62 protein-coding genes, 4 tRNA genes and 1 pseudogene (2 of these 67 only partly in view) are annotated in these 53,716 nt (G+C 61.1%); 47 read left to right on the top strand and 20 right to left on the bottom strand.

Going from position 1 to position 53,716, the window contains the following annotated elements:
- Positions 1-504, bottom strand: the beginning of a protein-coding gene (locus PMI07_RS29535) for an NADP-dependent isocitrate dehydrogenase (protein ID WP_007769812.1). It extends 711 nt beyond the left edge of the window; 504 of the gene's 1,215 nt are visible here — the first part of the coding sequence; the start codon lies at positions 502-504; its stop codon lies beyond the left edge, outside the window.
- A 227-nt stretch (positions 505-731) separates the two neighbouring features.
- On the opposite strand from PMI07_RS29535, the gene PMI07_RS29530 reads away from it, so the two are divergent.
- The 11 genes from PMI07_RS29530 (at position 732) to PMI07_RS29485 (ending at position 10,023) form a co-directional block, all read left to right on the top strand.
- Complete coding sequence (locus PMI07_RS29530; protein WP_007769813.1) at positions 732-1,262, top strand: hypothetical protein; 531 nt, start codon at positions 732-734, stop codon at positions 1,260-1,262.
- Between the two features lie 133 nt (positions 1,263-1,395).
- On the top strand, positions 1,396-3,387 hold the full coding sequence (locus tag PMI07_RS29525; RefSeq protein WP_024164270.1) for an FUSC family protein: 1,992 nt from the start codon (positions 1,396-1,398) through the stop codon (positions 3,385-3,387).
- Between the two features lie 58 nt (positions 3,388-3,445).
- A complete protein-coding gene (locus PMI07_RS29520) occupies positions 3,446-4,297 on the top strand; it encodes an RNA methyltransferase (protein ID WP_007765081.1) in 852 nt (283 codons plus the stop codon).
- Complete coding sequence (gene murI, locus PMI07_RS29515) at positions 4,281-5,078, top strand: glutamate racemase (RefSeq protein WP_007765078.1); 798 nt, start codon at positions 4,281-4,283, stop codon at positions 5,076-5,078. The genes PMI07_RS29520 and murI overlap by 17 nt, the downstream gene beginning before the upstream one ends.
- Before the next feature lie 384 nt (positions 5,079-5,462).
- Positions 5,463-5,699 (top strand): DUF1127 domain-containing protein, encoded by a 237-nt coding sequence (locus PMI07_RS34590; RefSeq protein ID WP_081760998.1) that lies wholly within the window; start codon positions 5,463-5,465, stop codon positions 5,697-5,699.
- A gap of 75 nt (positions 5,700-5,774) precedes the next feature.
- Positions 5,775-6,224, top strand: a complete 450-nt coding sequence (locus PMI07_RS29510; protein ID WP_024164269.1) for a GNAT family N-acetyltransferase — start codon at positions 5,775-5,777, stop codon at positions 6,222-6,224.
- Between the two features lie 68 nt (positions 6,225-6,292).
- Complete coding sequence (locus tag PMI07_RS29505; protein WP_007751570.1) at positions 6,293-6,931, top strand: LysE family translocator; 639 nt, start codon at positions 6,293-6,295, stop codon at positions 6,929-6,931.
- 23 nt (positions 6,932-6,954) lie between these two features.
- The gene (locus tag PMI07_RS29500) at positions 6,955-7,326 is read left to right on the top strand and encodes a GFA family protein (protein WP_007751568.1); all 372 of its coding nucleotides are present in this window, start codon (positions 6,955-6,957) and stop codon (positions 7,324-7,326) included.
- A 10-nt stretch (positions 7,327-7,336) separates the two neighbouring features.
- A complete protein-coding gene (locus PMI07_RS29495; RefSeq protein ID WP_007751566.1) occupies positions 7,337-7,969 on the top strand; it encodes a LysE family translocator in 633 nt (210 codons plus the stop codon).
- A 12-nt stretch (positions 7,970-7,981) separates the two neighbouring features.
- Positions 7,982-8,389 (top strand): VOC family protein, encoded by a 408-nt coding sequence (locus tag PMI07_RS29490; protein ID WP_197032575.1) that lies wholly within the window; start codon positions 7,982-7,984, stop codon positions 8,387-8,389.
- Positions 8,390-8,508: 119 nt separating this feature from the next.
- Positions 8,509-10,023 (top strand): ATP-binding protein, encoded by a 1,515-nt coding sequence (locus tag PMI07_RS29485; protein ID WP_007751560.1) that lies wholly within the window; start codon positions 8,509-8,511, stop codon positions 10,021-10,023.
- A gap of 4 nt (positions 10,024-10,027) precedes the next feature.
- On the opposite strand, the gene PMI07_RS35475 is transcribed toward PMI07_RS29485, so the two are convergent.
- Positions 10,028-10,273 carry a DUF982 domain-containing protein gene (locus tag PMI07_RS35475; RefSeq protein WP_007751558.1) on the bottom strand — a complete coding sequence of 82 codons (246 nt, stop codon included), beginning with the start codon at positions 10,271-10,273 and terminating at the stop codon, positions 10,028-10,030.
- 298 nt (positions 10,274-10,571) lie between these two features.
- Here PMI07_RS35475 and rpsD point away from each other — a divergent pair, with 298 nt between their 5' ends.
- Positions 10,572-11,189 (top strand): 30S ribosomal protein S4, encoded by a 618-nt coding sequence (rpsD, locus tag PMI07_RS29475; RefSeq protein ID WP_007751555.1) that lies wholly within the window; start codon positions 10,572-10,574, stop codon positions 11,187-11,189.
- Between the two features lie 210 nt (positions 11,190-11,399).
- Here the strand turns inward: rpsD and sthA are convergent.
- Positions 11,400-12,788, bottom strand: a pseudogene (sthA, locus tag PMI07_RS29470) (Si-specific NAD(P)(+) transhydrogenase); the annotation flags it as partial.
- A gap of 216 nt (positions 12,789-13,004) precedes the next feature.
- Between sthA and PMI07_RS29465 the strand changes: the two are divergent.
- From PMI07_RS29465 to PMI07_RS29435, 7 genes are all read left to right on the top strand, one after another.
- Entirely contained in the window at positions 13,005-13,745 is a 741-nt protein-coding gene (locus tag PMI07_RS29465) for a FadR/GntR family transcriptional regulator (RefSeq protein WP_007751552.1), read from the top strand.
- Positions 13,746-13,837: 92 nt separating this feature from the next.
- A complete protein-coding gene (locus PMI07_RS29460) occupies positions 13,838-15,343 on the top strand; it encodes an ABC transporter substrate-binding protein (protein ID WP_037088701.1) in 1,506 nt (501 codons plus the stop codon).
- Between the two features lie 85 nt (positions 15,344-15,428).
- Entirely contained in the window at positions 15,429-16,376 is a 948-nt protein-coding gene (locus PMI07_RS29455; RefSeq protein ID WP_007751545.1) for an ABC transporter permease, read from the top strand.
- Positions 16,373-17,248, top strand: coding sequence for an ABC transporter permease (locus PMI07_RS29450; RefSeq protein WP_024164268.1), 876 nt, complete (start codon positions 16,373-16,375; stop codon positions 17,246-17,248). The genes PMI07_RS29455 and PMI07_RS29450 overlap by 4 nt, the downstream gene beginning before the upstream one ends.
- A 19-nt stretch (positions 17,249-17,267) precedes the next feature.
- A complete protein-coding gene (locus PMI07_RS29445; protein ID WP_007770959.1) occupies positions 17,268-19,052 on the top strand; it encodes a gamma-glutamyltransferase family protein in 1,785 nt (594 codons plus the stop codon).
- 3 nt (positions 19,053-19,055) lie between these two features.
- Complete coding sequence (locus tag PMI07_RS29440; protein ID WP_007770961.1) at positions 19,056-19,820, top strand: DUF1028 domain-containing protein; 765 nt, start codon at positions 19,056-19,058, stop codon at positions 19,818-19,820.
- An 11-nt stretch (positions 19,821-19,831) separates the two neighbouring features.
- Positions 19,832-21,643 (top strand): ABC transporter ATP-binding protein, encoded by a 1,812-nt coding sequence (locus PMI07_RS29435; RefSeq protein WP_037088700.1) that lies wholly within the window; start codon positions 19,832-19,834, stop codon positions 21,641-21,643.
- Positions 21,644-21,664: 21 nt separating this feature from the next.
- On the opposite strand, the gene PMI07_RS29430 is transcribed toward PMI07_RS29435, so the two are convergent.
- Entirely contained in the window at positions 21,665-22,504 is an 840-nt protein-coding gene (locus PMI07_RS29430; protein ID WP_007758184.1) for a helix-turn-helix transcriptional regulator, read from the bottom strand.
- A 98-nt stretch (positions 22,505-22,602) separates the two neighbouring features.
- On the opposite strand from PMI07_RS29430, the gene PMI07_RS29425 reads away from it, so the two are divergent.
- Entirely contained in the window at positions 22,603-23,490 is an 888-nt protein-coding gene (locus PMI07_RS29425; protein ID WP_024164267.1) for an SDR family oxidoreductase, read from the top strand.
- Positions 23,491-23,501: 11 nt separating this feature from the next.
- Here PMI07_RS29425 and radC read toward each other — a convergent pair whose 3' ends face one another.
- On the bottom strand, positions 23,502-24,305 hold the full coding sequence (gene radC, locus PMI07_RS29420; RefSeq protein ID WP_007760028.1) for a DNA repair protein RadC: 804 nt from the start codon (positions 24,303-24,305) through the stop codon (positions 23,502-23,504).
- Between the two features lie 3 nt (positions 24,306-24,308).
- Positions 24,309-25,145, bottom strand: a complete 837-nt coding sequence (map, locus tag PMI07_RS29415; protein WP_007760031.1) for a type I methionyl aminopeptidase — start codon at positions 25,143-25,145, stop codon at positions 24,309-24,311.
- A gap of 175 nt (positions 25,146-25,320) precedes the next feature.
- Between map and PMI07_RS29410 the strand changes: the two genes are divergently transcribed.
- Positions 25,321-25,569, top strand: coding sequence for a type II toxin-antitoxin system Phd/YefM family antitoxin (locus tag PMI07_RS29410; protein WP_007760034.1), 249 nt, complete (start codon positions 25,321-25,323; stop codon positions 25,567-25,569).
- Positions 25,559-25,840, top strand: a complete 282-nt coding sequence (locus PMI07_RS29405; protein ID WP_007760040.1) for a type II toxin-antitoxin system RelE/ParE family toxin — start codon at positions 25,559-25,561, stop codon at positions 25,838-25,840. Before PMI07_RS29410 ends, PMI07_RS29405 begins: the two co-directional genes overlap by 11 nt.
- Here the strand turns inward: PMI07_RS29405 and sfsA are convergent.
- Both sfsA and phaC read right to left on the bottom strand, forming a co-directional pair.
- Positions 25,816-26,544 carry a DNA/RNA nuclease SfsA gene (gene sfsA / locus PMI07_RS29400; protein WP_024164266.1) on the bottom strand — a complete coding sequence of 243 codons (729 nt, stop codon included), beginning with the start codon at positions 26,542-26,544 and terminating at the stop codon, positions 25,816-25,818. The genes PMI07_RS29405 and sfsA overlap by 25 nt on opposite strands.
- Positions 26,545-26,556: 12 nt before the next feature.
- On the bottom strand, positions 26,557-28,404 hold the full coding sequence (gene phaC / locus PMI07_RS29395) for a class I poly(R)-hydroxyalkanoic acid synthase (protein WP_007758293.1): 1,848 nt from the start codon (positions 28,402-28,404) through the stop codon (positions 26,557-26,559).
- 123 nt (positions 28,405-28,527) lie between these two features.
- Here phaC and PMI07_RS29390 point away from each other — a divergent pair, with 123 nt between their 5' ends.
- The 5 genes from PMI07_RS29390 to recJ all read left to right on the top strand — a co-directional run bounded on the left by PMI07_RS29390 (position 28,528) and on the right by recJ (position 33,980).
- On the top strand, positions 28,528-28,929 hold the full coding sequence (locus PMI07_RS29390; RefSeq protein ID WP_007758295.1) for a hypothetical protein: 402 nt from the start codon (positions 28,528-28,530) through the stop codon (positions 28,927-28,929).
- Between the two features lie 128 nt (positions 28,930-29,057).
- Positions 29,058-30,275, top strand: a complete 1,218-nt coding sequence (locus PMI07_RS29385) for an LL-diaminopimelate aminotransferase (RefSeq protein WP_007758297.1) — start codon at positions 29,058-29,060, stop codon at positions 30,273-30,275.
- 63 nt (positions 30,276-30,338) lie between these two features.
- On the top strand, positions 30,339-31,661 hold the full coding sequence (locus tag PMI07_RS29380; RefSeq protein WP_007758298.1) for a homoserine dehydrogenase: 1,323 nt from the start codon (positions 30,339-30,341) through the stop codon (positions 31,659-31,661).
- Positions 31,662-31,846: 185 nt separating this feature from the next.
- On the top strand, positions 31,847-32,059 hold the full coding sequence (locus PMI07_RS29375; protein ID WP_037088606.1) for a hypothetical protein: 213 nt from the start codon (positions 31,847-31,849) through the stop codon (positions 32,057-32,059).
- An 88-nt stretch (positions 32,060-32,147) separates the two neighbouring features.
- A complete protein-coding gene (recJ, locus tag PMI07_RS29370) occupies positions 32,148-33,980 on the top strand; it encodes a single-stranded-DNA-specific exonuclease RecJ (RefSeq protein WP_024164265.1) in 1,833 nt (610 codons plus the stop codon).
- A gap of 50 nt (positions 33,981-34,030) precedes the next feature.
- On the opposite strand, the gene PMI07_RS29365 is transcribed toward recJ, so the two are convergent.
- From PMI07_RS29365 to gloA, 4 genes are all read right to left on the bottom strand, one after another.
- Positions 34,031-34,105, bottom strand: a tRNA-Glu gene (locus PMI07_RS29365).
- A gap of 160 nt (positions 34,106-34,265) precedes the next feature.
- Positions 34,266-34,340, bottom strand: a tRNA-Glu gene (locus tag PMI07_RS29360).
- Positions 34,341-34,461: 121 nt separating this feature from the next.
- Positions 34,462-35,010: a hypothetical protein gene (locus PMI07_RS29355; RefSeq protein ID WP_037088605.1), complete on the bottom strand. Its 549-nt coding sequence runs from the start codon at positions 35,008-35,010 to the stop codon at positions 34,462-34,464.
- A 183-nt stretch (positions 35,011-35,193) separates the two neighbouring features.
- Positions 35,194-35,634 carry a lactoylglutathione lyase gene (gene gloA / locus PMI07_RS29350; protein ID WP_007770271.1) on the bottom strand — a complete coding sequence of 147 codons (441 nt, stop codon included), beginning with the start codon at positions 35,632-35,634 and terminating at the stop codon, positions 35,194-35,196.
- Between the two features lie 222 nt (positions 35,635-35,856).
- Between gloA and PMI07_RS29345 the strand changes: the two genes are divergently transcribed.
- From PMI07_RS29345 to PMI07_RS29325, 5 genes are all read left to right on the top strand, one after another.
- Positions 35,857-36,435: a cold-shock protein gene (locus PMI07_RS29345; RefSeq protein WP_007770272.1), complete on the top strand. Its 579-nt coding sequence runs from the start codon at positions 35,857-35,859 to the stop codon at positions 36,433-36,435.
- Entirely contained in the window at positions 36,435-36,914 is a 480-nt protein-coding gene (locus PMI07_RS29340; RefSeq protein WP_007770273.1) for a DUF192 domain-containing protein, read from the top strand. Before PMI07_RS29345 ends, PMI07_RS29340 begins: the two co-directional genes overlap by 1 nt.
- A gap of 103 nt (positions 36,915-37,017) precedes the next feature.
- A tRNA-Pro gene (locus PMI07_RS29335) sits at positions 37,018-37,094 on the top strand.
- A 52-nt stretch (positions 37,095-37,146) separates the two neighbouring features.
- Positions 37,147-37,452 (top strand): ETC complex I subunit, encoded by a 306-nt coding sequence (locus PMI07_RS29330; protein ID WP_007770274.1) that lies wholly within the window; start codon positions 37,147-37,149, stop codon positions 37,450-37,452.
- A 44-nt stretch (positions 37,453-37,496) separates the two neighbouring features.
- Positions 37,497-37,573: transfer RNA gene (locus PMI07_RS29325), tRNA-Arg, on the top strand.
- A gap of 742 nt (positions 37,574-38,315) precedes the next feature.
- On the opposite strand, the gene PMI07_RS29315 is transcribed toward PMI07_RS29325, so the two are convergent.
- Genes PMI07_RS29315 through PMI07_RS29300 form a run of 4 tightly spaced genes read right to left on the bottom strand, consistent with a single transcriptional unit; the run spans position 38,316 to position 40,160 of the window.
- Positions 38,316-38,789 carry a hypothetical protein gene (locus PMI07_RS29315; protein WP_007770278.1) on the bottom strand — a complete coding sequence of 158 codons (474 nt, stop codon included), beginning with the start codon at positions 38,787-38,789 and terminating at the stop codon, positions 38,316-38,318.
- Entirely contained in the window at positions 38,786-39,028 is a 243-nt protein-coding gene (locus PMI07_RS29310) for a hypothetical protein (protein ID WP_007770281.1), read from the bottom strand. The genes PMI07_RS29315 and PMI07_RS29310 overlap by 4 nt, the downstream gene beginning before the upstream one ends.
- A gap of 2 nt (positions 39,029-39,030) precedes the next feature.
- The gene (locus PMI07_RS29305) at positions 39,031-39,879 is read right to left on the bottom strand and encodes a hypothetical protein (protein WP_007770282.1); all 849 of its coding nucleotides are present in this window, start codon (positions 39,877-39,879) and stop codon (positions 39,031-39,033) included.
- A 29-nt stretch (positions 39,880-39,908) separates the two neighbouring features.
- A complete protein-coding gene (locus tag PMI07_RS29300) occupies positions 39,909-40,160 on the bottom strand; it encodes a hypothetical protein (RefSeq protein WP_007770285.1) in 252 nt (83 codons plus the stop codon).
- Between the two features lie 126 nt (positions 40,161-40,286).
- On the opposite strand from PMI07_RS29300, the gene PMI07_RS29295 reads away from it, so the two are divergent.
- Positions 40,287-40,520 (top strand): hypothetical protein, encoded by a 234-nt coding sequence (locus tag PMI07_RS29295; protein ID WP_007770287.1) that lies wholly within the window; start codon positions 40,287-40,289, stop codon positions 40,518-40,520.
- Positions 40,521-40,530: 10 nt separating this feature from the next.
- Here PMI07_RS29295 and PMI07_RS29290 read toward each other — a convergent pair whose 3' ends face one another.
- Entirely contained in the window at positions 40,531-41,121 is a 591-nt protein-coding gene (locus PMI07_RS29290) for a hypothetical protein (RefSeq protein ID WP_155956679.1), read from the bottom strand.
- A gap of 119 nt (positions 41,122-41,240) precedes the next feature.
- On the opposite strand from PMI07_RS29290, the gene PMI07_RS36075 reads away from it, so the two are divergent.
- The 6 genes from PMI07_RS36075 (at position 41,241) to PMI07_RS29255 (ending at position 45,199) form a co-directional block, all read left to right on the top strand.
- On the top strand, positions 41,241-41,423 hold the full coding sequence (locus PMI07_RS36075) for a helix-turn-helix domain-containing protein (RefSeq protein WP_007770291.1): 183 nt from the start codon (positions 41,241-41,243) through the stop codon (positions 41,421-41,423).
- 625 nt (positions 41,424-42,048) lie between these two features.
- Positions 42,049-42,642 (top strand): hypothetical protein, encoded by a 594-nt coding sequence (locus PMI07_RS29275; protein ID WP_007770293.1) that lies wholly within the window; start codon positions 42,049-42,051, stop codon positions 42,640-42,642.
- Positions 42,643-42,737: 95 nt separating this feature from the next.
- A complete protein-coding gene (locus PMI07_RS29270; protein ID WP_024164264.1) occupies positions 42,738-43,052 on the top strand; it encodes a DUF6074 family protein in 315 nt (104 codons plus the stop codon).
- Positions 43,049-44,119, top strand: a complete 1,071-nt coding sequence (locus PMI07_RS29265; protein WP_007758955.1) for a hypothetical protein — start codon at positions 43,049-43,051, stop codon at positions 44,117-44,119. The genes PMI07_RS29270 and PMI07_RS29265 overlap by 4 nt, the downstream gene beginning before the upstream one ends.
- Positions 44,116-44,622 carry a ribonuclease H gene (locus PMI07_RS29260; RefSeq protein WP_007758953.1) on the top strand — a complete coding sequence of 169 codons (507 nt, stop codon included), beginning with the start codon at positions 44,116-44,118 and terminating at the stop codon, positions 44,620-44,622. The genes PMI07_RS29265 and PMI07_RS29260 overlap by 4 nt, the downstream gene beginning before the upstream one ends.
- A 64-nt stretch (positions 44,623-44,686) precedes the next feature.
- Positions 44,687-45,199: a transcription termination/antitermination NusG family protein gene (locus PMI07_RS29255; protein WP_007758952.1), complete on the top strand. Its 513-nt coding sequence runs from the start codon at positions 44,687-44,689 to the stop codon at positions 45,197-45,199.
- 160 nt (positions 45,200-45,359) lie between these two features.
- On the opposite strand, the gene PMI07_RS29250 is transcribed toward PMI07_RS29255, so the two are convergent.
- Positions 45,360-45,626 (bottom strand): hypothetical protein, encoded by a 267-nt coding sequence (locus PMI07_RS29250; protein WP_037088602.1) that lies wholly within the window; start codon positions 45,624-45,626, stop codon positions 45,360-45,362.
- A gap of 165 nt (positions 45,627-45,791) precedes the next feature.
- Complete coding sequence (locus PMI07_RS29245) at positions 45,792-46,250, bottom strand: hypothetical protein (protein ID WP_155956678.1); 459 nt, start codon at positions 46,248-46,250, stop codon at positions 45,792-45,794.
- 86 nt (positions 46,251-46,336) lie between these two features.
- Between PMI07_RS29245 and PMI07_RS29240 the strand changes: the two genes are divergently transcribed.
- The 8 genes from PMI07_RS29240 to PMI07_RS35870 are packed head-to-tail and all read left to right on the top strand — an operon-like array spanning position 46,337 to position 53,211.
- Positions 46,337-46,726 (top strand): hypothetical protein, encoded by a 390-nt coding sequence (locus tag PMI07_RS29240; RefSeq protein ID WP_007758950.1) that lies wholly within the window; start codon positions 46,337-46,339, stop codon positions 46,724-46,726.
- Positions 46,614-48,050: a terminase family protein gene (locus tag PMI07_RS29235; RefSeq protein WP_155956677.1), complete on the top strand. Its 1,437-nt coding sequence runs from the start codon at positions 46,614-46,616 to the stop codon at positions 48,048-48,050. Before PMI07_RS29240 ends, PMI07_RS29235 begins: the two co-directional genes overlap by 113 nt.
- Positions 48,050-50,104 carry a hypothetical protein gene (locus PMI07_RS29230; protein WP_024164263.1) on the top strand — a complete coding sequence of 685 codons (2,055 nt, stop codon included), beginning with the start codon at positions 48,050-48,052 and terminating at the stop codon, positions 50,102-50,104. The genes PMI07_RS29235 and PMI07_RS29230 overlap by 1 nt, the downstream gene beginning before the upstream one ends.
- Positions 50,101-50,337: a hypothetical protein gene (locus tag PMI07_RS29225; protein WP_007763017.1), complete on the top strand. Its 237-nt coding sequence runs from the start codon at positions 50,101-50,103 to the stop codon at positions 50,335-50,337. Before PMI07_RS29230 ends, PMI07_RS29225 begins: the two co-directional genes overlap by 4 nt.
- A gap of 29 nt (positions 50,338-50,366) precedes the next feature.
- Positions 50,367-51,350: a hypothetical protein gene (locus tag PMI07_RS29220; protein WP_007763025.1), complete on the top strand. Its 984-nt coding sequence runs from the start codon at positions 50,367-50,369 to the stop codon at positions 51,348-51,350.
- 53 nt (positions 51,351-51,403) lie between these two features.
- Positions 51,404-52,390 carry a DUF5309 domain-containing protein gene (locus tag PMI07_RS29215; protein ID WP_007763027.1) on the top strand — a complete coding sequence of 329 codons (987 nt, stop codon included), beginning with the start codon at positions 51,404-51,406 and terminating at the stop codon, positions 52,388-52,390.
- 12 nt (positions 52,391-52,402) lie between these two features.
- On the top strand, positions 52,403-52,840 hold the full coding sequence (locus tag PMI07_RS29210; protein WP_007763029.1) for a hypothetical protein: 438 nt from the start codon (positions 52,403-52,405) through the stop codon (positions 52,838-52,840).
- 47 nt (positions 52,841-52,887) lie between these two features.
- Entirely contained in the window at positions 52,888-53,211 is a 324-nt protein-coding gene (locus tag PMI07_RS35870) for a hypothetical protein (RefSeq protein ID WP_007763031.1), read from the top strand.
- 7 nt (positions 53,212-53,218) lie between these two features.
- Here the strand turns inward: PMI07_RS35870 and PMI07_RS34580 are convergent, their stop codons facing one another.
- On the bottom strand, positions 53,219-53,716 hold the end of the coding sequence (locus PMI07_RS34580; RefSeq protein ID WP_007763033.1) for a DUF4157 domain-containing protein. 537 nt of this gene lie beyond the right edge of the window; only the last 498 of its 1,035 coding nucleotides appear in the window; its start codon lies beyond the right edge, outside the window — the gene reads right to left on this strand; the stop codon is at positions 53,219-53,221.

Raw genomic sequence — 53,716 nt, 5'->3', positions numbered from 1 at the left:
CACTTCCTTCTCGATCACCTGGCCGTCCTCGCCGACGAACTTGATCGACAGGGTGCCCTTGCCCGGGAACTTGAAGTCGGTTGCCTTGTACTGGTCGCCGAAGGCGTGGCGGCCGACGACGATCGGCTTGGTCCAGCCCGGAACCAGGCGCGGCACGTTCTTGCAGATGATCGGCTCGCGGAAGATGACGCCGCCAAGAATGTTGCGGATCGTGCCGTTCGGGCTCTTCCACATTTCCTTGAGGTTGAATTCCTTGACGCGGGCTTCGTCCGGCGTAATCGTCGCGCACTTGATGCCGACGCCGTGCTTGTTGATGGCGTTGGCCGCATCGATCGTCACCTGGTCGTTGGTGGCGTCGCGGTTCTCGACCGAGAGGTCGTAATATTCGATGTCGAGATCGAGATAGGGGAGGATCAGCTTGTCCTTGATGAGCTGCCAGATGATGCGGGTCATCTCGTCGCCGTCGAGATCGACGACCGGGTTTGCTACCTTGATCTTTTGCATGGAATTCCTCTTGGACGTGGAAGGGACCGACGGTCCCAACGGGGTGGACACCAGTGGGTGCGCTATAGCATCGCCGGGCCGGAACGCAAAGGCATTGAAGCCATCATATGCGGCTTTTCGCGCGAGAAATCGCGGGGCCTTCGGACCGGCGGACGATTGCCCTTGCCAAACCATAATGCCGGATTAATGTCCGCCCAAATTGCTCTCCAACAGCCGGATTTGATCTCATGCGGACCTTGCCGCTTGCCCTTGCCTTTTCCCTGATCTCCACTTTTGCCGCCGCGGCTGATGTCACCGATCCTGTCAAAGAGGTGATGAAGATCACCGAAGACAACTGGAATACTTCAGACAGCGAATGGAAATACATTTTCGATGCGGATCCGCTGTCGCGCCTGTTCAGCAAGAAGTTTCGGGGCGCCTATGCGGAGGCCGCCAAGCATCCCGCCTATGACACCGAAAACAACCAGCCGGGCGATCCCTTCGGCTACGACGTGATCACCTCGTCTCAGGACGGCTGCCCGTTGAAGGACATCAAGACGACGTCGGCACCCGGCGCCAATGGCATGACCGACATCACCGTAACCTTCAAGATGTGGACCTGCGTCGAGGAGGCGGAGGTGAAGGACAGCATCAACGAACTGCATTTCGACATCATCCAGGAAGGTGGAAAGCCGGTCATCGATGACATCCACCGTGTCGCCGACGGCGAGCGGGATTCGGTGATCGAAGAGATGCAGTCGATCGCCAAGGGCGAATGACTCCGCCGGTGACCGGGCGGCTGCCGATCCATCGACCGTGGCCACCTGGACCTACGCACGGTATCGCCAAACTTTGTCCAGGCGATATATTCGCCGGCCAGAAGCGGGTGCCGGCACCCGCCTGGGGTGGTTGATGACGTTTGCCGCGAAGATCCGAGACTGGCTGCTTGCCAATGACCCGGCGCTGTCGCGCCTGCGCATGGCTGCACGCGTGACGCTGACCGTCATCGCCTCGGTGGCCTGCCTTGCACTCATCCACATCGCCGGGCTGGCGCTGCCGACGATCGCCTATGGGCTTGCCATCATTCTCTCGATCGAGGGCGGTGTCGCGGTCCGCGACCGGCTGCCGTCCGACCAGCTGAAAACGCGGCTGATCGGCGGCGTCGTCAGCCTCGTCTGCGTCGGGCTCGCCGCAGCACTGGAAGACCATCGTTATATCTCTGACCCGATGTTCCTGGTCGTCATCGCTGGCGCTGCCGTCGGGCGCGTCTACGGGCCGCGCGGCTTTGCGGTCGGCATGTTTGCCTTCACCTCCTATTTCATGGGCGCCTATCTGAAACCGAGCCTTGCCGATCTTCCGCTCGCTGTCATCGGCCCGGCGATCGCGGTCGTCACCGGCCATCTGGTGCGGACCTATCTCCTGCCGGACGACTGGCGGCGCGATCTTTTGCAGTCCCTGGTGGCGATCCAGGGCAGGGTGAGCGATATCCTGATGAAGCTTGCTGTTCTGTCGAGCGGTGCCGCCATCTCGGACGGCGACCGGCGCGAACTGCGCCAGCTCGAGGAGCGGCTGAAGGACGTGGTGTTGATGGCGGAAGGTTTTCTGCCGCGCACCGCGGACGGCACGATCGATCCGGAAGACGAGCCGCTTACATCCCTCACCATGAAGATCTTCGACGTGCACCTTGCCGCCGAAAGCACCATGGTCCTGTCCTTCGAAGCGCTGCCCCCCTTTCTGCTGGTCCACGCGCTGATCGAGGACGACCAGGACATGGCGGAGAAGATTGCCGCAAGCCCCGCGGTGACCGGCGACGACCGGGTGGCGGAAAGCGCCCGGGCCCTGATTTGGCTGCAGAGGGCGAGGGCGGCGCTGGCGGAATCCATCGAGGAAGGGCCGCGCGACCGCTTCCGCTCGATCGAGGATGCCGCGGCCGCGCCAGCTCCGGCCAAGATCGATTTCTCGCTCAAGAACCCGGTGATGCGCGCCGCGGTGCAGATTACTGTCGCATCGAGCCTTGCGATGGTCTTCGGCCTGATGCTGTCGCGCGACCGCTGGTTCTGGGCCGTCATGACCGCCTTCCTGATCTTCACCAACACCAAGTCGCGCGGTGATACGGCGATCAAGGCCCTGCAGCGCTCGGTCGGCACGCTGCTCGGCATCGCGACTGGGCTCGTGCTGGCGACGCTGATCGGCGGTTATCCGCTTCTCGCCGCGCCGATCGCGACGCTCTCCATCTTCCTCGGTTTCTACTGCCTGCAGATTTCCTATGCGGCGATGACCTTCTTCATCTCGATCGTGCTCTGTTTGGTCTATGGCATGACCGGCGTGCTGACCCTCGACCTCCTGCAGCTCCGGATCGAGGAGACGCTGATTGGCGCGCTTGCGGGCACCGTCGTCGCCTTCCTCGTCTTCCCGGCGCCGACCCGCTCGACCCTAGACCTGGCGCTCGGGCGCTGGTTCGACGGGCTGCGCGAGCTTCTTTCCGCGGTCAGAGAGGGGGAGAGCGGTTTCGAGATCATCGCGCTTTCCCGCAAGCTCGATGCCGCCTATCGCGAAGTCACGCTCGCCGCGCGCCCGCTCGGTACCTCTTGGTCGGTGGTGACCCGGCCGGGCCAGGTCCGCCAGACGCTCGCCATCTTCCTCGGCGCTACCTACTGGGCGCGGATCTTCGCCCGCAATGCGGTCCAGGCAGGGCGCAAGCCGGAAGGCGATATTCTGGCGGCGTTGGAGGAGGCTCTGCGCAATATCGATGCGCTTGCGACCCGCGGTTCGGAGTGCTTCGTGGTGAAGCGCAAGTTGAACCGAGGCGCAGGCCGGCACCTGCCGATCTTCAAGCATGGCAGCCGCGTCGGCGTCGAAATGATCGGCACCATGCTGGGCAGGCTTTATCCCGCAGCGGCATAAGACTTGCCGATTGACCCCGGCACCGCTATTCCGGCCCGGATTGAATACGGAAACGGACATGTCAGGCACCAACAGCGAGCGCGAACTCATAGCCGAAGGACCGGCGGTCATCCTGGTCGAGCCGCAGCTCGGCGAGAATATCGGCATGGTGGCGCGCGCCATGGCCAATTTCGGCCTCGCCGAACTGCGCCTCGTCAACCCGCGCGACGGCTGGCCGAGCGAAAAGGCCCGCTCCGCCGCCTCCAAGGCCGATCACGTGATCGACGGCACCAAGGTGTTCGAAACGCTCGAAGAAGCGATCGCCGACCTCAACTTCGTTTATGCGACGACCGCGCGCGAGCGTTACGGCTTCAAGCCGGTGCGCTCGCCGGTGACCGCTGCCGAGACGCTCCGCACCAAGTTCAAGGCGGGCGAAAAGACCGGCATTCTCTTCGGCCGCGAACGCTGGGGTCTCACCAACGAGGAAGTGGCGCTCGCCGACGAGATCGTCACCTTTCCGGTCAACCCCGCCTTCGCCTCGCTCAACATCGCCCAGGCCGTGTTGCTGATGTCCTATGAGTGGATGAAATCCGGCATGGACGATCTTGCCGAAACGGTCTTTTTGCCGATTGAGCAGCGTCCTTCCACCAAGGAGCAGGTGATCGGCTTGTTCGAGCATCTGGAAGAGGCGTTGGACGCTCGCAATTATTTCCATCCGCCCGCGAAAAAGCCAAGAATGATCGACAACCTCCGCGCTGTCATCTCGCGGCGGGGTTTTACGGAGCAGGAGATCAGCGTGTTCCGGGGCGTCATTAACTCGCTCGACCGTTTTCCCCGCGGATGGTCGAAAAAGGACGGGCCGAAGCCTGAAAAGGCTGATCTGCCCGAAGGGGCATCTGGGGAGACTACGGGGAATGACGCAGAAGAATGAATCGAAGCCCGTGCTGATGTTCGATTCGGGCATCGGCGGGCTGACCGTGCTGCGCGAGGCGCGCGTGCTGATCCCCGAACGCGGCTTCATCTATGTTGCCGACGATGCCGGTTTTCCCTATGGCGACTGGGAGGAACCAGCCCTGCGGGAAAGGATCATCACCCTCTTTGCAAAACTGCTCGACGAATACGATCCGGAAGTCTGCGTCATCTCCTGCAACACCGCCTTCACCCTGGTCGGCGCCGACCTGCGAGAGACTTTCCCCAAGATGACGTTCGTCGGCACCGTGCCGGCGATCAAGCCGGCGGCGGAACGCACACGCTCTGGCCTCGTCTCCGTTCTCGCGACGCCGGGCACCGTCAAGCGCGCCTATACCCGCGACCTTATCCAGTCCTTCGCCACCCAATGTCACGTGCGCCTCGTTGGTTCGCAGAACCTGGCGCGCATGGCCGAAGCCTATATCCGCGGTGAAACGATTTCCGACGAAGCGGTTCTGGCCGAGATCGCCCCCTGTTTCGTCGACAAGGACGACAGGAAAACCGATATCGTCGTGCTCGCCTGCACCCATTATCCGTTCATGGCCAATGTTTTCCGCAGGCTTGCCCCCTGGCCGGTCGACTGGCTCGACCCTGCCGAGGCGATCGCACGGCAGGCGCGCCGAAAAGTGCCGTTGATCGAGGGCGCAGAGCACCCCGACAACTACGATTTCGCCGTCTTCACCTCCGGCAATCCCGATTTCGCCACTCGCCGCCTGATGCAGGGTTTTGGGCTGAGGGCCTGAGTGCTATCGAGCAATGTGGCTTATTTGCCACGCTTTCTTGGTGATGGTTACAATTCGCGATTGTGCGCTTGCTCGTCGGGCGATCTCGTGTATTATTTATCTATTCCGCAAATCGAACACAGGAGGCGTGAAATGAAGTCCATTACCATGTTTATGCGCCTTTCTGGCGGAACGGCTATTGTGGCCTCGGTGTATCGCACATCGATGCCGGCCGGCATGTGCTTCCAGGCTGTATAAGGCTGGATTTCCGCCGTTTTTGGCACTTTTCCCATTGATCTGACGTGACCGGCTGACGAAGCGATTTACCGCGTTTCCTCGTCCGCATCCGCACGTCTTTCTTCATCTCAGAGGACCTGGTCGCGACATGCGCCGGGACGGAAAATCATGCGTGAATCACAATTTAAAGTTGCTGATACCCTTTCGGCTGCGGTTCGTGAACTCTGCCGCGAACATGGCGTCTGGAAGACTGCTGGTGCACTGCTCCTGACAGCCTGGAGAGGTCGTCAAGAACGAAACCAAGTCTCTGATCTCTCCAATCGGATGCGCCGCGATATCGGGTTCCCCGAACTCGAGGACGACCGCCGAAACGTCCGGTTCAGCCCTTGGGATATCCGGCTGTGAAAGGACTAGGATGGGTCTCCGGCGGACTTGCCGCCGGGGCCTCTCATGGAGGACTCTATGGCTGGAGCTGAAAGAATGACGGCCTTCATCCGCAAACTTTGCCGTGACGATATGACGGCCGCCGCGAGCGTCCACCGTGCATCCTTCGACGAGCGGCTGCCCTGGCTGGCTCAGCTCCACACACCGGAGGAGGATCGCGCATACTGGAGAGGGCATCTCTCTGCGACTTGCGATATCTGGGGCGCCGAAAGGGACGGCACCTTGCTCGGCGTTATCGCCTTTCGCGAGGATTGGATCGACCAGCTCTATATCCTGCCGGGCGTGCAGGGGCAGGGGATCGGTTCCCGGCTGCTGGACATCGCCAAAGGGTCTCATTCGCAGCTTTTTCTCTGGACCTTCCAGCGCAATGCTGCCGCCCGCCGTTTCTATGAAGCACGCGGCTTTGTAGAGATCAGGCAGACAGATGGCGCGGCCAACGAAGAAAAGGAGCCCGACGTTCTCTATCGCTGGGTGCGTGAGGGCTGAATAAAACACCGCTTGCAAAGTGAAAAATTCGATGGCTTGCTCCCTTCATTCTGTGGAGGAACATTCGCATGTCGCTTGAACATTGGCTCGCCTTCGTCGCCGCTTCGTCGGTTCTCCTGGCCATTCCGGGGCCGACGATCCTGCTCGTCATTTCCTATGCGCTGAGCCATGGCCGCAAGGTGGCCTCCGCCACAGTCGCCGGCGTGGCGCTCGGCGATTTCACCGCGATGACCGCCTCCATGCTCGGTCTCGGCGCGCTGCTTGCGACCTCTGCTGCGCTCTTCACCGTGCTGAAATGGGTGGGCGCCGCCTACCTGATCTATCTCGGCATCAAGCTCTGGCGCGCGCCTGTTTCAGAACGGGCCGCCGAGGTGAGCGAGGCGGAGGTGGCTTCGGTAAAACCGCTCAAGATTTTCCTGCACACCTACGTAGTAACGGCGCTGAACCCGAAGAGCATCGTCTTCTTCGTGGCCTTCCTGCCGCAGTTTCTCGACCTCAGCCAGCCGCTGTTCTTCCAGATGGCCGTCTTCGAAGTGACCTTCCTGGTACTCGCAACACTGAACGCCACACTCTACGGTGTGCTTGCCTCGATGGCACGCAACACGATCCGCAAGCCGAAGGTCCAGCGGATCGTCAACCGCACGGGCGGTTCGCTGATGATCGGCGCCGGGCTGCTGTCTGTCGGCTTCAAGCGCGCGGCCACCTGAGCGTCATCGGGGAGGAAGAGTTGATGATCACCGGGCGTTGCCATTGCGGCGAGACCGTTTTCGAGATCAAGGGTGAACTGCCGCAGGCACTCACCCGTTGCACCTGCACCTTCTGCTCCAGGCGCGGCTCACTGCATGCCTATTACGAGCCGAAGCAGGTGAAGGTCACCTCCGATGCCGCGAGCGATAGGGTCTATCGCTGGAACACCAAAACGGTGGCGCATCATTTCTGCGGCACCTGCGGCTGCACCACCTATAGCGACAGCCCGGATTTCCAGCAGGACGGCACCTGGGACGGCAAGACCCGGCGTATCGCCGTGAATGCGCGGTTGTTCGACGATTTCGACGCCGAGGAATGGCCGCATACGGTCATAGACGGCCGGCACCTCTGGTAGGAGAAGAGCGATGAGTGACGTTACCCTGCTTGCCTTTGCGATCGTCGCGTTGATCGGCATCGCCACACCCGGGCCGACCGTTCTCCTGGCGCTCACCAACGGCTCGCGCTACGGCCTTCGTCGCGCGCTGCCGGGCATGGCCGGCGCGATGATCTCCGATTTCGTGCTGATCGGCGCGGTGGCGCTCGGCCTCGGCGCGCTGCTCGCGGCCTCCGAATTCTGGTTCTCGGTCGTCAAATGGCTGGGTGCCGGTTATCTCGCGTTTCTCGGGCTCATGCTTCTGCGCTCGAAAGGCTCGCTTGACGTAACGGCAGGCGATGCCGCGGCCGGTTCGGGTTCCGCAACGTCAATCTTCCTGAAAAGCTTCCTCGTCGCTGTGACTAATCCCAAGGGATACCTGTTCTTCTCGGCCTTTCTGCCGCAATTTATCGCACCGGATGCGCCGCAATTCCCGCAATATGCGATCCTGGCGCTCGTCTTCGCGCTGATCGATTTCGCCGTCATGTTCGGTTATGCGCTGCTTGGCTCACGTGCGGTGCACCTCTTGAAGAAGAAAGGGGCGCTCTGGCTCGACCGGCTCTGCGGCGGCGCGCTTCTGGCGCTCGCGGGGTCGCTGGCGCTCTACCGAAGGGCAGCTTCGTAAAGGAAGAGAATGATGTCTGGTCCAGTGAAATCCGTCCGACCCTTCCTGATGTTTCAGGGCGGCACCTGCGAGGAGGCGATCACCTTCTACACGTCGGTGCTGCCGGCGGGCCGGATCATCGATATCCGGCGCTATGGACCGGGCGAGGCGGGGCCGGAAGGCAGCGTGTTTCGCGCCACATTCGAGCTTGCGGGCCAGCAGGTTGTCTGCATCGACAGCCCGGTCAAGCATCTTTTCGATTTCACGCCGTCCTTCTCCTTTTTCGTGGAATGTGAAACGGAAGAGGAACTCGAGCGGCTGGCAGCAAGCTTGGGCGAGGGTGGGATGTTCCTGATGCCGCTCGACAATTACGGTTTCAGCCGGAAATTCTGCTGGCTGCAGGATCGTTTCGGCGTCTCCTGGCAGCTCAATTTCGAGTAGCCGCCAAAGGCCTGTGCATTTTCGATCTTGCCCGGCGAAACGAATCCCGATCTCTGTTAGGGTTCTGGAGTCGCGGCCTCAACGGTCAACGCGAAGAGACAGCATACGAGGTAAGTGCATTGCAGGTCGGCATCGATATGGGAATTGTGTCCGGGGGCGATCCGGCCAAGCTCGATATCGAGGAGCTTCTGGCGACCCGTCTGCTCGTCCAAGGCAATTCCGGCTCAGGCAAGTCGCATCTCCTGCGCCGCCTGCTGGAACAGTCCGCGCCCTGGGTGCAACAGGTGGTGATCGATCCGGAAGGCGATTTCGTCACGCTGTCTGAAAAATTCGGCCATGTCGTCGTCGATGGCGAGCGCAGCGAGGCCGAGCTTGCCGGCATCGCCAATCGTATCCGCAAGAATCGCGTCTCCTGCGTTCTGACGCTGGAAGGCCTCGATCTCGAAGAACAGATGCGGGCGGCGGCGGCCTTCCTGAACGGCATGTTCGATGCCGATCGCGAATACTGGTATCCGGTCTTGGTCGTCGTGGACGAGGCGCAGATGTTCGCGCCGTCGGTCGGCGGCGATGTATCGGAAGATGCCAGGAAGCTTTCGCTCGGCGCCATGACCAACCTGATGTGTCGCGGTCGAAAGCGCGGACTTGCCGGCGTCATCGCCACCCAGCGCCTTGCAAAGCTTGCCAAGAACGTCGCAGCGGAAGCCTCGAACTTCCTGATGGGCCGCACTTTCCTCGATATCGACATGGCGCGAGCCGCCGATCTGCTCGGCATGGACCGTCGCCAGGCGGAAATGTTCCGTGACCTGAAACGCGGCAATTTCGTCGCCCTCGGCCCGGCCCTGTCGCGTCGCCCGCTGCCGATCGTCATCGGCACGGTCGAGACCTCGGCCCGCTCTTCCAGCCCCAAGCTTATGCCGCTGCCGGATGCGCCGCAGGATGTCGAAGACCTGATCTTCACGCCGGACCCCGAAGAATTCACCCGGCCGACCGTCCGCCGTGCCCCGCCGGCGCCAAGGCCCACGACCGACATCCTCGCAGAACTGTCGCGCTCGACGCCCGCTGCCGTGCCGGCGCCGCACGAGCCGCGCATTGCCCAGCCGGAACTGTCCACTGAGGAGCGCGAGGAGCGGCTGTCAGCCGTGCTGTCGGAGATTCTCGATGATGTGCAATCCGCCTACCGGACGGATTCCGTTCTCTATCAGGATTTTCTGGTGCGCGCCCGGATGCGGCGCCTGCCCGGACCGCCGCTGTCGCTCGGCGAATTCCGCCGCCGCACGGCGATCGCCCGCTCGGGCGTCGATATGGAAACCGCTTCAAGCGAAGCCTGGGCGACGGCGCTGTCGCTGTCATCGGGTGTTTCGGATGATCTGCAGGGCGTTTTCCTGCTGATGGCGAAGGCGGCGATATCAGGCGAGCCATGCCCGTCGGATGCGCGGATCGCCCGAGCCTACGGCACTCATTCGGCACGTCGCGCCCGCCGCCTGCTCGGTTATTTCGAGGAACAGGGCCTGATCGTCGTGCATGCGGACTTTTCGGGCAAGCGCATCGTTGCCTTCCCGGATCTGCAGGCGGAAACCGCGTCAGGTAGTGCCGACGCACCGGATGAGGGCGAGGCGAGGCTCGCTGCCGAATAGGCCTTCAGTGGATGTGAAAATGCGCTTCCACCGCCGCGGCGATAAAGGCGCGCCGGGCTTCCGAAGGCTTCGATTTCCCCTTCAACGCCTCGTCGCAGACCTGTTCCGCGAGATGATGCTGACTGCCGTGATAGGCTGGCCAGAAGCGGTCGAGGACGGTTTTCGCATCGCGTACCGTCTTGACGGTGCGGACCGTGCCGGTTTCGGGGTTTTCAATCCTGATCGGGCTGCTCCAGAGTTTCGATTTCATGACACAACACCTCCTCTCCTTAAGATGGTCCCAACGCCTCGCCGCGTCAAAAAAGCCTGCAGACAGCCTTGCTAAAAGGTTAAGGGCGCGGTGCAGTTGACATTCCTGTGACATCCGCCTAAACACCGCGCCAACGCCGGGCCGAAAGACCCGGTGTTTCACTGACATGTCCCGTGGTTTTCTCCGGACGCTTTCGTGAGAGACCTGTCAGAGCTCTTAAATCAGAGCTCAGAGGAGGGCGTGTTTCCTTGATCCGGCTTGGCAACAAGTCGGTGTAACCATTTGATAAGGAAATACGATGAGCAAGCGCGAATCGTCCAAATACAAGATCGACCGCCGCATGGGCGAAAACATCTGGGGCCGTCCGAAGTCCCCGGTGAACCGCCGCGAATACGGCCCCGGCCAGCACGGCCAGCGCCGCAAGGGCAAGCTTTCCGACTTCGGCGTGCAGCTGCGCGCCAAGCAGAAGCTCAAGGGCTATTACGGCGACCTGCGCGAAAAGCAGTTCCGTTCGATCTATGACGAAGCCAACCGCCGCAAGGGCGACACTTCGGAGAACCTGATCGGCCTGCTCGAATCGCGCCTCGACGCGATCGTCTACCGTGCCAAGTTCGTTCCGACGGTCTTTGCTGCCCGCCAGTTCGTCAACCATGGCCACGTCACGGTCAACGGCGTTCGCGTCAACATCGGTTCCTACCGTTGCAAGGCCGGCGACGTCATTGAAGTCCGCCAGAAGTCCAAGCAGCTCGTCACGGTTCTCGAAGCCGTTTCGCTCGCTGAACGCGACGTTCCGGACTATATCGAAGTCGACCACAACAAGATGGTTGCCACCTTCGCCCGCGTTCCGGGCCTGACGGACGTTCCTTACGCCGTCATCATGGAACCGCAGCTGGTCGTCGAATTTTACTCGCGTTGATGAAATGCCCCTCGGGGCGTTTCCGCGACACAAAAGAAAAGCCGCCTTTCGGGGCGGCTTTTTTGTTTTCGGCTGGTCGCCTATCTGAGGCATCTGGTCACGAGAGGAGCCGCCTCACTTGGAGGCGGCTTTTTTCTTCTCAGCTGTCGCGGTCTCGGCCTTAACCGTCGCCACGGTCTCCACCTGTGGAGCCACCGCTTCCTTCGGGCCTTCACCCATGCGGTTCCAGGCGTCGAGGCCGGCGATCTTGTAGGCTTCGGCAAGGGTCGGATAGTTGAACGTGTTCTCGACGAAATATTCGACCGTGCCCTTGAGGTTCAGCACCGCCTGGCCGATGTGGACAAGTTCGGTCGCGCCTTCGCCGACGATATGGACGCCGAGCAGGCGGCGGGTCTTCAAGGAGAAGATCAGCTTCAGCAGGCCGGTATCGAGGCCCATGATATGGCCGCGCGAGGTCTCGCGGAAGCGGGCGATGCCGCATTCATAGGGAATTCCACGCTCCTTCATTTCCTCCTCGGTGAGGCCGCAGGTGGAGATTTCCGGGACGGCATAGATGCCGTAGGGGAAATACTTCTGCGGTTCCTTGGCGATCGCGCCGACGGCGACACGCGCCGCGACGCGCCCCTGTTCCATCGAGGTCGAGGCAAGGCTCGGGAAGCCGACGACGTCGCCGGCGGCATAGATGCCTTTGACGGAGGTTTCGAAGGTTTCCGGGTTGACCTTGAGGCGGCCGCGGCTGTCGGCCTCGAGGCCGGCTGCGGCGAGGTTCAGCGCATCGGTGGCGCCCATGCGGCCGGCGGCGAACAGAACCATGTCGGTGATGATGCGGCGGCCGCTGTCGACCTCCACCGAAACCTTGCCGTCGGGCAGGCGCTCGACCTTTTCGGCCTTCTGGCCGAGCAGCAGCTTCATGTTGCGGTCGCGCAGCTGATAGGTGAAGTCCTCGACGATCTCCTTGTCGATGAAGTCGAGCATGGTCGGCTTCGGGTCGATGACCGTCACGGCTGCATCCAGTGCACTGAAGATCGTGGCGTATTCTATGCCGATGACTCCGGCGCCGATCACGACCATGGACCGCGGCAGCTGTTCGATTTCCAGAAGCTCGTCACTGTCGAGAACCGTCTTGCCGTCGAAGGGAATGTAATCGGGGCGGAAAGGCTTTGTGCCGACCGCAAGCAGGATCGATTTGCCCATGACGTGCATGACGTCGCCGTCATCCTTGGCGATCGCCATCGTGTCGGCCGTGACGAAGGTCGCCTTGCCGCGGATGCTCTGGACGCGGTTGCGGGCGAACTGGTGCTCCAGCACCTCCACCTCGTGATCGAGGGTGATCAGCAGACGACGCCGCAGATCCTCGGCGCTGATCTCCTGCTTGACGCGGTAGGCCTTGCCGTAGAAGCCGCGTTCGCGCCAGCCCGACAGGTTGAGCGCGGTTTCGCGCAGCGTCTTCGAGGGGATCGTGCCCGTATGGACCGAAACGCCGCCGACCCTTTTGCCCTGTTCGACGACCAGAACCTTCTTGTCGAGTTTGGCTGCCTGAATGGCGGCGCGGCGACCGGCCGGTCCGCTGCCGACGACGATGAGGTCGTATTGGTTCATGGATGCTCCGCTCCGAATCTGACGGCTGCCGCGATGCGGCAGCACTCACGAATCCCTTTGTAGCCGCCTATTCTAAAGTTTTGATTGCGGCCCGTCCAAGCCTTGATTTCAATCTGGATGCACGAATTTTGTGCACTGCAAGAATTGCCGAAAAATTAACTTGACGGACGCTGGCAAATGCCGTCCATTCGAACCAATTAAAAATTGGTACGGAAAATGGTACAGGGGAAAGCAGGCGAGGCTCACGACAATTCGAGCTATGCGCTGGATCGCCTAAGAGAGCTTTTGAGGGCGGGGGAACTCGGTTCGGAAGGCCGTCTGCCGACCGAGCGCACCCTGACCGATATGCTCGGCATCAGCCGTCGCGCTGTGCGACGTGCGCTCGAAGTGCTTGAATCCGAAGGCCTCATCTGGCGCCGCCAGGGTTCGGGCACCTTTATCGGCGAGCGGCCGAGCGACTGGAGCAACCATCTGGGCGCGATCGTCGCCGGCACGGATTTCATGGAGATCATGGAAGTCCGTTTGAGGATCGAGCCGCAGCTCGCCCAGCTCGCGGCAATGCGTGCCAAGCCGGCGGATATCGCCAAGATGCACGAGATCGCCTTGAAGATCATCGAGAGCAGCGATGCCGACGCCCGCGAACTCTGGGACGGGACGCTGCACCGGCTGATTGCCCAGAGCGCTGGCAACCAGCTTTTCCTGTCGATCTTCGACGTCATCAACCGTGTCCGTCAGGACGAGGCATGGCGGGCGATCCGCGAGCTTGCCCGTTCGAGCGGCAATGCGGTCAACATCTCCTTTGCCCAGCACCAGAGCATCATCGAGGCGATCGCCGCCCGTGATCCGGTGCGGGCGGGGGAGGCGATGCGCGAACATCTGCTGATGCTCCAGGAGCGGCTGATCCGGGCGACGTCCCTCGGTTCCACGGAACCGGGGCCGCTGAGCCAGGTAAGCTGAACGGCCGTCGTATGGCCGCCACCACCAGAAGCCGGAAAACCGGCCAAGACTAAAAACAGGAACCAAAAAACAAGAGAGGAATATACATAATGATGCGACTTACCAGGCTTACCACAGCGCTGCTGGCCGGCGCGCTTTTCGCCTTTCCGGCGCTTGCAGTTGATTTGCGGATCGGCCTCCAGGACGATGCCGACGTTCTCGACCCGGCCCAGTCCCGCACCTTCGTCGGCCGTATCGTCTATACCGCCCTGTGCGACAAGCTGGTCGACGTTTCGCCCGACCTGAAGATCGTTCCGCAGCTCGCCACCGAGTGGAAGTGGTCCGCCAACGGCAAGGAACTGACCATGAAAATCCGGCAGGGCGTCAAGTTCCACGACGACACCCCGCTCGATGCCGCAGCCGTTGCTGCCACCATCGAACGCAACATGACCCTGCCTGAATCCCGCCGCAAGAGCGAGCTGACCTCCGTCGCCAAGGTCGAGGCGACTGGCCCGCTGGAAGTCAAGTTCACGCTGAAGGCCCCGGACGTGACGCTGCTCGCCCAGCTTTCCGACCGCGCCGGGATGATCGTCTCTCCGACCGCCGCCAAGGCGCTCGGCGCCAATTTCGGTTCGAAGCCGGTCTGCGCCGGTCCGTTCAAGTTCGTCGAGCGCGTCCAGCAGGACCGCATCGTGCTCGAGAAGTTCAAGGATTACTGGGACAAGGACAAGATCTTCGTCGACAAGGTCACCTATCTGCCGATCCCGGATACGACCGTGCGCCTCGCCAACCTGCAGTCGGGAGACCTCGACTTCATCGAGCGCTTGGCTCCGACCGATGTTGCTGCCGTCAAGGGCAATTCAGGCCTGAAATACGATGCGACCGTCAATATCGGCTACATGGCGCTTTACGCCAATGTCGGCAACGGTGCGCGCGCCGACAATCCGTTCGGTAAGGACAAGCGCCTGCGCCAGGCCTTCTCGCTGGCGATCGACCGCGATGCGATGAACCAGATCGTTTATGAAGGCACGGCCGTCGGCGGCAACCAGCCGTTCCCGCCAAACAGCCCGTGGTTCAACAAGGCGATCCCGGTTCCGGCCCGCGACGTCGCCAAGGCCAAGGCTCTGATCAAGGCCGCCGGCTTCGACCGCGTGCCGGTCGAACTGCAGATCCCGAACAACCCGGTCGCTCAGCAGATGATGCAGATCCTGCAGTCGATGGTCGCCGAAGCCGGCTTCGACGTCAGCCTGAAGTCCACCGAGTTCGCCACCCTGCTCGAAGAGCAGACCCGCGGCAACTTCCAGCTCAGCCGTTCCGACTGGTCCGGCCGCGTCGATCCTGATGGCAATATCCATCAGTTCATCACCTGCAAGGGTGGCATCAACGACGTGAAATACTGCAACCCGGACGTCGACAAGCTGCTCAACGAAGCACGCGCCTCGACCGACGATGCGGTCCGCAAGCAGAAATACGATGCAGCTTCCGTGATCCTCAACGAAGACATGCCGGTCATCTATCTCGGCCATCAGTCGTGGATCTGGGCTTACAAGAAGAACGTCACAGGTTTCGTGCCCAGTCCTGACGGCATGATCCGCCTGCAAGGCGTCAAGAAAGGCTGAGCCTCCCGTGCCGCATGGGAGTGGACCCATGCGGCACTTTTCCTGCATCACTGTGTAACAATGTTGCTCAACGGGGGACGGCGTCATGCCTGTCTACATCGGAAAGCGTCTGCTGGTCGCCATCCCGACCTTGCTGATCATCTCCATTTTTGTCTTTTCACTGCAGAAACTCTTGCCCGGGGATCCCATTCTGGCCATGGCCGGCGAGGAGCGTGATCCTGCCGTCATCGAATTCCTGCGCAATAAATACCGACTCAACGATCCCGTCATCTTCCAGTATTTCTATTGGCTCGGGGGCGTGCTGGTGGGCGATTTCGGTATCTCGCTGCGCACCAACCAGCCGGTCCTGGAACTGATCCTCCAGAAGCTGCCCGTGACGATCCAGCTCGCCGTCATGGCGATGTTCTTCGCCATGGTGATCGGCATTCCGATCGGCATCCTGGCGGCGGTCAAGAAGAACACGTTCATCGATTACATCGCCAACGTGCTGGCGCTGACCGGCCTGTCGATCCCGAATTTCTGGCTCGGCATCATGCTCATCCTGCTGATCTCGGTGCAGCTCGGCTGGCTTCCGGCCTCCGGCTTCGAGTCGATCTTCGTCGATCCCGTCCGGTCCCTGCAGACCATGGTCATGCCGGCCTTCGTGCTCGGCAATGCGCTCGCCGCGACCCTGATGCGCCATACCCGCTCGGCGATGATCGGCGTGCTCAGTGCCGACTATATCCGCACCGCCCGCGCCAAGGGGCTTTCTCCGCGGGAAGTCATTCTCAGCCACAGTTTCCGCAATGCGCTGCTGCCGGTCGTGACCCTGTCGGCACTGCTGTTCGGCGAACTGCTGGCCGGCGCGGTGTTGACCGAACAGATCTTCACCATCCCGGGCTTCGGCAAGTTGATCGTCGATGCCGTCTTCAACCGCGACTATGCGGTCGTGCAGGGCGTTGTGCTGTGCACGGCGGTCGGCTTCATCCTGATGAACCTGATTGCCGACGTCCTTTATGTCCTGCTCAATCCGCGTCTGAGGGCCACCCTATGACCACGATCGACCAAGCACCGCCCGTGGCGGCCGCCAAGCGCGACAAGAGCCGCGCCTGGCGCAAGATGAAGAAGAACCGGAGCGCGCTCGTCGGCGCCGTCATCGTGCTGTTCTTCGCCATCCTGGCAGCCGGCGCGCCGATCCTGCCGATCATCGATCCCGTTGCCACGAGCTGGACGGCGATCCGCAAGGCGCCCTCGGCCATGTACTGGCTCGGCACCGACGATCTCGGTCGCGACATCCTGTCCCGCATGATCTGGGGCGCCCGGGCCTCGCTGATGGCTGGGGTGTTCTCCGTCGCCATCGCGGTCGGCATCGGCGTACCGTTCGGGCTGATTTCTGGTTATTTCGGCGGCTGGGTGGATATGGTGATCTCACGCATCACCGAGGCATTGCTCGCCATGCCCTTCCTGATCATGGCGATCGCGCTTGCGGCATTCCTGGGCCCGAGCCTGATGAATGCGATGATCGCCATCGGCCTGTCCGCGATGCCGATCTTCGTGCGTTTGACTCGCGGCCAGGTGCTGGCGGTCAAGACCGAGGATTATGTCGAAGGCGCGCGCGCCGTCGGCCTGAACCACTTTGAAATCATGCTCCGTTACATCTTGCCCAACGTTTTCGCACCCATCATCGTCCAGGCGACGCTGACGATCGCAACCGCGATCATCGCCGAGGCGAGCCTCTCCTTCCTTGGTCTCGGCCAGCAGCCGCCAGCCCCCTCCTGGGGCTCGATGCTGAACGTTGCCAAGAACTTCTTGAGCCAGGCTCCCTGGATGGCGATGTGGCCGGGTGCGGCGATCTTCCTCGTCGTCATTGGCTTCAATCTCCTCGGCGATGGCCTGCGCGATGCGCTCGACCCGCGCGAAGCATGATTTGAAAGGAACTATATCCATGACTGAATTCACCACACGGCCGGAAATCCTCGGCACATTCGGGGTCGTTACCTCGACCCACTGGATCGCTTCGTCCGTCGGCATGGCAATTCTCGAAAAGGGCGGCAACGCCTTCGATGCGGCGGTTGCAACCGGCTTCGTGCTGCAGATCGTCGAACCGCATCTCTGCGGCCCCGGCGGCGATATGCCGGCCGTTTTCTACTCAGTGAAGAAGGACAAGGTCGAAGTCATCTGCGCCCAGGGGCCTGCACCGGCTGGTGCCACCATCGAGCACTACACATCAGAAGGGCTGAAGCTGATCCCCGGCGACGGCCTGCTCGCGACCGTCATCCCCGGCGCCTTCGACGGCTGGATGCTGATGCTGCGCGATTACGGCACGATGAGCGTCCGCGACGTGCTCGAGCCGGCGATCTATTACGCCGAGCACGGTCATCCCATGCTTGCCCGCGTTTCCGCGACCATCAAGGGGTTGGCGAGCTTCTTCGAGACGGAATGGCCGACCTCCTACGCGACCTGGCTACCGGGCGGCGTGGCGCCCGAGGCGCAGAGCAATTTCAAAAACCCGGTGCTCGCCGACACCTGGAAGCGCCTCATCGCCGAGGCCGAAGCCAGGACCGGCCGCGAAAACCAGATCGAAGCGGCCCGCGATGCCTTCTACCGAGGCTTCGTGGCCGAGGCGATCGACCGTTATGTCTCGACGGCTGAGGTGATGGATGCGAGCGGCGCCCGCCACAAGGGCGTGCTGACCGCCGACGACATGGCCAACTGGCGGGCGACCGTCGAGGCGCCGCAGACCTATGACTATCACGACTGGACCGTCGCCAAGACGCCGGCCTGGGGGCAGGGGCCGGTGCTCCTGCAGTCGCTGGCCCTGCTGAAGGGCTTTGATCTCTCGGCGATGGATCCGGCCGGACCGGATTTCGTGCACGTCGTCGTCGAGGCCATGAAGCTCGCCTTCGCCGACCGCGAAGTCTATTACGGCGATCCGGATTTCGCGCAGATCCCGACCGAATATCTCCTGTCGGAAGGCTACAATGCCGAGCGCCGCAAGCTGATCGGCAAGGAAGCCTCGCTCGATCTGCGGCCAGGACGTGTGCCCGGTTACGACCACCAGTTCGATCTCACCATAGGTATGCTGGCGGAAGTCAGCGGCAAGGGCGCGGTCTATGAACCGACCATGTCGCATCTCACCGAAAAGCGCGGCGACACGGTGCATATCGACGTCATCGACCGCTGGGGCAACATGGTCTCCACCACGCCCTCCGGCGGCTGGCTGCAGTCGTCGCCGATCGTGCCCGGCCTCGGTTTCGCGCTGAACTCCCGCGCCCAGATGTTCTGGCTGAAGCCCGGCCTGCCAACCTCGCTCGAACCGGGAAAACGTCCGCGCACGACACTCACTCCGTCGCTCGCCCTGCATCAGGGTCGCCCGACGCTGGTGTTCGGCACGCCCGGCGGCGACCAGCAGGACCAGTGGCAGTTGCCGTTCTTCCTGCGTTACGTCCACCACAAGCCGAACCTGCAGGCGGCGATCGACATGCCGCTGTTCCACACCACCCATTTCCCGGGCTCCTTCTATCCACGCACTAGCCAGCCGGGAAACATCATGGTCGAAAGCAATATCGGCGCCGACGTGCTCGCCGAGCTGCGCCGCCGCGGCCACCAGATCACCGTTGCCGATCCCTGGAGCGTCGGCCGGCTGACCGCGGCGCGCCGCGATGCGGACGGATTGCTGCGGGCGGCGGCAACACCGCGCCTGATGCAAGCCTACGCGGTCGGGAGATAAGCCATGACATGGTCGATCGTCGCACGCGATCCGCAAACGGGTCATTTCGGGATCTCGGTTGCCAGCCGCTTCTTCGCGGTCGGCGCCGCAGTCCCGCATATCAAGGGCAGGGTGGGGGCCGTCGCCACCCAGGCCTTCGTCAGCCCGCTCTACGGTACCGACGGACTGAAACTGCTGGAAGAGGGCAGGAGCCCGCAGGAGATCATCGAGACGCTGACGGCGCGCGATGACGGCCGGCGCCAGCGCCAGTTCCATCTGATCGACGCCAATGGCCGCAATGCCGCCTATACCGGCGAGATCTGCGTCGACTGGGCCGGCCATCTGGTCGGCGACAACGTCTCCGTCGCTGGCAACATGCTGGCCGGGCCGCAGGTGATCGCCGAGACGCTGCGGGTCTACAAGGAAAAGGCGGCAGAAGGCGCGCCGCTTGCCGAGCGCCTGCTCGCCGCGATGGATGCCGGCGAGGCAGCCGGCGGCGACAAGCGCGGCAAGCAGTCCGCCGCCATGGTTCTCTATCGCGACCAGGATTACCCCTGGCTGCGCATCAATGCCGACGACCACACCGATCCGCTCGGCGAACTGCGCCGGCTCTATGCGGTGGCGCAGGAGCGTTTCCTGCATGTCGCCGAAACCATGCCGACCCGCGAAAACCCGCACGGCATGACCGACCGCCGCGTCATCGACCAGAAGATCGCCGAGCTGGAAGCCGCCCGCGAGGCGGAAGGCCGCGCATCGGCCTCCTTTGCCACCCCCTGGAAGCCCCAATGACGGAAGTTCCGATGACCGAGACACCTGTCCTTTCCGTCAGGAACCTGACGACATCCTTCCTGGTCGACGGCGAATGGAAAAGCGTCGTCCGCGACGTCTCCTTCGACGTGCACCCGGGCGAGACGGTCGCGATCGTCGGCGAGAGCGGCTCCGGCAAGAGCGTCACCTCGCTGTCGATCATGCGGTTGCTGGCCGCCAATACCAGCCGCATCGAAGGCAGCATCCTGCTTTCCGGCCGGGATCTCCTGTCGATCTCCGAAAAGGAGATGCGCGGCGTGCGCGGCAACGACGCTTCGATGATCTTCCAGGAGCCGATGACCTCGCTCAACCCGATCTTCACCATCGGACGGCAGATCTCGGAAGTGCTGACGCGTCACAAGGGACTGACGAAGTCTCAGGCGCGCGCGGAAACCGTGCGGCTGCTCGAAAAGGTCCGCATTCCGAATGCCGGCGCACGGTTCGACGACTACCCGCACCAGTTCTCCGGCGGCATGCGCCAGCGCGTGATGATCGCCATGGCCTTGGCCTCGAAACCCAGGCTGCTGATCGCCGACGAACCGACCACCGCGCTCGATGTCACCATTCAGGGACAGATCCTCGACCTGATCAAGGTTTTGCAGGAAGAGGAGGGCATGTCGGTGCTCTTCATCACTCATGACATGGGCGTGGTCGCCGAGATCGCCGACCGCACCATCGTCATGTATCGCGGCGAGGCGGTGGAGAGCGGTCCGACCGAAGAAATCTTCCATCGCGGCAAACATCCCTATACCCGCGCGCTGCTGTCGGCCGTGCCACGGCTCGGCTCGATGCAGGACCGCAAATGGCCGACCCGTTTCCCGGTCGTCGACATCAATACCGGCGAGACGGCCGAACCCAAGGAAGTCGCCGGCACGGTCGATACCCGCAAGACCCCGGTTCTGGCGGTGAAGAACCTCGTCACCCGCTTTGCGGTCCGCTCCGGCCTGTTCGCGACGCAGACGGGTTCCGTCCATGCGGTCGAGAATATTTCCTTCGACCTCTTCCAGGGTGAGACTTTGTCACTGGTCGGTGAATCCGGCTGCGGCAAGTCGACGACCGGCCGCTCTATCATGCGGCTGATCGAGCCGACCAGCGGCGACGTGGCGCTCGACGGTTATGATGTCCTGCGCCTCGATCAGACGGGCCTGCGCGACATGCGCAAGACCATCCAGATGATCTTCCAGGACCCGTTCTCGTCGCTCAACCCGCGTATGACGGTAGGCGCTGCAATCTCCGAACCCTTCGTCAAGCACAAGCTCGGCAATGCGAAGGAGGCGAAGGAAAAGACCGCCGACCTGCTCCGCAAGGTCGGCCTGTCGCCCGACATGGCCGGCCGTTATCCGCACGAATTTTCCGGCGGCCAACGCCAGCGCATCGCGATTGCCCGTGCCCTGTCGCTCGATCCGAAGGTGATCGTCGCCGACGAAAGCGTCTCGGCGCTCGACGTGTCGATCAAGGCGCAGGTCTGCAACCTGCTCCTCGACCTGCAGCAGAGCCTCAACCTCGCCTTCCTGTTCATCAGCCATGACATGGCGGTGGTGGAACGGGTCAGCCATCGGGTGGCGGTCATGTATCTCGGCGAGATCGTCGAGATCGGCCCGCGCGCCGCGGTCTTCGACAATCCGCAGCATCCCTATACCAAAAAGCTGATGGCGGCTGTCCCGGTGCCGGATCCGGCCCGCCGCGGCATCCGCCGGGGCATTTCGAACGACGAGCTGAAGAGCCCGGTTCGTCCGATGGGATTCCAGCCGCCGGCGCGCCGGTATCGCGAGGTTTCCGCAGGCCACATGGTGCAGGTGGCTTGAATGGGCCAAGAAGCAGGGCAGCTACTTGGCCGCCCTGCGGCTCGCGATCAGCGCCTTCAGCCGCTGCGCATCGTCCGCGGTCGCCGGATTGAAGATGACGAGGCCGAGGTCCGGCCGGCCGTCGACGGCAAAGGATGAGTATTCGAGCGCGAGGTCTCCTGCCGTCGCATGGCGGACGTGCTTGAGACCTTCTCCGTAATTCTGAACCGCGTAATCCCGCCATATGGCCGCGAATTCCGGGCTCGATCGGCTGATTTCGGCGACCAGCGACTGGACCTTTTCGGTGTTTCCGGCCCGTGCCGTTTCCGAGCGGAAAGCAGCGACGGCGGAGCGGGCATCTCTTTCCCAATGGATCATATGCGCGCGGGCAGGCGAGTTGCCGAAGAGAAGTTTGAGGATGTTGCGTTGTTCGGGCGCAAGCTTGGCATAGTCGGTCAGCGTGATCGCAGCGGCATCGTTCCAGGCGACGATGTCCCACAGGGCGGTCCTGACAAGGGCCGGGCTGAACTCCAGCGAATCCAGCACCCGTTGCAGCTGCGGCGTGATCGGTTCGGAATGCTCGTATCGGACCTCGGGCGGCCGGTGCTGCGCCAGCAGAAAAAGGTGCTCCCGCTCGGCGTCGTTCAGCGAAAGCGCTTTGGCGAGCCGGTCCAGCACATCCGCGGATGGCGCGCCGCCGCGGCCCTGTTCGAGCCAGGTGTACCAGGTGGCGCTGACATTGGCGCGCTGTGCCACCTCCTCGCGCCGGAGGCCGGGCGTGCGCCGGCGTGTCGCGGGAATGCCGAAGGCGGCCGGGCTGAGTTTCGCGCGGCGGTCCTTCAGATAGTTTCCGAGAAGATTTTCGTCCTCAATTGTCGGCATGCTCAGCCTGTTAGTGCTTATACCAGTAAGTCGTCACGGCTTTTTTGCCATTCGGAAAACCCTATCACAGCCTCGTCAGACAACTGAAGAGGACTATCATGCGTGTTTTTGTAACCGGCGCGACCGGGTTTGTCGGCTCGGCCGTCGTCAAGGAACTGATCGAGGCGGGCCATCGGGTTCTCGGGCTTGCCCGTTCGGCTGCCTCCGCCGCGGCGCTGACGACCGCCGGCGCCGATATCCACCGCGGCACCCTGGAGGATCTGGACAGTCTGAAAAGCGGAGCCGCCGCCTCGGACGCCGTCATCCACACGGGCTTCATCCATGATTTCTCGAAGTTCAAGGAGAGTTGCGAGATCGACCGGCGCGCCATCGAAGCGCTCGGCGATGCGCTTGCCGGCACCGACCGTCCCCTGATCGTCACTTCCGGTACCGGCCTTCTGTCACCGGGCCAGTTGGTGACCGAAGAGACGCCGCCCGCCTATGGCGCCTCCGTTCCGCGCGTTTCGGAACAGACTGCATTGTCGGTGACATCGGGTCCGCGCGTCTCGGTCATCCGGCTCCCGCCTTCGGTGCATGGCGACGGCGATCATGGCTTCGTTCCGATCCTCATCAACATGGCCCGCCAGAAGGGCTCCTCGGCCTATGTCGGCGAGGGGCTGAACCAGTGGCCTGCGGTGCATCGGTTCGATGCCGCCCGCCTCTACAGGCTCGTGCTGGAAAAGGGCGTCGCGGGTGGCCGGTATCACGCGGTGGACGAAGAGGGCATTCTGTTCCGGGACATCGCGGGCGTGATCGGAAAACGCCTGAACCTGCCCGTCGTTGCTAAATCCCACGACGAGACGGCCGAACATTTCGGCTGGTTTGCGCATTTTGCGCAAATCAACAACAGGGCTTCGAGTGCCTGGACCCGGGAACAGCTCGGTTGGCAACCCACGCTGCCGGGTCTGATTGCCGATCTCGATCGGGAAGCCTACTTCGCGGCCTGAAGCCACGAAACTCAGATCAGCCTGAGACCCTTCAGGCTGACATGCCCGTCCTTGCCGATAATGATATGGTCGTGCACCGTGATGCCGAGAGGCTTCGCGGTGTCGACGATCGTCTTGGTCATGTCGATATCGGCGCGGGAAGGGGTGGGGTCACCACTCGGGTGATTGTGGACCAAAATAAGAGCTGTCGCCGAGAGCTCAAGCGCCCGGCGCACCACTTCACGTGGATAGACCGGCGTGTGGTCGACGGTTCCGTGGCCCTGCACCTCGTCGGCGATCAGCGCGTTGCGCTTGTCGAGAAACAGGATGCGGAACTGCTCGCGGGGTTCGTAGGCCATCACCGCATGGCAATAGTCGATGACCGAAGACCAGGAGGAGAGCACCTGCTTTCCGCGCAGCTCGCTTTTCAGCATCCGCTGGCCGACGGTCGCGACGAGCTTGAGATCCAGCGCCACCGCCTCGCCGACCCCCTTGACCTCCTGCAGCAATCCGAACGGTGCGCCCAGAACGCCGGCAAGCGTTCCGAACCGGGCGATCAGCGCCTTGGCAAGCGGTTTGGTATCGCGGCGCGGGATCGATCGGAACAGCAGCAGTTCAAGGATCTCGTAGTCGGCGAGCCCGGTATCGCCATGTTCGCGATATTTGGTTTTGAGGCGTTCGCGATGGCCGTGGTAATGCGCCGCCGGCTCGTCATCGTCCGTGGATACCGGTTTCTTGATGGCTTTCGGCTTGGTCAGCTGTTCGGAGAAAAAACCGCGCTCGTCCTCGATGAAGGACGTCTGTTCGTCCGGTGGAGGAGCGGAGCGGTTGGCCATCCGTTACCTCGAAAGCGGCGGCAGGCCGGGCCGGTCGAAGCCTCCAGGCGAGAGCGTGAAGACCTCGCAGCCGGTGGCGGTGACGCCGATCGCATGTTCGTATTGCGCCGACAGCGACCGGTCGCGGGTGACCGCCGTCCAGCCGTCGGACAGCACCTTCACATGCGGTTTGCCGAGATTGATCATCGGCTCGATGGTGAAGATCATGCCTTCCTTCAGTTCCGGGCCTTCGTCGGCGCGGCCGTAATGCAGGATGTTCGGCGAGTCGTGGAAAAGCCGGCCGACGCCATGGCCGCAGAAATCGCGCACCACCGAGCAGCGCTCCGCTTCCGCATAGGTCTGGATCGCCTCGCCGATCGCGCCGGTGCGGGCGCCGGGACGAACCGCCTCGATGCCGCGCATCAGGCATTCATAGGTGACTTCGAGCAGGCGCTCGGAGGCGCGCTTGATCTGCCCGACGGGATACATGCGGCTCGAATCCCCGTGCCAGCCGTCTAGGATATAGGTGACGTCAATATTGACGATATCGCCTTCCCGCAACGGCTTGTCGTCCGGAATGCCGTGGCAGACGACGTGATTGATCGAGGTGCAGGATGATTTCGTGTAACCGCGATAGTTCAGCGTCGCCGGCAGCGCGCCATGGTCCATGCCGAACTCGAAGACGAAGCGGTCTATGGCGTTGGTGGTGACGCCGGGCTGCACGATCGAAGCAAGCTCGTCGAGGCAGCGGGCCGTCAGCAGGCAGGCCTTGCGCATGCCGGCAAAGTCTTCCGCAGTGTAGAGGCGGATCGCACCCGTATTCTTCAGGGGGGCGGAAACCGCCTCGATATAGTTGACCATGGTTCTTCTCTCGCAATCTCTCCGTTCATAAAGCAGCCGAGCCCGGTTCGTCCATCTAGATCGGAGATTTCGGCGCTTTTCTTCCCGACAATCCGAACGGGATGATCTGAAGCGAGTCTTTTAAAGTGCTTCTCATAGGTTTATATAAGGTACGAATTGGAGCATCAGAGCCACCATGGTCAGCATCGTCCTCGCCGAAGTCACGGCCAGCGTTTCCGAACTGAAGCGCAATCCTATGGGTACCGTCGCAGCAGGAGACGGAGCTCCCGTCGCCATCCTCAATCGCAACGAGCCCGCCTTCTACTGTGTGCCTGCAAAGGCTTACGAAGCGATGATGGACCGGTTGGAAGACCTTGAGCTGAACGCACTGGCCGACAGCCGCGCAAGCGAGACTGTCATCAAGGTAACGCTGGATGAGCTATGAGCTCGCGTTTCTGGATGTTGCGCTAAAGGAATGGCGCAAGCTGGACTCGAATATCCGTGAGCAGTTCAAGAAGAAATTGACCGAGCGTCTCGAAAATCCGCGCGTCGCTGCCGCCCAGCTTCATGGATCCAAGAACCGTTACAAGATTAAGCTGCGCGCGATTGGCTATCGCCTCGTCTATGAGGTTCGAGATACGCAACTAGTCGTACTGGTGATCGCCGTCGGCCGGCGAGATCGAGACGCGGTCTATAAGGCGGCCGAAAAGCGATAGCCAAGATCCTCGACAGGGATCAGCCCCGCAGGCGTTATTTCGTCCGGCGAAACGCGGCAATGCACCGCATAGGCCTCGACGCCGCGGACTTTGGCGCGCTCGAAGGCGAGCGCATAGAATGGGTCGAGATCCCCGCAGATACGGAAACGCGAGCAGTCGTGCCGCTGGATGAGGTAGATCATCACCGCCCGGTGACCGGCCTCCGCCATGTCGCCCAGTTCTTCCAGATGTTTGGCGCCGCGCTTGGTGACGGTGTCGGGAAATTCCGCCAATCCCGGCTCGCGGCAGAAGTGGACGTTTTTCACCTCCACATAGGCATTCGGCAGCTCGCCGCCCAGAAGCAGGAAGTCGATGCGGGAATTTCTGCCGTAGCGCTGTTCGCGCAGGATCGTCTCATAGCCGCCAAGGCTTAGGATCAGTCCGGCGCGGATCGCTTCTTCCGCGAGCCGGTTCGGCAGGCCGGTATTGATGCCGATGCACTCGCCGTCCACCTCGACCATCTCGAACATGTGCCGGTATTTGCGGGTCGGGCTGTCATGCAGCGACACCCAGATTTTCGAGCCCGGCGTCGTCAGCCCGCGCATCGAACCGGTATTCGGGCAGGAGCCGGTAAACGGCGTGCCATCCTCGAGCACGGCGTCGAACAGGAAGCGCTTATAGCGCTGCAGGAGGGTGGCAGGCACCAGTGGGGGATCGAAGCGCATCTGCGAATAGGATCAGATGCGTTCCAGCACATAGGTGCCGGGCGCATCGGCAATCGCATTCAGCGCCTTGCCGCCCGGCTTGCGGGCAGGCACGCGCTCGTCGTCCTTGGCCTCGACCCAGGCATGCCAGTGCGGCCACCAGGATCCCTTGTTCTCTTCGGCGCTCGTCATCCAGTCCTCGTATTGGCCTTCGGCCTTGCCGCCGGTCCAGTACTGGTATTTCTGCTTGTCGGGCGGATTGACGACGCCGGCGATGTGGCCCGAACCGGTCAGCACGAAATCCACAGGACCGCCGAACAGCGAGGAGCCGAGAAAGACCGATTTCGGCGGGGCGATATGGTCCTCCCGGGTGGCGAGATTGTAGACCGGGATCTTGATGTCCTTCAGCGAGATCGTCTTTCCCGCGAGCTTCATCTGGCCCTTGCTCAGATTGTTGTCGAGATAGCAGTTACGCAGGTAATAGGCGTGGTTGGCGGCCGCCATGCGCGTACTGTCGGAATTCCAGTAGAGCAGGTCGAAGGGCATCGGCTCTTGGCCCTTCAGGTAGTTGCTGACCACATAGGGCCAGATCAGTTCCGAAGCGCGCAGCATGTTGAAGGCGGTCGCCATCTTCGAACCGTCGAGATAGCCGATCGCATTCATCTGCTTTTCCATCGCCGAAATCTGCTCCTCGTCGACGAAGACCTTGAGATCCCCCGCATGGGTGAAATCCACCTGGGTGGTGAGGAAGGTTGCCGATGCGATGCGGCTGTTCTTCTTCTGCGCGTGATAGGCAAGCGTTGCGGCAAGCAGCGTTCCGCCGACGCAATAGCCGATCGCGTTCACTTGGCGTTCGCCGGTCGCCTTCTCGATCGTCGTCAGCGCGAAGTCGATCCCCTCGCGCATGTAGGATTCCCAGTCCTTGCTTGCATGCCGCTCGTCCGGATTGACCCAGGAGATCACGAACACCGTGTGGCCCTGGTCGACGCACCACTTGATGAAGCTTTTTTGCGGGTTGAGGTCGAGGATGTAGAACTTGTTGATCCACGGCGGGCAGATGAGGAGAGGGCGCTTCAGCACCGTTTCCGTGGAGGGGTCGTACTGGATGACCTCGCAGACCTCGCTCTGGGCAATCACCTTGCCCGGCGTCAGCGCCATGTTGCGGCCGATCGCGAACTTGGTCGCGTCGGTGTGGCGCAGCCTCAGGTCGCCGCCTCCGGCGGCGATGTCCTCGGCAAACATCTTCATGCCGGCCACCAGGTTGGCGCCGTTGCTGGCGACTGTCTCGCGATAGACTTCCGGATTGGTGAGCGCGAAATTGACCGGCGAAAGGGCGGCGGTGATCTGCTTCACGTAGAAGGCGGCCTTGTGGCGCGTGTGCTCGTCGAGCCCTTCGGCTTCGTTGACCAGCTTGTCGGCCCAGGAGGCGGTGACCAGATAGAGCTGCCGCAGGAGGGCGAAGAACGGGTTCTTCATCCAGTCGTCGTCGGCGAAACGCTTGTCCTTCGGCAGGGTATCGGCTTCAGGCGGGACGGGCTGCCCCGAAAACTGATTGAGCGTGCGCGTCCAGATGCCGATATAGCTGGAGAAGAGCAAGGTTTGCGCCTCGAGCGTCCGCTTCGGATCCGAAATCCAGTATTCCGTGACCTTGGAAAGGGTCTTCACGAGGTCGGTCACCGGGTCTGCGACCGAATCGGTGATCTGCCCCCGTTCGCGCGGCCCGAGCCATTCCGATGCCGCTTTACCGAGGTTTTCCAGCGCCCGAGCAAAGTTCATGGCGAGCGCCTGCGGGTCCTTGACCACATAGGCCTCGACCGATTTGGGATCGAATCCGGGAAATTCCTGGCCGGCCTGCCCCTTATCCTCGGTCTTTTCCGCCACGCACGACCTCCCCACAGATTGTTAGTTGTTTTCGTTTGTACATTGTGCCTGAAAGCGAATACAAGTGCCAGCGATCGGCGCCTTCGGGTGCATTTGGTCGATGACGGAAACTGGGTTACGGAAATGGAAAAACTGAGGCATCGGATCGGCAGCTTACCGGTTTTTATCGGTCTTGGCGCGCTCTCTCTGCTGGCCGGCTGCAACAGCAACACGTTTGCGTTGGATGACGGCATTCCAAACACCGCACCGCCGGCCGTCATCGCTCAGACCAACACCGCGCCGCCACCCGGTCCGGTCGCCAGGCGCAACACCGGCACCTATCCGAGTTTCGATCCGACGCTGCGTGCCGCAGCCGAGCAGATCGAGGATGAGGATTACAACAAGGCCGAGCCACGCCTTGCGTCGCTCGCCCGCCAGCGCAGGTCGGGCTCCATCTCGGAAGCCGAGTACCAGCGCCGGGTTGCCGAATATCGCAAGCTCGCCGCCGAGCACGGCAAGGACGCGTTGGCCAACATCGCCAAGTAGTCCGACCCAACCTCATATCGGCAAATAGCACTTGCGTTTCGGCGCTTTTGGTCGCAAAGCAAAAAATCGCCAATCATGCGACACCGGCGCGTCGCGTTCGACGCTGCGCGCCCTCCACGGGGAGAAAGATGGAAGAGTTTCATAAAGTCCGACGCCTGCCGCCATACGTCTTCGAACAGGTCAACCGTTTGAAGGCCAGCGCGCGAGCGGGTGGCGCGGACATTATCGATCTCGGCATGGGCAATCCCGATCTTCCGACACCGAAGGCGATCGTCGACAAGCTGTGCGAAGTGGTCCAGGACCCGCGCACCCACCGTTATTCGTCGTCCAAGGGCATTCCCGGCCTGCGCCGCGCCCAGGCCGCCTATTACGCCCGCCGTTTCGGTGTGAAGCTCAACCCGGATACCCAGGTCGTTGCGACGCTGGGCTCCAAGGAAGGCTTCGCCAACATGGCGCAGGCGATCACCGCACCGGGCGACGTCATCCTGTGCCCGAACCCGACCTATCCGATCCATGCCTTCGGCTTCCTGATGGCGGGCGGCGTGATCCGTTCGATGTCGGTCGAGCCGGACGACAGTTTCTTCCCGCCGCTCGAACGCGCCGTGAAGCACTCGATCCCGAAGCCCCTGGCGCTGATCCTCAACTACCCGTCCAACCCGACGGCGCATGTCGCCTCGCTGGACTTCTATAAAGAGGTCGTGAGCTTTGCGAGAAAGCACGACATCATCGTGCTCTCCGACCTTGCCTATTCGGAAATCTATTTCGACGGCGAGCCGCCACCGTCCGTGCTGCAGGTTCCAGGCGCCATCGATGTCGCTGTCGAATTCACCTCGATGTCGAAGACCTTCTCGATGCCCGGCTGGCGCATCGGCTTTGCGGTCGGCAACGAGCGGCTGATTTCGGCGCTCACCCGCGTGAAGTCGTATCTCGATTACGGCGCCTTCACGCCGATCCAGGTCGCCGCGACCCATGCGCTCAACGGCGACGGTTCCGACATCGCGGAAGTCCGCAACGTCTACAAGCGCCGCCGCGACGTGATGGTCGACAGCTTCGGCAAGGCCGGTTTCGAAGTGCCGCCGCCGGCAGCCACCATGTTCGCCTGGGCCAAGATCCCGGAAAAGTTCCGCCATCTCGGCAGCCTCGAGTTTTCGAAGCTGCTCGTCGAGAAGGCTGACGTTGCGGTCGCCCCTGGCATCGGCTTCGGCGAGATGGGCGACGACTACGTTCGCCTGGCGCTCGTCGAGAACGAGCACCGCATCCGCCAGGCGGCCCGCAACATCAAGAAGTTCCTGTCGACGGCCGACGAGACGATGCACAACGTCATCTCGCTCAACACGCGCCGCTGACCGGAATAGAATTTCCGGCGGCCCGGACGGGCCGCCACCTCCCAGGCAATCAGGAAGAATAGCATGGCAGACGCCCTCAAAGTCGGCATTGCGGGTCTCGGCACTGTGGGTGCCTCGCTCGTCCGGATCATCCAGACCCGTGCGAATGAATTGGCAACGACATGCGGCCGGGCGATCGAGATTACGGCAGTGACGGCACGCGACAGGTCGCGCGACCGCGGCATCGATATTTCCGGCATCACCTGGTTCGACACACCGGAAAAGATGGCCAACGAGGCCGATATCGACGTCTTCGTGGAACTGATGGGCGGCGCCTCGGGAGCTGCTGCGGATTCCGTAAAGGCAGCGCTGACCCGTGGTCTCCACGTGGTGACCGCCAACAAGGCATTGCTTGCAGCGTCCGGTGTCGAACTTGCCAAGATCGCCGAAGAAAAGAGCGTGCTTCTCAATTTTGAAGCCGCCGTTGCCGGCGGCATTCCGGTCATCAAGGCGCTTCGTGAGTCCCTGACCGGCAATACCGTGTCGCGCGTCTACGGCATCATGAACGGCACCTGCAACTACATCCTGACCCGGATGGAGAAGGAAGGCTTGTCATTCGCCGATTGCCTCAAGGAAGCGCAGCGGCTCGGTTACGCCGAAGCCGATCCCGCCTTCGACATCGAGGGCAACGACACGGCCCACAAGCTCGCCATCCTGACGACGCTCGCCTTCGGCACCCAGATCGCCGCCGACGAGATCTATCTCGAGGGCATCAGCAATATCTCGATCGAGGACATTCATGCGGCCGCCGATCTCGGCTACCGCATCAAGCTGCTGGGCGTCGCCCAGCTGACCGACAGCGGTATCGAGCAGCGCGTCCATCCGACCATGGTGCCGCATGACTCGGTCATCGCCCAGGTCGACGGCGTCACCAATGCGGTGGCGATCGAATCCGATATTCTAGGCGAACTGCTGATGGTCGGCCCCGGCGCCGGCGGCAATGCGACCGCGTCCGCCGTTCTCGGCGATATCGCCGACATCGCCAAGAGCAGCCCGGGCGCGCAGCGTGTTCCGGTTCTCGGCACCCCGGCCGCGGCCCTGGCGCCCTACAAGCGCGCCCGCATGCAGAGCCACGAGGGCGGTTATTTCATCCGCCTGACGGTTGCCGACCGCACCGGCGTCTTTGCCAGCATCGCAGCTCGCATGGCGGAAAACGGCATCTCGCTGGAATCGATCATGCAGCGATCCAAGCCGGATGCCGCGGCAGATACGCCGAAGACCATCATCCTCGTCACGCACGCGACCACCGAGGATTCGGTGCGCAAGGCGGTCGATGCGATCAAGGCCGAGAGCTATCTCGTCGGCGAGCCCCAGGTGATTCGCATCGAGCGGCCCAAGGCTTTCTAGAGAACGCTCGATTCGAAAACCGGTCCTGCTGTTTCCTGTGGGAAACGCAGGAACCTTTCGGGAACGTCTGCGAAAATGAATGCCGCAAAGGCTCTCCGGGTGGCCGCTGAGGGGCCTCCGGACGTAGATTGTCAGTGGCAATCACGGTCGAGGAGGCTTGCGCGATCGCCATGAAGACGCGGGCTATGAATACGCGGAAAATCAACACGCGGAACAAGGGGTACCGTCTGAAACTCGGCGAGACCGGCCCCAGGCCGCATGGCTGCCGTCTTATCCACGCCAACGATCAGGCGAGCGGTGACGGTTTCGACGGGCGGCGGAGCTTTGCTTTCCTGCTTGTGTTCTTCGCGGCGGCGGCCGGCATCAGCGGCGCGGCATTCGTCTGGTCGATGCTGTGATCGACCGGCAACCGAAAGATGGCCAAATCCATCCGGCGATCCCGTCAAATCGATTCCTCTCGCTCTCGCGATACGCTAAAAGCGCTCCATGACCAGAATTTTCTCCGCGCTTTCGTCGACAGTGGAAACGGTTGATCCCGTCCCGCGCGCATTCCTCGGCGTCGAACGCTCCGCGGGCGACCAGCGCTGGGTGTCGCGTCTCGATCAGGCGGCCCAGAACCGCGCGCTGGCGATCGCCCAGATCCACGGCATCCCCGATCTCGTCGCCAGGGTGCTTGCCGGCCGCGGGGTTGCACTGGACGACGCACCCGCCTTCCTCGATCCGACTATCCGCTCGCTGATGCCGGATCCTTACACGCTCACCGATTGCGAGAAGGCGGTGATGCGGCTCGCCGATGCGATCGCCAGGCAGGAAAAGGTCGCGATCTTCGGCGATTACGACGTCGACGGAGCATCCTCCTCCGCGCTGCTCTACCGGTTTCTCCGCCATTTCGGCGTCGAGGCGGAAATCTATATTCCCGACCGCATCTTCGAGGGGTACGGCCCCAATCCGACGGCGATCCGCCAGCTGATAGCCAATGGCGCAAGCTTGATCGTCACCGTCGACTGTGGCTCGACCAGCCATGATGCGCTTGCTGCGGCGCGCGATCAGGGCTGTGACGTCGTGGTCATCGACCATCACCAGCTCGGCCACGAACTGCCGCCATGCCTGGCGCTCGTCAACCCGAACCGCGAAGACGATCTCTCGGGCCAGGGCCATCTCTGCGCCGCCGGCGTCGTTTTCCTGGTTCTGGTCGCCGCCGCGCGCCACATGCGGCAACTTGGCGATCCGCGCGCCAAATCGCTCGACCTGCTCGCCTGGCTCGATATCGTGGCGCTGGCGACCGTCTGCGACGTGGTGCCGCTGAAGGGCCTCAATCGCGCCTATGTGGTCAAGGGCCTGCTTGCGGCCCGCCATATGGGCAATGCCGGGCTTTCGGCGCTGTTCCGCAAGGCGGGGCTTGGCGGCCCCGTGACGCCTTATCATTTCGGCTTCCTGATCGGCCCGCGCATCAATGCCGGCGGACGGATCGGCGATGCAGCGCTCGGCAGCCGCCTGCTGACCCTCGAGGATCCGATCGAGGCGGAGGTGATCGCCGGCCGGCTGGACGACCTCAACCGCGAGCGGCAGGCCATGGAGGCTGCCATGCTCGCCGAGGCGGAGGCCGAAGTGCTTGCCGAATACGGCAACGGCGAGGGGGCCAACGTCATCGTCACGGCGCGCGACAAGTGGCACCCGGGTATCGTCGGGCTGATCGCGGCGCGGCTGAAGGAGAAATTCAAGCGGCCGGCTTTCGCGATCGCCTTCGATCCGTCCGGCAAGGGGACCGGTTCCGGCCGTTCGATCAACGGTTTCGACATGGGCCGCATGGTGCGCGCGGCGGTGGATGCCGGCCTGCTCGTCAAGGGCGGCGGCCACGCCATGGCAGCCGGCTTGACGGTCGAGCGCAGCAATCTAGGCCGCCTGCGCGCCTTCTTCGAGGAGATGGCGGGCGAGGGCGTGCCGGCACTGGTCGCCAATCACGTGCTGAAGATCGACGGCGCGCTTTCGGCCTCCGGCGCGACGCTCGAACTCTTCGACCTGCTCGAACAGGCCGGCCCCTATGGTTCGGGCCATTCACAGCCGGTCTTTGCCATCCCCGCCCACCGGCTGAAGGATGCCCGCTTGGTCGGGACCGCTCATATCAAGGTGACGCTGGAGGCGGCCGACGGCTCGCGCCTGGAAGGCATAGCCTTTCGCGCCGCCGAAACGCCGCTCGGCAATATGCTGCTCAATTCCCGGGGCGCCCAGATCCACGCCGCCGGCTGCCTCAGTGCCGACCAATGGCAGGGCACCCGGCGTATGCAGCTTCGCCTGCTCGACGCGGTGAAGGCGCCGTGAGGAACGTTCTGATTTTTCGGAAAAAATCTGCTGTTCGCGGAGAGAGGAAGTGGCACGCCCTAGGGGAGTCGAACCCCTCTTCCCAGAATGAAAATCTGGTGTCCTAACCGATAGACGAAGGGCGCGTGCGCTTCGTGGTGGCGCCCTTATAGTCAGGGTGTTTCTATCCCGCAAGCGCAAAATTGCATTTTCCAGCGCTTGCATACGCAAAAAATCGCATGGCTGAAAAACGGCATGCGAAAGCTGGATACAGGAATAAAAACAAAAGCTTGGGGGAGGTGGAAGTGGCACGCCCTAGGGGAGTCGAACCCCTCTTCCCAGAATGAAAATCTGGTGTCCTAACCGATAGACGAAGGGCGCCTGCGCTTCGTGGCGCTCTTATAGAGAGGGGATTTCTTTCCCGCAAGCGCCAAAGCCATCTTTTTTACAAAAAAATGACGGTCCTTCTGTTGCCGGTCACCCAAGCGAAAATCGCGCCGAATCAGCAGCTTAAAGGATTGCCTTGTGCGTCTGCGCCGCAGGCGGCCGCAGGCGTCGCCTGCTGGGCACTGTAGACGCTGGCGGTGGTCGCGTTGAAATTCCGCCTCGGCAGGTTGGCCGGAACCGGACCGTTGCCGGATGGTGCAGCGGCGGCCATCGGCGGGTTTGACGAAAAGATCGTGCCGCTGTCGGCGCGCACGCCGGTCGGCTGCGTCGCAAGACCCGCGATCGAGGCCTGCTGCGGCTGTGCAGGCGCTGGTGGGAACGTATTTTCGGGAGTGGGGACGGCAGCCTGCGCCGTTGCGGCTGGTGGCTGGGCCTGTTGTTGCTGCGCCTTTGAGATCGCCGGATTGACATGGCGGTTCGAGGCGGTGGTGCCGCCCTTGGCAAGAATGCCCCTGGCGCTGGCCGGCACCGTGGTGCGCGGCGCGGGCGTCGTGGCGTCGGCCGTCTTTTTCATGGTGGTGCAGCCGCCGAGCGTCAAGGCGGAAAGACAGGCGATCGCCAGCGTCATGCGGACATTCGAACGAAGGAAAAGCGTTTTCGGCAAGGTTTGCCCCGTCAACTCGTTTCGCGGGCGTCATGCCGCGAATCATCATGTCGAGCATCTCGCGGAAGAGCGGCACGGACAAGCCGTTTGGGGCAGGCGGGCCGTCGCGAGGTTAGCCTGACGCAAGGTTGCGGGACGCAACGCGGCGGTTGAGTAAAAAAGAAACCGCCGCGTTGAAAAATCTTACCAGCTGCCAATATTCGGTGCAGAAGCCCAGGGTTCGGCAACGGGGAGGTTGTCGCCCTTCTGGAGGAGCTCTATCGAAATGCCGTCCGGCGAACGGACGAAGGCCATCCGGCCCTCGCGTGGCGGACGATTGATGGTGATGCCGTTGTCCGAAAGGTGCTGGCAGAAATCGTAGATGTTATCGACCTCATAGGCGAGGTGACCAAAGTTGCGTCCGCCGGTATAATCCTCGGTGTCCCAATTGTAGGTCAGCTCGACGCAGGGGGCGAGAACTTCCTTGGCGTCGCTGAGATCGTCGGGAGCCGCGAGAAAGACCAGCGTGAAGCGGCCCTTCTCGTTGTCGATGCGCCGGATCTCTTTCAGGCCGAAAACGGTGGTGTAGAAATGAAGCGAAGCGTCCAGGTCTTTCACCCGGACCATGGTATGAAGATAACGCATTATGGTGTCTCCCTCCGACAAATCCAGTCGCCGATAAGCCCCGTGCGGGTCCGTGCTGGATATGGCGCAGACGCCAGCCTGGAGCAAGCCACTCTAGATAGAGATGAAGGTGGATAAAGCCAAGGCAGGGACTTGCGCTGCATGGTTAGCAGGATGTTAATCTATCCTCTAAGAATCAGTTGATCGTCACGTCGTAACGCGTAATCGAGGGGCCGACAGGATATGGCAGACAGAATGTCATCGAAGGACGTTGGCAGTTTCGAAGAGCTTCCGGGCGAGCCGGTCGAGCTGATCGAAATCACTGGCGTCGTCAAATGGTTCGATGTGGCGAAGGGGTTCGGCTTCATCGTTCCCGACAACGGCATGCAGGATGTGCTTCTGCACGTCACCTGCCTTCGCCGGGACGGATACCAGACCATTCTGGAAGGCACGCGCATCGTCGCGATGATCCAGAAGCGGGACCGCGGCTACCAGGCGTTCCGCATCCTGTCCATGGATCAGTCGACAGCCGTCCACCCCTCGCAATTGCCGCCGGTGCGCACTCACGTCCAGGTGACCGCAACCAGTGGCCTGGAACGGGCCTTGGTGAAGTGGTTCAACCGCACCAAGGGTTTCGGCTTCCTGACGCGCGGCGAGGGGACCGAGGACATTTTCGTGCACATGGAGACGCTGCGCCGTTTCGGTCTCACCGAACTGCGCCCCGGCCAGGTCGTGCTGGTGCGGTTCGGGCCGGGTGACAAGGGTCTGATGGCAGCGGAAATCCATCCCGACAACCCCAATCCCGTGAGCCGGTCGCACTGATGCGCATCTCGTTTCCGTCCTTTCTCAAAAGCGCCCTTGCGGCGCTTTTTCTCATCTTGGCGGGTAGTGCGGTTGCGCAGGACGTGACCTTCCCGCGCGACGAGCTTTCGATCAAGACCGCGGCCGGGCAGACCTACAAGTTTACGATCGAGCTCGCTTTCACCGACGCCCAGCGCGAGCGGGGGCTGATGTACCGCAAGGTGATGGCGCCGGATGCCGGCATGCTCTTCGATTTCGGCATGCCGCGACCGGTCTCCATGTGGATGGAGAACACCATCCTGCCCCTCGACATGCTGTTCATCCAGGGCGACGGCACGATCTCGCATATCCGCGAGAACGCAGTGCCCTATTCGCGCGACATCATCGATTCGCACGGGCCGGTGAAATTCGTGCTGGAACTCAATGCCGGCCGATCGAAGTCGCTCGGCATCAAGGTGGGCGACAAGGTGATCAGCAAACGCATCGGCAATCAGTGGTGAACCTCCGGGGTTATCCTCAGCCTGTTTGCTTTAGCGTAACCGCGGTTCCATTTTGCTGTTGCGGCACAAGGGGGAACCGTGTATCTCGCAACCAACGTAGGAACGGAGTGTAGCGCAGTCTGGTAGCGCATCTGGTTTGGGACCAGAGGGTCGGGAGTTCGAATCTCTCCACTCCGACCAACGCTTTCAGGTGAGGCTCCTCATCCGTTTCATTCCATGGAGCGTTACAGGAATGGCCGCCAAGATCTATCGTCCCGCAAAGACCGCCATGCAGTCCGGCAAGGCCAAGACCCATCTCTGGGTGCTGGAATTCGACCAGGAACAGCCGCGCCGCATCGATCCGATCCTTGGCTACACATCCTCGGGCGACATGAAGCAGCAGCTCAAGCTGACCTTCGAGAACCAGGAACAGGCGGAAGCCTATGCCAAGCGCGAAGGCATCGAATACCGCGTCATCCAACCGAAGGATCCGAATCGCCAGATCGTTTCCTACACCGACAATTTCCGCTTCAGCCGCACCCAGCCCTGGACGCATTGATTTTCTAGCCGCCCGGGCTTCCCCCGGGCGCTGCAGCCGAGATCGGCCCCTTAGCTCAACTGGATAGAGCAGCTGCCTTCTAAGCAGCAGGTCGCAGGTTCGAGTCCTGCAGGGGTCGCCAATGATTTCAAGAAGATAGAAACCATCAAAGCTGATATGGCAATTTCGGGGTAACGCTCGGGGTAACGGCGGCGCAAAAAAGTCCGCTCCATTCGCGAAGCGAGCGGACTTGCGAAAACATTAAATTTTTTGTGCGACAGCGAGAGACTCGAATGGAACGGCTATCGTTCCCGCCTCGAAGGCTTCTGCCCCGAACTTGGCCAATGACCTCTTGGAAGCTACGACTTTGCCGTCGAGCTGCATCACAAGCCACAAACTCCCATCCATGTTTTTCGCCTGGCGAACGTCGAGATTGCCGGCGCTTCGCCATTTGTTGTTGCTATAAGAACGAACGTCTATTGCCAGAGCCCGCTCCACATCTAATGCCTCAGGCCGGCAGCGCCACGCCCTAGGGTCCGATTTACCCGAGCTGGCTTCGAGGGCTTTGATGTGTTTTTCCGTCCACTGAGGATGTCGATGGGGCACGTCGTCCCACGGGAAAAACTCGTCCGCCTCAAACGTAAACCTCACTTGGAGCAACCCACCGCTCCGATAGGCGCGACTTGATGTACGGGCTGTTGCCGTGTTGTCTCCGTTAGGGTCAGTAGTAGCCCAGATGAAGTCGGGACTCGGAAAGTCTGCTATACTATGCGATGGCGGCCTTAGTTCGCGGCTGGCCAGTATCCACGGCAGGTGCCACGAAGACGTATAGTGGTAAACTATCATGTGAAGATTCCTGAATGCTTTGCCAATCGATAGTTTCTTTATAGGACCCGCTTTCGCTGTCGGACAGGATGGGAGGCAAGGAAAGCCTCGTCGTTCGCCACGATGTCGTCAATCTCCTCCCGAGTGATTCGATTGGTCGAATAGAGATCTGCCGTCCGCCGCCTCTTCCATTCGATAGCTGCCCGATCAGGCGCGGGTGTCCTGATCTGGTCCTCAGTCGCCGATTTCATGCGGTAAAGCATCCGATCGCGTTTCCTGTAGTGGTCAGCTTCATCCGCCGATGTTAGCTGCTGCTCCGAAACGACCAGATCGAAGAGGAGTATTGCATCATGTATTTCGAGGCGCGCGTGATGAAGCCTGACTGTTGCCTCGGCCTTATGCCATGCCGTCCGGCGCGCGTCGCGGAGCATGCGGTTATATTCGAAGTCCGTTAGAGCCCCCTCGGAAAGGGGCTCCATGACGCGGCTCATGAACTGGTCGAGCTGCTTGCGCTTCTTGAGGGCGATGCTCATTCGGTTTCTCCAGCCGGGGTGCGGGTCGCACGTTCGATCGCGCCGTGCAACTCTCCCTGCAGTTCGCTGATATGGCTAAGAACCGCCACGATGGCGCCAGAGCGCTGCCCTTTCTGGCCGTCCGGCTCGTCGCCGTGGTCATTGAGAAAATCCGCCGCATCGCGGGTAACCTGCAGCAGGGCGAGGACGAGATAGGAGCGATCTACGTCAGCCGACGTAATGGCCTCGTTGGTCTTCATGTTCATGCCCTCCCTGCCATATCGATGACAGCCTGGATCAGGCGCGCGGTGTCTCCGAGAAAGCCGTTGCTCTTGATCTCCAAGGCGAAGACGGGGCTGGCCGTGAGGATTTTCGCCTTAATGGCGAGGCCTGCGGGAGTGAAAGCCGGGACGCGCGAGATTTTAGACGCCGCCCTGTCAATTTTTGTTTTGGCGTCGGATATACGCTCCTTCGCGGCATTGACGCCGGACACCTTGCGGAGCCGCGAGGTTTCCGCCTCATAGGCCTGCGCCAGCACCAACCGCTCCCGATACTTTTGGATCATTTCTGTTCGAAAGGCTTGGTTGCGAGCAAGCGACTTTTCCGTCCGACCGGTCGGCGTGTGGTTTTCCCAATCCGCAAGTCTCTCCTTCGCCTGCTCGGCTGTAGTCAGGTGGAAGCAGGTCACGCGGATTGCCTCCCGCTGCCTCCTGTTAAGCCGTTTAGTCAGAACGCTGGTATCCCGCATCAGGAGACGGCCGATTATGTCGCGCTCTGCGTTGTCTCGTGTTGCGTATCGCGACTCGGCGTGCGCGCCTTCCAACAGATCTTCCGGGGCAAGCGGCCAAAGATGCTTCCATTCGTCTGCCAGCCATTCAAGCGCGGCCTCGGCTTCCGCATACTCGGCGCGAGCTGCCAGCAGTTGGGCATGGGCCTGCAGCAGATCCGGGTTTTCGGCAGGCAGGGCGGCAGCAGTTGCAGATTTGGCCGGGGAGGGAGCCGCGAGGACGGCGACGGATGCCGAAGTTGCGGCGAAGCCTGTGAGCATCTGGCGACGGCTCAAGGCCGGTTCCGTAGTGGCGGTGGATGTGATAGCTTTGGTGTTAGCCATTTTCGTTTCCTTCAAGGGGCTCGTTTTGGTCAGAGCTGGGAAGGGGCTGCAACCCCTTCTTCAGCTTGCATTGCTTCATAGGCCTTGGCCTGCTCCTCCGCCTCATTGAAGGCGTCGATGATATCCTCTCGCGATAGTGGCTTATGTTCAGGGTCCGTAACCCGATCGTATTTTTCCAAGATCACTTCGAGCGATGCCTCGGACAGGCGCAGGTAGCCACCGCGGCCGGTCGGCACGAGCAGCATGTTCCGGATGTTGATCGGTTTCTTTTCGTTAACCATGCCCTCATCTCCCGTCTTGATATTCCTCAAGAACGCTTGCGGTTTCTATTTTCGTATGTAACTTGCGAAAAACATAACCGCGTATTAGAATGATTGCAAGAGTTAACTTGTGAAAAAGGAAAGTTAATGATTTCGCCCGAACAATGCCGAGCTGCGCGTGCTCTTTTGGACTGGACGCAGGGCGACCTTGCCGAACGGAGCTTGTTGAGCGCCGTTTCGATCAGGGCCTTTGAGAAGGGCGGAGAGATGCGGGATTCGAACCGGAAGCTGCTTCGAATGACGTTCGAAGAGGCTGGTATTGCATTTATTGCCGAGAACGGCGGCGGGGCTGGTGTCCGGCTGGCAAAGCCTAAGGCCTAACCAGCAGCGGTTATTTGTCGTCTTCCCCTAAGTCAGATTGCCGATCTGCAAGTGTCTGCAAAGCTCTAAGGCGTTCGCGCATATCCTGTTCGGATGCTTCATCGAGCCCTTGGGCGGTTGTCCACCCCGCCGCATATAAGGCGGTCTCAACTTCTGGATTCGAGCGGCGGCTGATGGCTGGTGCCACTATCCTGGTGGCCGTGGTGGATATATCCGCAGTCGCCAAGATTAGTTCCATCAAGATATCGCCCATCAGCTCTAGTCCTCGCCGAAGTATCTGAGTCCGTTCCTCTTCCGTCTGAGTTGTTCGGAGGCGGGCGTTCACTCCCGTAATCTCCCGTGCCGCGCGACGTTTGAGATTTAACAAGTGCAACTTCTGCTCCTCAAGCGTGTCGGCCTTATCGGCGGCCTCCAAGCCGATCTTGAAAAGCTGCCTTACCATCTCGGCTTTTGACTTGAGTTTGTTGCCGGCGCCCCAGTTATCGATCGCCGCAGCCTCGGACTCTGTAACAAGGACTTGTAGCCTAGTGCTCCGTACTTCGTCCTCATCTGGTCGTTCATCTCCGAATTTATTCCTAGGCATGAGCAGGTAACCTTCCAAAGTTTTCCACAAAATTCGCTGTTTTTGGTGGATTAATCACGGTTTTTCTTCCATGACCGTTCCCGAACGTTCTCGATATGTAGTATGGTGATGTTGTAACATTGGTTAACGAGGACGCCATGGAGTACTTCACATCACAACAGGTCCAGGATCGCTACAAGATTTCTCCGACAACGCTGTGGCGTTGGGTGCACGACGAAGATCTACGGTTCCCAACGCCGCTGGTCGTTAAGAGACGCAGGCTTTTCGAACAGCGGAAGATTTTGGAATGGGAGCGGTTGCGCTCCGGGGAGGTTGCGTGATCAGCCCCAAAAACGAAGGACAGCAGGGTCCAAGCCGGCAAGCACAGAACCCTACTGCCTCTATCGAGCGTCAACCGCGGCAAGCCGCGGCGCTCCCCTTTCACCAACGATACGAGGACCGTCGATGACGAGACCAGTTAAGCCGCAATACTCGCTTCGAGTCCAGTGCTTGGACGACAATAACGAGGTCAATGGGCCGCAGATCACAGCTTATGGAAGGGCTGCCTGGGCACTCAAACACCTTATCGACGCTGGCGATAGGGGATGTACACCGATCGACCAGCCAGGCCCTCGCTGGAGCCATTACACGTACCTCCTGCGCAAGAAGATGGGCTTCACGATTGAGACCGTTCACGAGAAGCACGGCGGCACGTTTGCCGGGACCCACGCTCGATATCGGCTACATTCGAAAGTCGAAGTCCTCGAAGACAATACGGGGGCGGCAGCTTGATGGCTGATCTCCAGGACGACAGCAAGGTTAGCGCCGCAGCGCGCTGGCTCTCAGAACAGACGGTACCGCCGCCAAACCCAATAACCGCCATTCGCGGGAAATTCTTGCTCAATGCCTTACAGGCTTGCGAAGCCTGCAGGATAGCTCAAACAATTCGTACCGGAGCGCCCGTGCATGGCTGAGTTCAACCCACGTGACAAGAGCCGAACCTCTAGCGGCAAGACTTACAATCAGGTGAGGAAGAACAACAAGCCACCCCAAGGGGAAGTCAGCGCAGACAGTTCCCAGCGTTGGCAGTGGATGACGGTCGAGCTTCTGTCATCGCCAGCATTCAGGACGATGAGCCCAAACGCTTCCAGGGCGTTTTTTCGGATCATCATCGAACACGCTTCCCATGGCGCCCTACGGAATGGCTCGCTTATCGTTACCCATCAGCAGTTTGTCGAGCATGGCGTAACAGGAGAGTACGTCGCGGACGCAATTGACGAGCTGGAATATAAGGGCCTCATCAAGATTAAGCGGGGTAGGGCAGGGGCGGGAACGGCCCACCCCAACCTCTACACCCTCACGTTTTGCGGCGATTTTGAAGGTGCGCCAGCGACGAACGAATGGCGCAAGTGCGCAAAGGATAAGTGCGTCAGATGGGACGAGGTAGACCGGAAGCTTGCCAAGACAAGACGGGAAAAGCTCGGTCGGAAGAAAGATGCCCCACTTCGGGAAACCGAAATGCGTCCACTACGGAAACCCGAAATGCGAAAGGTTGGATGAGGTTTTGTGATGACAAAAAATCCAGCGATTTCAATGGTTAATCCTATTTCGTACTTCCGAAATGCTTTACATATTATGGGCAGGAGGCCGATGGCATGAGCACGAGCGGCGTAGACAGCATGCCCTTACTCGACTGGCGTCCAACATGCCGGCTACTCCCTTACCCATTGGTGAATAGGGTCGGAAAAATCCGGGACGTGGCGAGCAAGCTTCTCGATAAACCCACTGAAAAGAGCGCCATCCACTATCGGCTCGTCGTTACCGAAGCGTTGCAAGCAAGCTTGAGCAAGATTGGCCTAGGCCGAGCCGAGATCGATCTGGAAATCGGGCTGTTTTGGACAGCGGTAGAAAATGAACTGGCGCGGCAAACATACGGCTGGCGCCAAGACCCTGACGGAGGCGCGGCATGAACGAGATCCGGCACTTCCCCATTTTTCAGACGCGACCGGAAGAGGTTTTCGTCGAAGGTTGGAAACAGCATTTGGCCGATACCGGCTATCCAGAAAATTTCGAGAACGTATCGACCTGTCGGCCGCACGACATGGCCGGCATTGTTCTGCTGTCGGGTGAACTTAAAATTCCGCGAGCGCGTCGTTTCGACGGTGCCCTGGCGCCATGCCCCTTGTGCTCCCCGGGATCGCCAAAATTTGAGATTGGAGTTTTGGCATGGTTCCCGGCAGAAAGAACCGTGCAGTGCATCGGGCACGACTGCGCCCGCCGACATCTTGGTGAGGAATACAGTCAGGCTGCTGTGGTCTATCGGCGGGAATCCAAAGCCAAGCGGATTATCAGCATTTGGGCGGAGCTCCAGGATAGGGCGCCGAGACTGCGGGAAGTCGGCCATGCACTTCTGCCGATCGCCAAGGCGATAGAAGCGGCGAGGAGCCGTCTGGAAAACGAGGCAGAGCAATTTTGTAGCATCGTCCGGCATGAGCTCAACTTCAATAACGGGCGGATTTCCGAAGAAATCGATACGGGGCTCCGGGACAGCCGGCGGCGAAAGGTGTGGGAAACGCGTCAGGTGGGAACGATTGTCGGCTTCGAGTTCCTGAACACTTATCGGCCAGCCGCTCAGCTCCGCGCGGTCTTGAAGACACTGGACAGCATTGACGACCCTTTGCCCGACTGGCGGCCGGGGAATGAAGATGCCGAAAGCCTGGAAGAGATTTTGACGCGCGGCCAAAAGATGGTCTCTGCCGTCCAACGAATGAAAGTAGTGCGGGACTACCTAGCGGATGCCAGGCGCTTTCTGCACGACAACAACCTTGCGGTCTTCGAGTTGTGGGGAACGCTGGGAAATTCGCCTTTTGAAACCCTTTCATTCCGACGTAAGGGCAATTGGCTTTCTCTCAAGGGCAAATCCTATTACGGCCAGCACTCGGCGTATTTTGAGCTGTCGCCGGAACTCTTCTCGCCATTGCCGGCCGCCACCGATTCCACATTCTTTGTCGCTGGATTTGGAAAGGGCGCTCAATGATCGAAGTCTATTGCGATGGCGCATGCGAACCGAACCCCGGCCCAGGCGGCTGGGGTTTCGTCGCCTATAAGGATGGCGCAGAGATCCATAGCGAGTTCGGCGGCGATCCCGAGACCACAAACAACCGTATGGAACTGGAAGGCGCCTTGCGGGCTCTGACCTGGATGGCCGTGAACTGTGCCGGCCGGGAGGCGGCCTTGCTGTCGGATTCGCGTTATGTGGTCGATGGCTGCAACGACTGGCGGCACAAGTGGAAGGCCAAGGGCTGGAAGCGCGGCAAGCAGGAGATCAAGAACCCCGTCCTCTGGCGCTCCCTGGACGAGGTTTTGACGATCTACCCCCTGAAGCTGATCTGGTGCAAAGGCCATTCGGGGATCGCGGGCAACGAGCGCGCCGACGAACTTTCGATGATGGGCATCGCTCACATGACATTGGCGGGACAGTCACGGGACGAAACCGGTGATTATCTGTCGGAAGAATACCGCCTCGTGATGGCCGAATAGTGCAATGATTCCAAGAATGTGCTATGCGTAACGTTAGATCATAACGGGACGGTCGAGGTTCAAAATGTGGTATGTTCTCAGGACGGCTCCAGGTCGCCAATCCCTAGCCCTCGATGAGCTGGAGGCAATCGGGATCGATGCGATTGCCCCGGTCATCAGGCGGGAAGTCATGCATTATCAGACCAAAAGCTGGTCAATGAGGCGGTTTCCATTGTTCAGCGGCTATGTGTTCGGCTCCTTACATGGCGAGGCTGATTTCGACGCCCTTCGCAAGATGGATCACGTTCAGGCCGTCCTCGGCGGCTCCGATGGACCGATCCCGATCCCGACAAAGGCTGTCATTGAGCTTTGCGAGGCGCAGAACCGCGGCGACTACGATATCCTGCGGCCACCACCGGCCGCCTCATTCGCGCCCGATGTCCGGGTTCGGATCGAGTCCGGCCCGCTGGCCGGCGCCTATGCCCGCGTCACCAGAGCCAAGGGCAAAGGCAAGCGCGCCGTGATGGCGATTGTGGAAAGCGTTGAGAACATGCGCGAAATCGAACTCAGTATTGCAAATCTCCGCCTAGCGGCTTAGATTGTGCGCAACTTGATTTGGCCTGATTTGCAGATGGGGTTCTAAGGATCACCCACGGGGCCACGGGAAGGCTAGTTGCTTTCCTCCCTGTCCAGAAATGCGCCCAAAATTCTGCTCGCTGGCTCTCCTTAGATTTGAGGGCGCTAGCAGCACCCTGCGCTCATATCAGTTGAGCTCTGGCTTTAGAGATCAACCGTGTGACCTCGTCAAGAACCGGCTTCACTACTTCGACGTGCCGCATTTCATGTTCTGCGGGTATTCCCGAATTCTTGTAACGGTCATTCAGCCGGGTTTCCATGTCATCTAAGATTGGAAGGGCTTTAACGCCCAGGCAATGGATTAGGGCAGAGAGGGCCTCTTCAGCAACTGCTGCCGCCCCATCATGTGTGCTGCTTAGGTGCTGCATACGTCGCGTATTATCGTCCATTCCGCTCTCCCGGGTTGCCCATGTCACTCGGCGCCAAGCAACTCTTGTAACGCTACGATGACACTCGCGTAACGTTCGTAACGCGTTACGGCGAACATTTCGGAGAGCAAGCCGTTCCATGAGCCGACGATGGACCGGTTCGCATAGGATGCACTATTGGGCAACCTACATTTTAATGCGTCGGAAAGTCGGACTGTCGAAGCGCGTTGTCTTTACGGCAAAGTAGGCTATCGCAAACCGTGGGTCTGAAAGCTCTCGCGTATTAAAGTCGAGACCTCCGCTCCACAGATCGCCAGGGGCGAGCTGATAGGGCAAGCCTTTAGGCGTTGCGAATGTGGTTGTGTCGAATATGCCGAGCCTTGTGCGGGATAGGCCAAATAACGCATGGAGCACTGACGGGTAACCCCAGATGTCGAGCCCTGTTATGGTGGTAGGCGTATCACCGATGCTGGACACTTCTGCCGCGATGATGTGGTGCCGCATTTCCGGCATGTCGTATTGATGAGATGCGCTAACCCTTAGCCGCACGCCACTCTCGAACCATCGGCGGACCTCAAGAAATAAGGCGCCAGTGGCAACAATGGCCGCATAAAACGCGGCGACATCCGAAATCGTCAAAATCATTTGCTCCCACGGTAACCCATGCCGTTCCTGAAGAACGCACGGCATGAGAAGTTCGCACATGCCCTCGCAAAGGGAAAGACTGAGCCATGACCGACGATCCCCGAAAAAACGGGAAGGAAACGGGAAAGGGTAAGCCCCCCGTCGAGCACCAGTTCAAGCCGGGAAATCCGGGGAGACCTAAGGGTGCCCGCAGCAAGTTGGGCGAGGCCTTCATTGAGGATCTGCTTGCCGCCTGGGAGAGCCAGGGACCGGCCGCAATCCAGACCGTTATCGAGAAGCGCCCGCAGGATTTTTTGAAGGTCGTGGCCTCGCTGATGCCGAAGGACCTGAACGTTAATATCAACCAGATGGATGACCTGACGGATGAGCAGCTCCTTGAGCGCATCCGGACCCTTGACGCCGCGATCCGACCTTTCCTTGATGCTGAGGGAGCAGGCCGAGCTGCTGGCAGAGATGGACCGGAGACGGCGCACTAATCGCCTCGCTTCCTACAGGCCTTATGCAAAGCAGAAGGAATTCCATCTAGCCGGCGCCGCCTATCGCGAGCGCCTGTTCATGGCCGGCAACCAGCTTGGCAAAACGCTGGCCGGTGCAGCCGAAGCTGCGATGCATCTGACTGGTCGGTATCCGGAAGGGTGGAACGGCAAGCGGTTCAAGCGGCCTATCGTGATGCTGGCCGGCTCCGAGTCCTACGAGCTGACGCGCGACGGTGTGCAGCGACTTCTCATCGGTCCTCCGATGAACGAGGAGGAGTGGGGCACTGGCTATATTCCGAAGGCCGACATCGTCGCTACCACGCGGCGGTCTGGCGTCTCTGGTGCGGTCGATAGCGTCACGGTTCGGCATGTATCGGGCGGGTCGTCAACGCTGCTGTTTAAGGCCTATGAGCAGGGCCGCGGCAAATGGCAGGCAAACACGGTCGATTACGTCTGGTTCGACGAAGAGCCGCCGGAGGACGTCTATTTCGAGGGGATCACGAGAACGAACGCGACGGGCGGGCTGATTGCCGTCACGTTCACGCCGCTCAAGGGAATGAGCGCAGTCGTGGCTCGCTATCTGCTGGAGGTCTCGGAAGATCGGTCCGTCATCACTATGACGATCGAAGATGCCGAGCACTATTCTGCTGAGGATCGCCAGCGGATTATTGCCAGCTACCCGGCCCATGAGCGGGACGCCCGAACGAAGGGCGTACCGACGCTGGGCTCCGGCCTGATTTTCCCGATCCTGGAAGACGACATCGTCGTTGATCCGTTTCTCATTCCAAAGCACTGGCCACAGATCGGCGGCCTGGACTTCGGCTGGGACCACCCGACGGCTGCAACAAGCCTCGCATGGGACCGGGACAGCGACATCGTCTATCTGACGCGGGACTATCGGCAGAGTAGGGCGACACCGATCATACATGCCGCGGCGCTGAAGCCTTGGGGAATATGGATGCCTTGGGCATGGCCTCATGACGGCAACAACGATACGGCTGCCGGGGAGAACCTGGCTACTCAATACAAGGCCCAGGGCCTGAAGATGCTGCCGGAGCGGGCAACGTTCGTGGACGGTTCGAACAGCGTCGAGGCGGGTCTGATGGACATGCTCGATCGGATGCAGACCGGCCGGTTCAAGGTGTTCCGCACTTGCGGCGCCTGGCTTCAGGAACGTCGGCTCTATCACCGCAAGGACGGCAAGGTCGTCAAAGAGCGCGACGATACGATTTCAGCGTCCCGGTACGCGCTCATGATGCTGCGCAAGGCCATCGTTAAGCCGACCGCCGGCTCATGGGATTTCACACCGCAGAAGGTTGTTTGATGGCTGACGAAAGGAAAGACAGTTTGACCCCGACTATCGCGAACCTGGTCAAGGAATGCGAGAGCTATCGGGAACAGCTGTCGATCGACCGCGACAAGGCGACGGAATACTTCGACGGCACGATGGACGACGTTCCGGTCATTGACGGCCGGTCCAAGGTGGTCAGCCGGGACGTCCGCGCTCATGTGAAGAAAGTCCTGCCATCGCTGGTCCGGACGATCCTGGGCAACGACAAGATTGCCGAATACCAGCCGATTGCCGAAGGCGACGAGCCGTTTGCCGAGCAGGCGACCGACTACATCAGCAATGTCGTCTTCCCGGAGAGCGATGGATACGAAGCTGTCGAGGACGCGATCCACGATGCGCTGAAGCTTCGCAACGGCATCATTCGCTGGTGGTACGAGAAGAAAGCCTCGGTCATCGTCACGAAGCACACCGGCCTCGACGAAATGTCGCTGGTGCAGCTTGTCGCCGACGACGACGTGACGGTGCTGGAGCAGGAACAGCGCGTCGAGACGATGGATATGGGCGACGGCCAGCCGCCGCAGCCCCAGACAGTCTATGATGTGAAGATCCGCAAGCGTTGTGAGAAGGGCCGAACCCGTCTTGGTGCGGTGCCTCCGGAACAGTTGCTGGTTCACCCGGACGCGCTTGATATCATCGAAAGCCCTCTTACGGGCATCAACATGCGGCTCCGTCGCTCCGAACTGGTCGCCCTTGGCTATGACCGGTCAGTCATCGACGAGCTACCGATTGCCGGGTCAACGATCGACCAGGACGACGAGGAGGCCACTCGGCGCCGTGATCTGATCAATGACGACTCCAGCACGCTCGCCAAGTCGCTGCAGGAGATCGAATATTACGAGCTTTATGTCCGGATCGATCAGGACGACGACGGGATCGCTGAGCTTCGCCGCATGGTTTATGCCGGCGGTATCAAGGAAGACTATCTGCTCGAAAACGAGGAATGGGATGAAGTCCCGTTCGCCGATATCATTTCGGAGCGCCGGCCGCACCAGCGCGAAGGCACGTCGATCGCCGACGACACGATGGAAGGCCAGAAGGTCAAGACCGTTCTACTCCGTGAAAGTCTCGACAACATCTATTGGCAGAACAAGCCGCAGCCGATCGTTGACGAAACGGCTGTGGTGAACCCGGATGCGGTGCTGAACCCGGCGTTCGGCAAGCCAATCAGGGTGACGCAGGGGACAGACGTGCGGGCAGCGCTCGGGTTCACGCAGGTGCCGTTCGTCGCCGCCAGCTCGTTCCAGATGATGGATTATTTCGACCGGGAGATGGCCGATGTGACCGGCATCTCCGATGCATCGAGCGGGCTTCCTCCCGATGCTCTCCAGAACATGACGGCGAAGGCGTCGGCCATGTTCGAACAATCGGGCATCGGCCAGACGGAGCTTATGGCGCGCACCATCGCTCGCGGCCTGGTGCGAGTGTTCAAGGGCCTCCTGAAGCTCACGATCAAGCATCAGGACCGCCCGCGCACGGTTCGCCTGCGCAAGAAGTGGGTGACCTTCGATCCTCGCCCATGGAACGGCGACATGGACGTCACGGTCAACACCGGCCTCGGCGCCGGCACCCGTGAGCGCGACATGATGATGATGCAGATGATCACCGGGCTTCAAGAAAAGCTCCTGTCGCAGCTCGGCGCCGTCGACAATCCGTTCGTCACGCCCAAGAACGTCTACAACGCCCTGACAAAGCTGGTCGAAGCTTCCGGCCTCCGTTCCGTCGACCAGTACTTTACCGAGCCGGACGAGGCGAAGATCCAGAAGATGATGGCGGCCGCTGCCAACAAGCCGAATCCGGAAATGGAGAAGGTGAAGCAGCAGCAGGCCAAGATGGAAGCCGACAACGCCATCGCCATGAAGAAGATCGAGAGCGAGGAACGGATCGAGATGGCCCGCCTGCAGCAAGAGAGTGAGCTGAAGCGCTACCAGATCGATCAGGAAATCAATCTGAAGCAGCGCCAGAACATGGCCGAAGTTCTTTCAGGCGGCCACATCATGCAAACCCAGCTCGGGGGGATGCCCGGATGAGGGATGCTGAAAAGGTCGCTCTTGCCCGCGCGCTTCGAGACAATCCGCTTTTCAACATGCTGCTCGACGATATCGAGGCAGCGGCAATCAATGCCTGTGTGAACGCAAAGGCAACAGATCATGAGGCGCGCGCTGCCCACGCGGCAGAGGTTCGCGCCATCCGAAATTTGCGCAGCAAGCTCAACCACCTCTCGGAGGAAGCAAAGGCTGGCGCAAATCGAGCACCCGCATAACGCCGGTGCCAAGCCCCTAAGGGAAAACCATGACTACGAACGAAAGTGCCAACCTGCCGGACCTCGGCGGGAGCAAAACCGTTGAACCCTCGGACATCGACAACCCCGCAACGCTGAATTTCTGGGAGCCTGAAGAAGAACAGGCCAACCCGGCAAAAAGCGCCGAAGGGATCGCAAACGAGACGGATGCGGCCGACGATCAGAACGATGACGACGGCCAAGAGTCCGACGGCTCCGCAGACGAAGATACCGAAGGCGATGAAGACGGCGACGGGGAACCGGCAGCCGACGACAAGCTCGACGAAACCCTCGTCACACTGAAAGGCGGCGAGCAGGTTCCTGTAAAGGAACTGAAGCTCGGCTACCTGCGTGAGCGCGACTACCGCCTCAAGACCCAGGAAGTGGCCAACAAAGGCCGTGGACTGGAGCAGATGTCCAACCGCGTGGTCGATACGGCCACGGCAATTGCGAACTTCCTGATCAGTCAGATGCCTGCAGAGCCCTCGCACATGCTGGCAATGCAGAACCCTGCCGAATACACGCGCCAGAAGGCGGTCTTTGACGTTGCGGCGACGCGGGTCAACCAGATCCTCGAAATGGCAAACGGTCCGAAGCAGGTTGCTGGGGCACTGACGAAAGAGCAACGCGAATCCCTCCTTGCGACGGAAAGCGCGAAGCTCGCCGAAGCCTTCCCCCAGACAGCCACCGAAGACGGGCGAGAAGCATTCTTCGAGGATGCCTTCGAAACCGCTCGTCAGCTCGGCTGGTCGGACGAGGAAATGCAGGACGTCACCGATCACCGATACTTCAAGCTGGCGCACTACGCCCGTCTCGGCATGCAGGCTGAACGAGCGAAGAAGAAGGCTTTGGAGAAGGTGAACAATGCACCGCCGGCCGTGCCGCAAGGCAAGGCTCGTGGGCAGAACGCCCAGCAGGCCCGGAAAAATCAGGACGCAATGGCCCGGTTGACCAGAACCGGATCGCTCAAAGACGCGATGAACATCGATTTCTGATCGATTTCACCGTCCGACGGTCCATCCCTGATCCCTGAACATCGAGGGCTATTATGGCTGTCATCACCAACACCGTCCGCACGACGAACGCGGTCGGTAACCGAGAAGAACTGTCCGACGTGGTGTCTCGCATCACGCCGGAAGATACCCCGATCTACTCCATGATCGAGAAGGGCAAGGCGAAGTCCGTTCATCCCGAATGGGAAACCGACGACCTCGCCGCACCGGGCGACAACGCTCGGGAAGAAGGTGAGGAGTACGATTTCGACAAGATCGATGCTCCTTCCCGCGTCGGCAACTACACGCAGATCCTGCGCAAGAGCTGGATTATCTCCGGCACGCAGGAAGAAGTGGACGAAGCCGGGAAGGTCCAGAAGCGGAAGTACCAGAAGGCCAAGAAGGGCGTCGAGATCCGCAAGGACACCGAATTCGCCATCGTGTCCAACCAGGGCTCTGTCGGCGGCGCTATCCGTCGTCTGGGCGGTCTTCCGAGCTGGATCACCAGCAACGTCTCCCGCGGCGCCGGTGGTGCCAACGGTGGCTTTGTCTCCGGCTTCACCGTCGCGGCAACCAACGGCACGCAGCGTGCGTTCACGAAGGCCATCATGGACGGCGTGATGCAGCAGGGCTTCAACAACGGCGCCAAGTTCAAGCACGTCGTCGGTTCGGCCTACGTCAAGTCGGTCTTCGTGACCTTCATGTCGGACGCGAACGTCGCCCCATTCCGCTACTCCGTCGAGTCGAAGGGTCAGCGCAACACCATCATCGCGACGGCGGACTTCTACGAAGGACCGTTCGGCAAGGTGCTGGTGCATCCGAGCACGATCCAGTCGACGGCGGCGCTCGCCCGCAACGCCTTCTTCCTCGACACGGACTTCCTTGAGTTCCTCTGGCTCCGCAAGATCCAGGAAGACACGAAGGTCGCGAAAACCGGTGACGCCGACAAGGGCGTGATCATCGGTGAAGGCACGCTGAAGGTCAGCAACGAAAAGGGCCTCGGCATCGCTGCCGACCTCTTCGGCCTCACGGCATCGAGCTAAGGAGAGCGAACCATGCCTACTTTTCTACCCTTCAACCTGACGGCGGCTGTGCTCGCCCTCAACGCGTCCACCTACGGCACTCCGGCGACGGTCGTCGTCAACCGTGCCGCCGGTTCGACGCTCACCCTGCCGGATGCCACCGGCTCCGGTGCCGAGTTCGACGTCGTGATCGGTACGACCATCACGTCGAACAACGCCATCATTCAGGTTTCGCGCGCTGCCGACATCATGACCGGCGCATGCCTGATGGCACAGGACGCTGCCGACACTGTCGTCGGCTTCGAGACCGCGGCCGACACCGACACGATCACCATGAACGGCTCTACCAAGGGCGGCATCAAGGGTGACCGTATCAAGCTGAAGGACGTCGCGGCGAATACCTGGCAGGTGCAGATCATCTGCTCCGGCACAGGTACGGAAGTCACGCCGTTCTCTGCGGCGGTATCGTAACCGAGGGGGCGGTGATGAGCCGCCTCTTTCCCTGAAGGAGAAACTCCATGACAGACCAGAAAAACAAGCCGCTTGGCTCGAGTCAGGCATCTACCACCGAACAGGCGCCGATCGTGCCTGACAATGCGGCTCCGCCCGAAGTCGATGGCATCACGCCTGGACCTTCGCCGAGCCCGATCATTGCGGATCCGAAACCGAAGGCCAAGGAAAAAGCGAAGGAAAAGACCGTCGAAGTCCGCCTCAAGTTCGACTATTGGCCGGAAGAAGGTGACCGCAAAGCCGCCGGCGAAGTCGTCGAGGTGCCGATGAGCAAGGCGAAGCAGCTCATCAGCCAGGGCAAGGCAGAGATCCCGCTTGGCGAGGACGACTGAATTTTTGCTATCGGCATACGTAACCATAAGCTTGGGAGCCAAAACCGCATGCTGCGGGGCATCCTGCGAGAGCAGCTTGGCCGCTCATACACTGCCCCGCTGGCACTATCGGCGCGGGCATTGGCCCCCAGCAGCCGCACCCTACCGTAACAAAGCCCGGCGGAAAACCGGGCGGCTGAGCAGGCTGGGGCGCGGCCGCAAACTGTGATGGGATTAGAGAGCCTACTGCCGGTCCCGCAAAGGTATCGCACCAACATGGGGTGCCTACGGGGGCAAATCCGTTGACTTGGCATGCCCCGGTCGATGCTCCACAGATGTTGGAAGGCTGCGTGTTCGCAAAAGCCTGGAGCGGACGATTGAAAGTGTTTGGATTGGTCGGACCAGCAGGTGCCGCCTGACTGTTTCGCACAGCCGCCCAAGCGACGTAACGAGCTTCAGCATCGTAAGCTTCTTTTTCGACGGAGCCACTGCTGCGGACATAACGTATCGAGAAGTCCCTCAATCC

This window comes from Rhizobium sp. CF080 (assembly GCF_000282095.2).
Classification (GTDB): domain Bacteria; phylum Pseudomonadota; class Alphaproteobacteria; order Rhizobiales; family Rhizobiaceae; genus Neorhizobium.
This window is presented reverse-complemented; position numbering and strand designations above follow the sequence as displayed.

Bases quoted from the DNA above. Each gene is read 5' to 3' on its own strand.
- PMI07_RS29530 (WP_007769813.1), top strand. From the start codon at position 732: ATGCGGACCTTGCCGCTTGCCCTTGCCTTTTCCCTGATCTCCACTTTT.
- PMI07_RS29525 (WP_024164270.1), top strand. From the start codon at position 1,396: ATGACGTTTGCCGCGAAGATCCGAGACTGGCTGCTTGCCAATGACCCG.
- PMI07_RS29520 (WP_007765081.1), top strand. From the start codon at position 3,446: ATGTCAGGCACCAACAGCGAGCGCGAACTCATAGCCGAAGGACCGGCG.
- murI (WP_007765078.1), top strand. From the start codon at position 4,281: ATGACGCAGAAGAATGAATCGAAGCCCGTGCTGATGTTCGATTCGGGC.
- PMI07_RS34590 (WP_081760998.1), top strand. From the start codon at position 5,463: ATGCGTGAATCACAATTTAAAGTTGCTGATACCCTTTCGGCTGCGGTT.
- PMI07_RS29510 (WP_024164269.1), top strand. From the start codon at position 5,775: ATGACGGCCTTCATCCGCAAACTTTGCCGTGACGATATGACGGCCGCC.
- PMI07_RS29505 (WP_007751570.1), top strand. From the start codon at position 6,293: ATGTCGCTTGAACATTGGCTCGCCTTCGTCGCCGCTTCGTCGGTTCTC.
- PMI07_RS29500 (WP_007751568.1), top strand. From the start codon at position 6,955: ATGATCACCGGGCGTTGCCATTGCGGCGAGACCGTTTTCGAGATCAAG.
- PMI07_RS29495 (WP_007751566.1), top strand. From the start codon at position 7,337: ATGAGTGACGTTACCCTGCTTGCCTTTGCGATCGTCGCGTTGATCGGC.
- PMI07_RS29490 (WP_197032575.1), top strand. From the start codon at position 7,982: ATGTCTGGTCCAGTGAAATCCGTCCGACCCTTCCTGATGTTTCAGGGC.
- PMI07_RS35475 (WP_007751558.1), bottom strand. From the start codon at position 10,273: ATGAAATCGAAACTCTGGAGCAGCCCGATCAGGATTGAAAACCCCGAA.
- rpsD (WP_007751555.1), top strand. From the start codon at position 10,572: ATGAGCAAGCGCGAATCGTCCAAATACAAGATCGACCGCCGCATGGGC.
- PMI07_RS29465 (WP_007751552.1), top strand. From the start codon at position 13,005: ATGGTACAGGGGAAAGCAGGCGAGGCTCACGACAATTCGAGCTATGCG.
- PMI07_RS29460 (WP_037088701.1), top strand. From the start codon at position 13,838: ATGCGACTTACCAGGCTTACCACAGCGCTGCTGGCCGGCGCGCTTTTC.
- PMI07_RS29455 (WP_007751545.1), top strand. From the start codon at position 15,429: ATGCCTGTCTACATCGGAAAGCGTCTGCTGGTCGCCATCCCGACCTTG.
- PMI07_RS29450 (WP_024164268.1), top strand. From the start codon at position 16,373: ATGACCACGATCGACCAAGCACCGCCCGTGGCGGCCGCCAAGCGCGAC.
- PMI07_RS29445 (WP_007770959.1), top strand. From the start codon at position 17,268: ATGACTGAATTCACCACACGGCCGGAAATCCTCGGCACATTCGGGGTC.
- PMI07_RS29440 (WP_007770961.1), top strand. From the start codon at position 19,056: ATGACATGGTCGATCGTCGCACGCGATCCGCAAACGGGTCATTTCGGG.
- PMI07_RS29435 (WP_037088700.1), top strand. From the start codon at position 19,832: ATGACCGAGACACCTGTCCTTTCCGTCAGGAACCTGACGACATCCTTC.
- PMI07_RS29430 (WP_007758184.1), bottom strand. From the start codon at position 22,504: ATGCCGACAATTGAGGACGAAAATCTTCTCGGAAACTATCTGAAGGAC.
- PMI07_RS29425 (WP_024164267.1), top strand. From the start codon at position 22,603: ATGCGTGTTTTTGTAACCGGCGCGACCGGGTTTGTCGGCTCGGCCGTC.
- radC (WP_007760028.1), bottom strand. From the start codon at position 24,305: ATGGCCAACCGCTCCGCTCCTCCACCGGACGAACAGACGTCCTTCATC.
- map (WP_007760031.1), bottom strand. From the start codon at position 25,145: ATGGTCAACTATATCGAGGCGGTTTCCGCCCCCCTGAAGAATACGGGT.
- PMI07_RS29410 (WP_007760034.1), top strand. From the start codon at position 25,321: ATGGTCAGCATCGTCCTCGCCGAAGTCACGGCCAGCGTTTCCGAACTG.
- PMI07_RS29405 (WP_007760040.1), top strand. From the start codon at position 25,559: ATGAGCTATGAGCTCGCGTTTCTGGATGTTGCGCTAAAGGAATGGCGC.
- sfsA (WP_024164266.1), bottom strand. From the start codon at position 26,544: ATGCGCTTCGATCCCCCACTGGTGCCTGCCACCCTCCTGCAGCGCTAT.
- PMI07_RS29390 (WP_007758295.1), top strand. From the start codon at position 28,528: ATGGAAAAACTGAGGCATCGGATCGGCAGCTTACCGGTTTTTATCGGT.
- PMI07_RS29385 (WP_007758297.1), top strand. From the start codon at position 29,058: ATGGAAGAGTTTCATAAAGTCCGACGCCTGCCGCCATACGTCTTCGAA.
- PMI07_RS29380 (WP_007758298.1), top strand. From the start codon at position 30,339: ATGGCAGACGCCCTCAAAGTCGGCATTGCGGGTCTCGGCACTGTGGGT.
- PMI07_RS29375 (WP_037088606.1), top strand. From the start codon at position 31,847: ATGAATACGCGGAAAATCAACACGCGGAACAAGGGGTACCGTCTGAAA.
- recJ (WP_024164265.1), top strand. From the start codon at position 32,148: ATGACCAGAATTTTCTCCGCGCTTTCGTCGACAGTGGAAACGGTTGAT.
- gloA (WP_007770271.1), bottom strand. From the start codon at position 35,634: ATGCGTTATCTTCATACCATGGTCCGGGTGAAAGACCTGGACGCTTCG.
- PMI07_RS29345 (WP_007770272.1), top strand. From the start codon at position 35,857: ATGGCAGACAGAATGTCATCGAAGGACGTTGGCAGTTTCGAAGAGCTT.
- PMI07_RS29340 (WP_007770273.1), top strand. From the start codon at position 36,435: ATGCGCATCTCGTTTCCGTCCTTTCTCAAAAGCGCCCTTGCGGCGCTT.
- PMI07_RS29330 (WP_007770274.1), top strand. From the start codon at position 37,147: ATGGCCGCCAAGATCTATCGTCCCGCAAAGACCGCCATGCAGTCCGGC.
- PMI07_RS29315 (WP_007770278.1), bottom strand. From the start codon at position 38,789: ATGAGCATCGCCCTCAAGAAGCGCAAGCAGCTCGACCAGTTCATGAGC.
- PMI07_RS29310 (WP_007770281.1), bottom strand. From the start codon at position 39,028: ATGAAGACCAACGAGGCCATTACGTCGGCTGACGTAGATCGCTCCTAT.
- PMI07_RS29305 (WP_007770282.1), bottom strand. From the start codon at position 39,879: ATGGCTAACACCAAAGCTATCACATCCACCGCCACTACGGAACCGGCC.
- PMI07_RS29300 (WP_007770285.1), bottom strand. From the start codon at position 40,160: ATGGTTAACGAAAAGAAACCGATCAACATCCGGAACATGCTGCTCGTG.
- PMI07_RS29295 (WP_007770287.1), top strand. From the start codon at position 40,287: ATGATTTCGCCCGAACAATGCCGAGCTGCGCGTGCTCTTTTGGACTGG.
- PMI07_RS36075 (WP_007770291.1), top strand. From the start codon at position 41,241: ATGGAGTACTTCACATCACAACAGGTCCAGGATCGCTACAAGATTTCT.
- PMI07_RS29275 (WP_007770293.1), top strand. From the start codon at position 42,049: ATGGCTGAGTTCAACCCACGTGACAAGAGCCGAACCTCTAGCGGCAAG.
- PMI07_RS29270 (WP_024164264.1), top strand. From the start codon at position 42,738: ATGAGCACGAGCGGCGTAGACAGCATGCCCTTACTCGACTGGCGTCCA.
- PMI07_RS29265 (WP_007758955.1), top strand. From the start codon at position 43,049: ATGAACGAGATCCGGCACTTCCCCATTTTTCAGACGCGACCGGAAGAG.
- PMI07_RS29260 (WP_007758953.1), top strand. From the start codon at position 44,116: ATGATCGAAGTCTATTGCGATGGCGCATGCGAACCGAACCCCGGCCCA.
- PMI07_RS29255 (WP_007758952.1), top strand. From the start codon at position 44,687: ATGTGGTATGTTCTCAGGACGGCTCCAGGTCGCCAATCCCTAGCCCTC.
- PMI07_RS29250 (WP_037088602.1), bottom strand. From the start codon at position 45,626: ATGGACGATAATACGCGACGTATGCAGCACCTAAGCAGCACACATGAT.
- PMI07_RS29245 (WP_155956678.1), bottom strand. From the start codon at position 46,250: ATGATTTTGACGATTTCGGATGTCGCCGCGTTTTATGCGGCCATTGTT.
- PMI07_RS29240 (WP_007758950.1), top strand. From the start codon at position 46,337: ATGACCGACGATCCCCGAAAAAACGGGAAGGAAACGGGAAAGGGTAAG.
- PMI07_RS29235 (WP_155956677.1), top strand. From the start codon at position 46,614: ATGAGCAGCTCCTTGAGCGCATCCGGACCCTTGACGCCGCGATCCGAC.
- PMI07_RS29230 (WP_024164263.1), top strand. From the start codon at position 48,050: ATGGCTGACGAAAGGAAAGACAGTTTGACCCCGACTATCGCGAACCTG.
- PMI07_RS29225 (WP_007763017.1), top strand. From the start codon at position 50,101: ATGAGGGATGCTGAAAAGGTCGCTCTTGCCCGCGCGCTTCGAGACAAT.
- PMI07_RS29220 (WP_007763025.1), top strand. From the start codon at position 50,367: ATGACTACGAACGAAAGTGCCAACCTGCCGGACCTCGGCGGGAGCAAA.
- PMI07_RS29215 (WP_007763027.1), top strand. From the start codon at position 51,404: ATGGCTGTCATCACCAACACCGTCCGCACGACGAACGCGGTCGGTAAC.
- PMI07_RS29210 (WP_007763029.1), top strand. From the start codon at position 52,403: ATGCCTACTTTTCTACCCTTCAACCTGACGGCGGCTGTGCTCGCCCTC.
- PMI07_RS35870 (WP_007763031.1), top strand. From the start codon at position 52,888: ATGACAGACCAGAAAAACAAGCCGCTTGGCTCGAGTCAGGCATCTACC.